Annotated in this window: 51 protein-coding genes and 1 pseudogene (1 of these 52 only partly in view); 20 read left to right on the top strand and 32 right to left on the bottom strand. The window is 72.1% G+C overall.

Features of this window, described 5'->3' with window-relative positions; translation table 11 throughout:
* On the top strand, positions 1 to 208 hold the 3' end of the coding sequence (locus ACH499_RS14190) for a PQQ-binding-like beta-propeller repeat protein (protein ID WP_399015742.1). The gene continues 1,022 nt to the left of window position 1, outside the view; the window shows 208 of its 1,230 coding nt (coding positions 1,023-1,230); its start codon lies beyond the left edge, outside the window; its stop codon occupies positions 206 to 208.
* A gap of 536 nt (positions 209 to 744) precedes the next feature.
* Here ACH499_RS14190 and ACH499_RS14195 read toward each other — a convergent pair.
* Positions 745 to 1,821, bottom strand: coding sequence for a DMT family transporter (locus ACH499_RS14195; protein ID WP_399015744.1), 1,077 nt, complete (start codon positions 1,819 to 1,821; stop codon positions 745 to 747).
* A gap of 119 nt (positions 1,822 to 1,940) precedes the next feature.
* On the opposite strand from ACH499_RS14195, the gene ACH499_RS14200 reads away from it, so the two are divergent.
* Positions 1,941 to 2,435, top strand: a complete 495-nt coding sequence (locus tag ACH499_RS14200) for an Lrp/AsnC family transcriptional regulator (protein WP_399015746.1) — start codon at positions 1,941 to 1,943, stop codon at positions 2,433 to 2,435.
* A gap of 356 nt (positions 2,436 to 2,791) precedes the next feature.
* On the opposite strand, the gene ACH499_RS14205 is transcribed toward ACH499_RS14200, so the two are convergent.
* The 8 genes and pseudogenes from ACH499_RS14205 to ACH499_RS14240 form a co-directional block, all read right to left on the bottom strand.
* Positions 2,792 to 3,334, bottom strand: coding sequence for a hypothetical protein (locus ACH499_RS14205; RefSeq protein WP_399015748.1), 543 nt, complete (start codon positions 3,332 to 3,334; stop codon positions 2,792 to 2,794).
* A 174-nt stretch (positions 3,335 to 3,508) separates the two neighbouring features.
* Positions 3,509 to 4,240 carry a hypothetical protein gene (locus ACH499_RS14210; protein WP_399015750.1) on the bottom strand — a complete coding sequence of 244 codons (732 nt, stop codon included), beginning with the start codon at positions 4,238 to 4,240 and terminating at the stop codon, positions 3,509 to 3,511.
* A 248-nt stretch (positions 4,241 to 4,488) separates the two neighbouring features.
* A pseudogene (locus ACH499_RS14215) lies at positions 4,489 to 5,063 on the bottom strand (short-chain dehydrogenase); the annotation flags it as partial.
* Between the two features lie 56 nt (positions 5,064 to 5,119).
* Positions 5,120 to 5,647: a hypothetical protein gene (locus ACH499_RS14220; protein ID WP_399015752.1), complete on the bottom strand. Its 528-nt coding sequence runs from the start codon at positions 5,645 to 5,647 to the stop codon at positions 5,120 to 5,122.
* Between the two features lie 376 nt (positions 5,648 to 6,023).
* Positions 6,024 to 7,085 carry a LacI family DNA-binding transcriptional regulator gene (locus ACH499_RS14225; protein WP_356205865.1) on the bottom strand — a complete coding sequence of 354 codons (1,062 nt, stop codon included), beginning with the start codon at positions 7,083 to 7,085 and terminating at the stop codon, positions 6,024 to 6,026.
* Positions 7,086 to 7,162: 77 nt separating this feature from the next.
* Positions 7,163 to 7,996 (bottom strand): ATP-binding cassette domain-containing protein, encoded by an 834-nt coding sequence (locus ACH499_RS14230; protein WP_356205864.1) that lies wholly within the window; start codon positions 7,994 to 7,996, stop codon positions 7,163 to 7,165.
* Positions 7,993 to 8,988, bottom strand: a complete 996-nt coding sequence (locus ACH499_RS14235) for an ABC transporter permease (RefSeq protein WP_356205863.1) — start codon at positions 8,986 to 8,988, stop codon at positions 7,993 to 7,995. The genes ACH499_RS14230 and ACH499_RS14235 overlap by 4 nt, the downstream gene beginning before the upstream one ends.
* A 151-nt stretch (positions 8,989 to 9,139) precedes the next feature.
* A complete protein-coding gene (locus ACH499_RS14240) occupies positions 9,140 to 10,150 on the bottom strand; it encodes a sugar ABC transporter substrate-binding protein (RefSeq protein WP_399015755.1) in 1,011 nt (336 codons plus the stop codon).
* Between the two features lie 302 nt (positions 10,151 to 10,452).
* On the opposite strand from ACH499_RS14240, the gene ACH499_RS14245 reads away from it, so the two are divergent.
* Positions 10,453 to 11,424, top strand: coding sequence for a carbohydrate kinase (locus tag ACH499_RS14245; protein WP_399015757.1), 972 nt, complete (start codon positions 10,453 to 10,455; stop codon positions 11,422 to 11,424).
* Between the two features lie 212 nt (positions 11,425 to 11,636).
* Positions 11,637 to 14,192 carry a GH32 C-terminal domain-containing protein gene (locus ACH499_RS14250; protein ID WP_399015760.1) on the top strand — a complete coding sequence of 852 codons (2,556 nt, stop codon included), beginning with the start codon at positions 11,637 to 11,639 and terminating at the stop codon, positions 14,190 to 14,192.
* 390 nt (positions 14,193 to 14,582) lie between these two features.
* Here ACH499_RS14250 and ACH499_RS14255 read toward each other — a convergent pair whose 3' ends face one another.
* Entirely contained in the window at positions 14,583 to 15,131 is a 549-nt protein-coding gene (locus tag ACH499_RS14255) for a GNAT family N-acetyltransferase (protein ID WP_399015762.1), read from the bottom strand.
* Between the two features lie 281 nt (positions 15,132 to 15,412).
* Here ACH499_RS14255 and ACH499_RS14260 point away from each other — a divergent pair, with 281 nt between their 5' ends.
* On the top strand, positions 15,413 to 15,790 hold the full coding sequence (locus ACH499_RS14260) for a hypothetical protein (protein ID WP_399015764.1): 378 nt from the start codon (positions 15,413 to 15,415) through the stop codon (positions 15,788 to 15,790).
* Entirely contained in the window at positions 15,787 to 17,124 is a 1,338-nt protein-coding gene (locus ACH499_RS14265) for a caspase domain-containing protein (protein ID WP_399015766.1), read from the top strand. The genes ACH499_RS14260 and ACH499_RS14265 overlap by 4 nt, the downstream gene beginning before the upstream one ends.
* Positions 17,125 to 17,287: 163 nt before the next feature.
* Here the strand turns inward: ACH499_RS14265 and ACH499_RS14270 are convergent, their stop codons facing one another.
* Entirely contained in the window at positions 17,288 to 17,698 is a 411-nt protein-coding gene (locus ACH499_RS14270; RefSeq protein WP_356205856.1) for a Rid family hydrolase, read from the bottom strand.
* A 77-nt stretch (positions 17,699 to 17,775) separates the two neighbouring features.
* Between ACH499_RS14270 and ACH499_RS14275 the strand changes: the two genes are divergently transcribed.
* The 8 genes from ACH499_RS14275 to ACH499_RS14310 all read left to right on the top strand — a co-directional run bounded on the left by ACH499_RS14275 (position 17,776) and on the right by ACH499_RS14310 (position 28,154).
* The gene (locus ACH499_RS14275) at positions 17,776 to 18,153 is read left to right on the top strand and encodes a helix-turn-helix domain-containing protein (RefSeq protein ID WP_356205855.1); all 378 of its coding nucleotides are present in this window, start codon (positions 17,776 to 17,778) and stop codon (positions 18,151 to 18,153) included.
* Positions 18,154 to 18,314: 161 nt separating this feature from the next.
* Entirely contained in the window at positions 18,315 to 19,118 is an 804-nt protein-coding gene (ppk2, locus tag ACH499_RS14280; protein ID WP_399015768.1) for a polyphosphate kinase 2, read from the top strand.
* 243 nt (positions 19,119 to 19,361) lie between these two features.
* Positions 19,362 to 20,492 carry a CapA family protein gene (locus tag ACH499_RS14285; RefSeq protein ID WP_399015770.1) on the top strand — a complete coding sequence of 377 codons (1,131 nt, stop codon included), beginning with the start codon at positions 19,362 to 19,364 and terminating at the stop codon, positions 20,490 to 20,492.
* 250 nt (positions 20,493 to 20,742) lie between these two features.
* The gene (locus tag ACH499_RS14290) at positions 20,743 to 22,074 is read left to right on the top strand and encodes a phosphoribosyltransferase family protein (protein WP_399015772.1); all 1,332 of its coding nucleotides are present in this window, start codon (positions 20,743 to 20,745) and stop codon (positions 22,072 to 22,074) included.
* Between the two features lie 59 nt (positions 22,075 to 22,133).
* Complete coding sequence (locus ACH499_RS14295) at positions 22,134 to 22,751, top strand: Chromate resistance protein ChrB (protein ID WP_399015774.1); 618 nt, start codon at positions 22,134 to 22,136, stop codon at positions 22,749 to 22,751.
* Positions 22,752 to 22,762: 11 nt separating this feature from the next.
* Complete coding sequence (locus ACH499_RS14300; RefSeq protein WP_399015775.1) at positions 22,763 to 23,185, top strand: YkvA family protein; 423 nt, start codon at positions 22,763 to 22,765, stop codon at positions 23,183 to 23,185.
* A 593-nt stretch (positions 23,186 to 23,778) separates the two neighbouring features.
* Positions 23,779 to 25,884: a family 20 glycosylhydrolase gene (locus ACH499_RS14305; protein WP_399015777.1), complete on the top strand. Its 2,106-nt coding sequence runs from the start codon at positions 23,779 to 23,781 to the stop codon at positions 25,882 to 25,884.
* Positions 25,881 to 28,154 (top strand): alpha-L-fucosidase, encoded by a 2,274-nt coding sequence (locus ACH499_RS14310; RefSeq protein ID WP_399015779.1) that lies wholly within the window; start codon positions 25,881 to 25,883, stop codon positions 28,152 to 28,154. Before ACH499_RS14305 ends, ACH499_RS14310 begins: the two co-directional genes overlap by 4 nt.
* 242 nt (positions 28,155 to 28,396) lie before the next feature.
* Here the strand turns inward: ACH499_RS14310 and ACH499_RS14315 are convergent, their stop codons facing one another.
* The 10 genes from ACH499_RS14315 to ACH499_RS14360 all read right to left on the bottom strand — a co-directional run bounded on the left by ACH499_RS14315 (position 28,397) and on the right by ACH499_RS14360 (position 38,013).
* Positions 28,397 to 28,969: a GNAT family protein gene (locus ACH499_RS14315; protein ID WP_356202649.1), complete on the bottom strand. Its 573-nt coding sequence runs from the start codon at positions 28,967 to 28,969 to the stop codon at positions 28,397 to 28,399.
* A gap of 197 nt (positions 28,970 to 29,166) precedes the next feature.
* Positions 29,167 to 29,328 carry a hypothetical protein gene (locus ACH499_RS14320; protein WP_399015781.1) on the bottom strand — a complete coding sequence of 54 codons (162 nt, stop codon included), beginning with the start codon at positions 29,326 to 29,328 and terminating at the stop codon, positions 29,167 to 29,169.
* A 317-nt stretch (positions 29,329 to 29,645) separates the two neighbouring features.
* The gene (locus ACH499_RS14325) at positions 29,646 to 31,067 is read right to left on the bottom strand and encodes an NADH-quinone oxidoreductase subunit N (RefSeq protein WP_399015783.1); all 1,422 of its coding nucleotides are present in this window, start codon (positions 31,065 to 31,067) and stop codon (positions 29,646 to 29,648) included.
* A complete protein-coding gene (locus ACH499_RS14330) occupies positions 31,064 to 32,569 on the bottom strand; it encodes a NuoM family protein (RefSeq protein WP_399015785.1) in 1,506 nt (501 codons plus the stop codon). The genes ACH499_RS14325 and ACH499_RS14330 overlap by 4 nt, the downstream gene beginning before the upstream one ends.
* 6 nt (positions 32,570 to 32,575) lie before the next feature.
* Positions 32,576 to 34,447, bottom strand: a complete 1,872-nt coding sequence (locus ACH499_RS14335; RefSeq protein WP_399015787.1) for an NADH-quinone oxidoreductase subunit L — start codon at positions 34,445 to 34,447, stop codon at positions 32,576 to 32,578.
* Complete coding sequence (locus tag ACH499_RS14340; protein ID WP_356202641.1) at positions 34,444 to 34,749, bottom strand: NADH-quinone oxidoreductase subunit K; 306 nt, start codon at positions 34,747 to 34,749, stop codon at positions 34,444 to 34,446. Before ACH499_RS14340 ends, ACH499_RS14335 begins: the two co-directional genes overlap by 4 nt.
* On the bottom strand, positions 34,746 to 35,297 hold the full coding sequence (locus ACH499_RS14345) for an NADH-quinone oxidoreductase subunit J (RefSeq protein ID WP_399015789.1): 552 nt from the start codon (positions 35,295 to 35,297) through the stop codon (positions 34,746 to 34,748). Before ACH499_RS14345 ends, ACH499_RS14340 begins: the two co-directional genes overlap by 4 nt.
* Positions 35,298 to 35,334: 37 nt before the next feature.
* Positions 35,335 to 36,264 carry an NADH-quinone oxidoreductase subunit H gene (locus ACH499_RS14350; RefSeq protein WP_356202639.1) on the bottom strand — a complete coding sequence of 310 codons (930 nt, stop codon included), beginning with the start codon at positions 36,262 to 36,264 and terminating at the stop codon, positions 35,335 to 35,337.
* On the bottom strand, positions 36,257 to 37,672 hold the full coding sequence (locus ACH499_RS14355; protein WP_399015791.1) for a hypothetical protein: 1,416 nt from the start codon (positions 37,670 to 37,672) through the stop codon (positions 36,257 to 36,259). The genes ACH499_RS14350 and ACH499_RS14355 overlap by 8 nt, the downstream gene beginning before the upstream one ends.
* The gene (locus ACH499_RS14360) at positions 37,663 to 38,013 is read right to left on the bottom strand and encodes an NADH-quinone oxidoreductase subunit A (RefSeq protein ID WP_356202636.1); all 351 of its coding nucleotides are present in this window, start codon (positions 38,011 to 38,013) and stop codon (positions 37,663 to 37,665) included. The genes ACH499_RS14355 and ACH499_RS14360 overlap by 10 nt, the downstream gene beginning before the upstream one ends.
* Positions 38,014 to 38,472: 459 nt before the next feature.
* Between ACH499_RS14360 and ACH499_RS14365 the strand changes: the two genes are divergently transcribed.
* Positions 38,473 to 39,168, top strand: a complete 696-nt coding sequence (locus ACH499_RS14365) for a DUF4389 domain-containing protein (RefSeq protein WP_399015793.1) — start codon at positions 38,473 to 38,475, stop codon at positions 39,166 to 39,168.
* A 251-nt stretch (positions 39,169 to 39,419) separates the two neighbouring features.
* On the opposite strand, the gene ACH499_RS14370 is transcribed toward ACH499_RS14365, so the two are convergent.
* The 11 genes from ACH499_RS14370 to ACH499_RS14420 form a co-directional block, all read right to left on the bottom strand.
* A complete protein-coding gene (locus ACH499_RS14370) occupies positions 39,420 to 41,150 on the bottom strand; it encodes an ABC transporter ATP-binding protein (protein ID WP_399015795.1) in 1,731 nt (576 codons plus the stop codon).
* Positions 41,147 to 42,874 carry an ABC transporter ATP-binding protein/permease gene (locus ACH499_RS14375; RefSeq protein WP_399015797.1) on the bottom strand — a complete coding sequence of 576 codons (1,728 nt, stop codon included), beginning with the start codon at positions 42,872 to 42,874 and terminating at the stop codon, positions 41,147 to 41,149. The genes ACH499_RS14370 and ACH499_RS14375 overlap by 4 nt, the downstream gene beginning before the upstream one ends.
* Entirely contained in the window at positions 42,871 to 44,034 is a 1,164-nt protein-coding gene (locus ACH499_RS14380; RefSeq protein WP_399015799.1) for a hypothetical protein, read from the bottom strand. The genes ACH499_RS14375 and ACH499_RS14380 overlap by 4 nt, the downstream gene beginning before the upstream one ends.
* A complete protein-coding gene (locus tag ACH499_RS14385) occupies positions 44,034 to 45,383 on the bottom strand; it encodes a YcaO-like family protein (RefSeq protein ID WP_399015801.1) in 1,350 nt (449 codons plus the stop codon). Before ACH499_RS14385 ends, ACH499_RS14380 begins: the two co-directional genes overlap by 1 nt.
* Complete coding sequence (locus tag ACH499_RS14390; protein ID WP_399015803.1) at positions 45,380 to 46,765, bottom strand: CocE/NonD family hydrolase; 1,386 nt, start codon at positions 46,763 to 46,765, stop codon at positions 45,380 to 45,382. The genes ACH499_RS14385 and ACH499_RS14390 overlap by 4 nt, the downstream gene beginning before the upstream one ends.
* The gene (locus tag ACH499_RS14395) at positions 46,762 to 47,550 is read right to left on the bottom strand and encodes a hypothetical protein (RefSeq protein ID WP_399015805.1); all 789 of its coding nucleotides are present in this window, start codon (positions 47,548 to 47,550) and stop codon (positions 46,762 to 46,764) included. The genes ACH499_RS14390 and ACH499_RS14395 overlap by 4 nt, the downstream gene beginning before the upstream one ends.
* A gap of 81 nt (positions 47,551 to 47,631) precedes the next feature.
* Positions 47,632 to 47,760, bottom strand: coding sequence for a streptamidine family RiPP (gene amiA / locus ACH499_RS14400; RefSeq protein WP_356202623.1), 129 nt, complete (start codon positions 47,758 to 47,760; stop codon positions 47,632 to 47,634).
* Positions 47,761 to 47,820: 60 nt separating this feature from the next.
* Positions 47,821 to 48,669: an ABC transporter ATP-binding protein gene (locus ACH499_RS14405; RefSeq protein WP_399015807.1), complete on the bottom strand. Its 849-nt coding sequence runs from the start codon at positions 48,667 to 48,669 to the stop codon at positions 47,821 to 47,823.
* The gene (locus tag ACH499_RS14410) at positions 48,666 to 49,691 is read right to left on the bottom strand and encodes a FecCD family ABC transporter permease (protein WP_399015809.1); all 1,026 of its coding nucleotides are present in this window, start codon (positions 49,689 to 49,691) and stop codon (positions 48,666 to 48,668) included. Before ACH499_RS14410 ends, ACH499_RS14405 begins: the two co-directional genes overlap by 4 nt.
* Positions 49,688 to 50,650, bottom strand: coding sequence for an iron ABC transporter permease (locus tag ACH499_RS14415; protein ID WP_356202619.1), 963 nt, complete (start codon positions 50,648 to 50,650; stop codon positions 49,688 to 49,690). The genes ACH499_RS14410 and ACH499_RS14415 overlap by 4 nt, the downstream gene beginning before the upstream one ends.
* A gap of 14 nt (positions 50,651 to 50,664) precedes the next feature.
* Positions 50,665 to 51,648, bottom strand: coding sequence for an ABC transporter substrate-binding protein (locus ACH499_RS14420; protein ID WP_399015811.1), 984 nt, complete (start codon positions 51,646 to 51,648; stop codon positions 50,665 to 50,667).
* A 140-nt stretch (positions 51,649 to 51,788) separates the two neighbouring features.
* On the opposite strand from ACH499_RS14420, the gene ACH499_RS14425 reads away from it, so the two are divergent.
* From ACH499_RS14425 to ACH499_RS14445, 5 genes are all read left to right on the top strand, one after another.
* The gene (locus ACH499_RS14425; RefSeq protein ID WP_399015814.1) at positions 51,789 to 53,015 is read left to right on the top strand and encodes a hypothetical protein; all 1,227 of its coding nucleotides are present in this window, start codon (positions 51,789 to 51,791) and stop codon (positions 53,013 to 53,015) included.
* A 268-nt stretch (positions 53,016 to 53,283) separates the two neighbouring features.
* The gene (locus tag ACH499_RS14430) at positions 53,284 to 54,168 is read left to right on the top strand and encodes a GH25 family lysozyme (RefSeq protein WP_356202613.1); all 885 of its coding nucleotides are present in this window, start codon (positions 53,284 to 53,286) and stop codon (positions 54,166 to 54,168) included.
* 119 nt (positions 54,169 to 54,287) lie between these two features.
* Complete coding sequence (locus ACH499_RS14435) at positions 54,288 to 54,947, top strand: peptidoglycan recognition family protein (RefSeq protein WP_399015816.1); 660 nt, start codon at positions 54,288 to 54,290, stop codon at positions 54,945 to 54,947.
* Between the two features lie 379 nt (positions 54,948 to 55,326).
* Positions 55,327 to 55,983: a trimeric intracellular cation channel family protein gene (locus tag ACH499_RS14440; RefSeq protein ID WP_356202610.1), complete on the top strand. Its 657-nt coding sequence runs from the start codon at positions 55,327 to 55,329 to the stop codon at positions 55,981 to 55,983.
* Positions 55,984 to 56,238: 255 nt separating this feature from the next.
* Entirely contained in the window at positions 56,239 to 57,495 is a 1,257-nt protein-coding gene (locus ACH499_RS14445; RefSeq protein ID WP_399015819.1) for a M20 family metallopeptidase, read from the top strand.
* Positions 57,496 to 57,671: the final 176 nt, after the last annotated feature.

Consider the following 57,671-nt stretch of genomic DNA (forward strand, 5'->3'; position numbering starts at 1 on the left):
CCGGCAGTTCGTCAAAGTGGGCAGCACCCTCTACGGCGCCACCGAACTCGACGACCGGGGCGGCATACACGCCTTCGACGCCGGGACCGGTGCCCTGCGTTGGACGTTCAACGACAAGTCCGGCGACTACCACGCCTGGCTGGTGGCCACTGACGGCACTCACGTCTTCGCCCTGCACGGCAAGAAGCTGCACGCCCTGTCTGCGTAGCGGTACGTCCTCGCCGTGCCCCGGGCCGGCGAGGGCGGCCCCGACGACGAGCCGTACCTGGCCCCGTTCACGTCGGGGAACGGAACACGGCCGTTGCCAGCAGCTGCCGTCTCCCCTCGCGCGGCGCGATCTGCGGCCTGGTCGGCTCGCGTCGGCCAGACGTCACCGGTCCGCCCGGCGTCGCCGGACAGGGCCGGCGACGTGAGCTTCATGACCTCGCCGGCTCCGGCGAGGATCCGGGGCCGCTTGCGGTACATGACCAAGGCGGCTTCCACAGGGCTTCGTCGGCGTGGTGCGGATCGCGCAGTCGGACGCCGGCACGGTACGCGGGCACGGCTTCGCGAGCCTGACCGAGCGCCGCGCGCCGACCGTTCTGGACGTGGAAGGTCCGCGATGTGCTCTCGCAGCCGTTCCATGGTGGCGATGAGCCGGCTCGCGCCCAGCGCCCCGGCGATCCGCACGCCGATCGACCCGATGCCGAGGTGGCCCGGGTGATCAGAACCGACCGCCCGGCCGTGAAACCGCAGACCTCGAGGTCACCGGGCTCGGTCGGCGGCCCCGTGGGCGGCGCACACGCCTCCTCCAAGCCGAGCTCGTCGGGCACGGCATGACGTGACGGTGGTCGGCGACCACGTACTGGGCGAAGCTGCCTTCGACGCGGCCGTGCGGTTGGCGAGGAGGACACCCGCTGCGATCAGCACAGTGCCGGTCATCACGGGCGGAGTCAGTGCCTCGCCGAGCAGCGGTACCGCGGCCGCCGCGGTGAGTACCGGGCTGAGACTGCCGACGGTGGTGCAGCGCGGCGACCCGAGCCGCTGGACGGCGACCGTGTAGAGCAGGCCGGAACAGACGCCGGTGCCCAGGCCCTGGAGGACCAGGAAGAGCAGGACGTCGTGCGGGGCGGCGTGGGTGAGCGTGCTGGGCAGCACTCCGGTCAGGACGAGTACGGCGACGCCTGCGAAGGTGGGCACGCACAAAAGACCCGTCGACGCCACCGCGTCCAGACTCGTCTCCCGCAGTCCCACCGTATAGAGCGCCCACAGTCCGCTCGCGAGCAGCAGCAGGCCCACGCCGGTCAGGGTCCGCCCGTTCACATCGGCGACCTCGGGGGCGACCAGGGCCACCGCGCCGAGCCCGATCAGCCCCAGTCCGATGCCCTGTACGCCCTTGGGCGCCCGGCGACCGCGGGCTGCGAGCAGCACGGCGAACAGCGGGGCCAGGCCGGGCACGAGTGCCCCGACGAACGCGGCGGACGTCCATGACCCGCCATAGGTCACCGCGAGGTAGAACGGGACGCCGCCCCCGACGGCGATCTTGATCGCCGGCCCGAGCCGCATGCCTCCGTACTGCCTGCGGCGCTTCCACAGCGCCGGGGCGAGCAGTACCACCGGCAGACCGAACCGGATCAGCGCGGCGTCGGCCGGCTTCAACGTGGAGGAGGCCAGCACACGCTCGCTCAGCGCGAACGCGCTCCACAGACAGACCGTCGCAGCCAGGGCCACCACGCCGAGCACATCGAGCGGGGGCCGCGGGTCACCGGCGCCAGGTCCAGCCAGGCGCATGGCGGCCGCGCTCGCTGCGGGCTCGCGGACGGACGGAAGCGGTGTCGACACGGCGTCTCCCATACTCAGGTGCCTTCACCGCGAAGCTATGCCAATACTCAGGGCATACGATTGCGAACTCTGCCTCTGATCGCCCCTCTGGAGGCAGGATCTGCCAAACTGGAGGGTTTATGGACGCCATCGACCGTACGATCATCCGCGAGCTGCAGCAGGACGGGCGGCTGACCAACCAGGACCTCGCCGACCGGGTGCGGCTGTCACCGTCGCCGTGCCTGCGCCGGGTGCGGCGACTGGAGGAGTCCGGGGTCATCCACGGCTACACAGCCCTGGTGGACCAGGGCGCGTTCGGCCTGCCGGTGACCGCGTTCGTCCGCATCCGGCTGGAACGCCACACCACGGAGAGCGTGGAAGCCTTCGAGGAACACGTCCGCCGGATCGAGCACATCCAGGACTGCTACCTCATGGCCGGCAGCACCGACTACCTGCTGCGCATCGTCGTCGAAGACCTCCAGGCGTACGAGCGCCTCGTCCGCGGTCCCCTGCACGCCATCCCCGGGATCGCATCCATCGACACCGAGTTCGCCTTCGGCATCGTCAAGCAGTCCCGGGTATTCCCCCCGCCCACCAGCTCCCGCTCCCGCTCCGGCTCCGGCTCCCCAGGCTGACATCTGACCGGCCGCCCGAAGCGGGAGCACCGCCGCCACGAGCGGTCACCCCCGCCCGACGAATGAGACCACGAACGCCAACTCGGACGATCACGCGGCACCGGACCCGGGCACTCCGACAAGCCCCCTGGAACGGGGTGGAGAAGACCCCGCTGCGACCGGACGCGGGAGTTCACAGCACGAGTGCCCTCACACTCGGCGGCCATCGGCTGGAGGGAAGGCCACAGTCCAGGTGTACTCTGCGGTGGCGCCGGGCGCACCAAGGCCTCTGTCAGTGCCACGGCAAAGCGCCCGAACGTGCCGCGAGTTCTCGCCGTCACCGCATGGTGTCACGTCTCGCCAGGGTGCTCAGCCGTCTACATGGTGGGGCTGGGCGAGGCCGTGGTGCGACGACAAGTCCAGGTGGTATTGAGGACGAGGGTTCCCCGATTCGGTGCGTAGGCCTCCTTGACCTCGTCAGGTACGGGACCCGCGCCCAGCAGGATGCGCCACTGGCCTGACCTCAGGAAGGTCACGCTCCCGTCGGCGCCGTTGTCGGAGACCATGCGGAGGGGGCCGTCGGGTGTCCAGCCGCGCGTCTTGAGGCGCTCGATGATCCCGTTCATGGCTGTGCGGTCGAGGACCTTCAGTGTCGGCACGACGGCATCCTCGGTGCAGAAGCCTTCCGGGCGGTCCAGGATGTTCATGTCGCCGTGCGGGCGCGTGGCGAAGCGGAGGTCGTCCCGCACTTGCTTCAACGACTTGGCGGTGGCCTCGCCCCGCTTGCCCGCTGATGAAGCGGAAGCCGACGCTTCCCTCTTCGCCGCGGCGGGCCCTGCCTCGCCGTCGCTCCCGCCGCAACCGCTGATGCACAACACCAGAATGACGGCACTCGCCGTCGTCAGGCCGAATCTGCGCACAACCCCCCGCTTCCCCTTCGAACACCGGGCCGATCACGGCCGACGGTCGGCGCAGTCTGCCACGAAGATCGATGGCGCGCACAGTCTTTCCACCGGCAGCAGGCGGATGACGCGCCGCATGACGGCCGTTATGGCGGTCCGGTCAGTCTCGTCCTTGAGCAGGACGTAAGGCGGTCAGCTCGGCCGGTGCATCAGCCAGACGCGGAGTGGGCCCAGCGCGGTGAAGCCGCCGGCGAGCGCGTGTGCGAGATCGTCCCCGTGCTCGTAGCCGACCAGGGGAAGACCGGGGAAGTGGTTGGCGGCTGCGGTGATCGCTGATGACCAGGCAGCGGCAAGGTCGCCGCTGTCGACCGCGAAGAGGTTGGAGAGGCCGACCATGCCGGAGCTGTGGTTCAGGACAGCGCCCCCGCAGAGGTCTTCCCCGTCGTGGAGGGCGAGTACCAGCACGGACGGGTCGTCAAGCAACGCTGGGCGGAAGACGTCCGGGGATCCGTCACCGCCGTGCCAGGCAGCCTGCCAGTCGCGGAGCCGGGCGGCTGTGGTCACCCGCTCGGTGCGCAGGGCCGACGTCGTCGGCGTTGTGGGGATTCCCGCTGGGCGGTGGATCCACTGGGCGGTGAAGAGCTCGACGAAGCCGTCCGAGGTGAGGTCGAGAGCGGCGAAGCTGTCCTTGATCGAACACCCCGGTGACGCCATGTCGATCTCGGGCAGGAAGTCGGTCGGCACCGCGTCCGGGTCCAGGGTGACGGCGTCGGGGTAGTACGGCGGCGTGCGGTGGGCACTGTGCCAGGCTGTCGCGCCGAAGGTGCTCGGTATGCCGTGGGAGCGGCAGACCGAGGCGCACCAGTCGGCGTTGTTTCGAGCCGCGGCGGCGACACGGGTGAAGGTCGTCTCGGTTGAGGTCACCCAGGAAGGGTGGCACTCCCCGAGCGTGGCCGCATGCGTGTTTATGCTCGGGCCCGTTGCCCGGTGCCCCTGTGTCACAAGAAGTACCGGACAGCCGGGCTGCTTCCCTCACCGACGCCGGATGCGACTGCCGGCCGCCCGCCCCGGGGCCAGGGGTGGGCTCTCCCGACGCGTCCGCGCCAGAGCAGTCGGGCATGCGTCCGCCTCGCCCGAACCGCCCTCGGCGCCGTGATTCAGGGAGGTGCCTGTCACCGGTAGCCGGACGCGTCATCGGGCCTGCCTGCCTCCTGCCCCTCGACCAGGTAGCGCCAGCAGTCGGGGCGCGAGCCGTCGACGTCGGTGAAGTCGTACTCCCGTTCGAGCTGCCCACTGGAGGCCGACTGGCCGTTCCAGTGCGAGCCATGCGGGTCACTCGCCAGCGCTGCGACCGCACGTCCCACGTACGAAGGGCTCTCCGAGATGCAGAAATGCGGCACCTCGGTCAGCGCGTCGCGCCAGGTCTCCTCTGTCACGCCCAGCGCTTCGAGCATCGTCTCCGAACGCGTCCAGCCCGGGGTGAGCGTCACCGCCGTCCCGCCGTACGGCTTCAGTTCGTGCGCGAGCAAGAACCCATGCGCAGCACACCGTTCTTGACCACGTCGTAGAAGTACGAGTTGCGGTAGTGGCTGCCGTTGTACGCCGAGGTCCCGTCGGTCATCTCCACGACGAGCCCACCGGGCTGACGTACCCGCAGCGGCAGCAGGAAGTGGCTGGAGATCGCGTGGGTGTCCATGCCGAGCCGCATGAGTCGCAGCCCGTTGTCGAGATCGTGCTCCCACACCGAGGTGGCCAAGGCGTCTGCCCGTGGCCGGTACCGGGGCCGGTCGGGGTCGGCCGGGTTCAGGGCGCCTCGGGGGCCTCCACCCGCGTGCAGGTGACCACCCGGGGTCCGTCGTCCGCGTATTCGGGGAACGTCAGCACCACTTTGTCGTTCGAGCCACTGACCTGCATTTTTGAGTAGCCCGCGTCCTGGCCGTCGATCAGTCCCCCCGACAGGTTGTACCCGCCCCCGAACGCCTTCTCCACCTCCTCGGGAACGTCGTGGACCACGTACGGGGCGCGCCGCTCAAGCACCACGGAGAGGCGGCCCCCCTCGAAGGACCAGTTGCCTTCCTCCGACCATGGAGTGTCCGTGCCTCCGCCGCTCATCAGCCACCGCCCGTCTTCGGACACGACGATGCGGGCCCCCGCGCCGTTCTCGGCCTCGAAGTCCCAGCTGCCCTTCAGGAACGCCCCCATGGTCTGGGATCTGACACTGGGGGAACCGTCGGCCGAGCAAGCGGCCACGGCCGCGGCCGCCACCCCGGCCAGCGCATACCGCAGCGCGGCACGGCGCCCCACCAACCGCACGAAATCCCTGGTGTTCATCGGATACTCCCCCTTCTGTCTCCGCCGTCTCGCAGCCGAGCGCGACGGGCACGCTCACAACATCGCCGTACCCTCGGCCTCAGACCAGAGGGACGGACTTCATTGGCCGAATTCCATGCGGCCCCGGCCGTGTCCCCCGCTGCTCGGCGTCCGAAGCCAGTGGGACTGGAAGCGCTACGCAGCCGGCGACCGCACACGGTGCCCATCAACACGGCGACTGCGCGGATCGCGGGTTGAGGCCGGCTTGCGGAACCTCTGGTCCTGCGCGGAGGCACGATTGACGACGACTGGTCCGGCTACTCCGCAGCCGGCAAGATCCTCGTTATCGGATGCGTCATCGCCGGCACGGCGATTCTGGCCCGCCGCCGCGGCTGATTCACGCTCGCGTGCTTGCTCGGCCTCCGGCCCGGGCGGACCCCGCGGGGCGCGGGAGCGGTTCGCTGGAGCCGCGGATCACCAGGCGGGTGGGGACGGTGATGGTCCGGGCGCGGGTGCGGTCGCCGTCGAGGCGGGCGAGCGCGGTCCTGGCCGCCGCTTCGCCGATGGCCGCCGGGTCCTGGGCCACGACGGTCAGCGCCGGTTCGAGGACGTCGGCGAGCGGGAGGTCGTCGAACGAGACCAGCGCGACGTCCTTGCGGCCGGCTCGGGTGAGCTGGGCGACGACCCCGAGGGCCACGGTGTTGTTCGCCGCGAACAGGGCGGTGGGCGGATGCGGCAGGTTCAGCAGCGCGGTGGTCTCGGCGGCGGCCCCGTCCTGACTGTGGGCGCCGGTCACCAGGGTCCGGTCGTAGGGCAGGCCCGCCTCTTCGAGGGCGGCGCGGTAGCCGGCGAGTCGCTCGCGCCGGGTGTAGAGCTTGCTGGGGAGGTCTCCGACGAACCCGATGCGCCGGTGACCGCGGGCGATGAGGTGGGAGACGCCCTCGTGGACGCCGGACCGGTTGGAGCTGACCACGCAGTCCGCCGACAGCCCGACGCCGGGCCGGTCGAGGAACACCACCGGCAGGCCGGCCGAACGCTGTGCCTTGAGGTAGCCGTGATCGGCGCCGTAAGCGGGGACGACCATCAGCATGCTGACGCGGCGGGCGAGGAACGTCTGGGTCAGAGTCCGTTCCCGGTCCGGGTCCTCGGCCGAGGATCCCATGAGGAGGGTGAGGCCTCGGCCGCGTACGACGTCCTCGATTCCGCCGGCGACGGTGCCGAAGAAGGGGTTGCCGAGGTCCGGCACGACCAGGCCGACGGTGGTGTCGGGGCCACCGACGCGGATGTTGCGGGCCATCAGGTTCGGCTGGAAGCCGAGCTTCGCCACGGCGGCGAGCACACGCTCCCGCGTCTGCGGTGAACTCGGCCCGTCCTCGTTGAGCACCCGGGACACCGTCTTGGCGCTGACGCCCACTTCCCTGGCGACATCGGCCAGCGTGGGGCGGCGGCTCGCGGCCATGTACCACCGTTCCTGTGCGTACGTCGGGCCCGACCCCCGCCCGAGGGGCCGGGCCCGGCAGTTGTCCATACGGCTGTTCAGTGGGCGGATATTCCCGCTGCCTCGGCAGCATCCGCGTCGGCGACCACGGTACCTCCGTCGTCGTTCACCCTGAGAGCCCCCGTCATGATTGCGACGACCTCCGCCATGGAGTGGTCGGACGGTTTGATCAGCGCCTCACGGCGGCCGAGGCGGTGGATGTGGATGCGGTCGGCGATCTCGAAGACGTGCGGCATGTTGTGGCTGATCAGGACCACGGGCATGCCCTTGTCGCGGACCCGGCGTATCAGGTCGAGGACCTGGCCGGACTCCTTGACGCCGAGGGCGGCGGTGGGCTCGTCCATCACGACGACGCTCTTGGCCCAGGCGACGGACCGGGCGACCGCCACGGCCTGGCGCTGGCCGCCGGAGAGGGTCTCCACCGGCTGGGTCAGCGACCGCAGCCCGATCTTGAGGTCGGCCATGTGTGCCGCCGCCTCCTGGCGCATGCGCTTCTTGTCCAGCATGCGCAGCGCGCTGCCGAGGAAGCCCGGCCGGCGCAGTTCGCGCCCCAGGAACATGTTGGAGGCGATGTCCATGGAGGCGGCGACGGCCAGGTCCTGGTAGACGGTCTCGATGCCGTGCTTCCGGGCGCTCTGCGGGCCGTTGAACCTGATGGGTTCGCCGTTCAGCCGGATCTCGCCCTCGTCCGGGGTGAGCGCGCCGGTGAGGGCCTTGATCAGGCTGGTCTTGCCGGCGCCGTTGTCGCCGATGACGGCGAGGACCTCGCCGGGCAGCAGGTCGAAGTCGGCGCCGTCGATGGCGGTGACGTGGCCGTACCGCTTGACCAGGCCTCGGGCCTGGAGCACGGGTGTGACGGACTCGGTGGTCATCGTGCCTTCCTCCGGGAGATCTGGTCGACGGTCACGGCCAGGATCACGAGCGCGCCGGTGATCAGTGTCTGGTAGATCGAGGCGACGCCCATGAGCTGGAGGCCGTTGCGGAACACACCGACGATGAGGACGCCGATGAAGGTGCCGAGGACGGCGCCCCGGCCGCCGAAGAGGCTGGTGCCGCCGAGGACGACGGCGGTGATGCTGTCCAGGTTGTCGGTCTGTCCGGCCTGCGGGTCGCCGACGCCGGTGCGCGAGATCAGGAGCAGGGCGGCGATTCCGTAGACGAGTCCGGCCAGGGTGTAGATACCGATGGTCAGCCGGGAGGTGCGGATGCCGTTGAGACGGGCGGCCTCGGGGCTGTTGCCCAGCGCGTACACGTGCCGGCCCCAGGAGGTGCCGCTGAGCGCGTAGGCGAAGAGCAGGAAGAGGGCGATGGTGACGAGTGAGCCGTACGTGATGTCGGTGTTGCCGAGCGGGAACGTCTGTCCGAGGGCGGTCAGCGGCCCCGGGAGGTCGGTGACGGTCTGCTCCTCGGAGTAGATGTGGGTCAGGGCGAACGCCACGTTCAGCATGCCGAGGGTGACGATGAAGGGCGGGAGCGGGATCATCTGCACGAGCAGGCCGTTGGCCAGGCCGAAGCCCGCGCAGACGGCGAGACCGAGGGTGATCGCCACGAGTGGCGGCAGTCCGCCCTCGGCGGCCGCCTTGGCGATGACGATGCTGCCGAACGCCATGACGGCACCGCAGGAGAGATCGATGCCGGCGGTGAGGATGATCAGGGTCTGGCCGATGGCCAGCGTGCCCACGACCATGACCTGCTGGACGATCAGCGAGAAGTTGCCTCCGGAGAGGAACTGCTCGGTCGTCAGCGAGAAGAAGAGGCAGGCGAGGAGGAGGGCGGCGAGTGGGCCTGTGGTCGGTGCGGTGAGCAGCCGGCGGACCGCCGTCGGTCCTTTCAGCTGGTCGTAGGGCAGGGTTGTCGCAGTCATGAGGGTCCTTGCCGGTTGTCGATGATCGCCGGGGAGGGTGCTCGGAGAGGGGCGCGGAGCGGGTCTGCGCCGGGGTATGGCCGGTCCGCCCCCAGGGCAGGGCGGTTGCGGCCGGACCGGCCGGCCGCGGGAACGGCCGGCCGGGGGCTCGTCAGCCCCAGCAGTTCTCCAGGCCGTATGCCGTGTCCTTCGCGTCGACGCCCGCCTGGGCGGTGTCGGTGATGAGCGTGACGCCGGTGTCGGTGTAGCCGGAGGTCTTCTTGCCGTTCTCGGCGAACGCGACGACGGCCTTGACGCCCTCGGACGCCATCTTCAGCGGGTACTGCTGCGAGGTGGCCGCGATCTGGCCTTCCTTGACGGCCTTCGTGCCGGTGCAGCCGCCGTCGACGGAGACGATCAGCACCTTCTTCTCCAGGCCCTTGGCCTTCAGCGCGGTGTAAGCACCCAGCGCGGCCGGTTCGTTGATCGTGTAGACGACGTTGATGTCAGGGGACTTCTGGAGGCAGTTCTCCATCGCGGTCTGGCCCTTGGCCTGGTCACCGCCGGTGTCCTGCGAGCAGACGACCGCCGGATCGCCCTCCTGGACGCCGAAGCCCTTGAGGAAGCCCTGGTGGCGCTGCATACCGACCGCGACGCCGGGAGCGAGGTCCAAGGTGGCGATCTTGGCCTCCTTGCCGGCCATCGCGGCCTTGGCATACCGGCCGATGAGCTCCCCCGCCTTGACGTTGTCGGTGGCGAACAGGGCGTCGGTGGCGTCCTGCGGCTCGGTCGGGCTGTCGAGCGCGATGACCAGCACGCCCTTGGCGCGCGCCTTCTCGAGGGCGGGGACGATCGCCTTGGAGTCGTTGGGGGTGATGAGGATGCCCTTCACCCCGGAGTTGACCATGTTCTCGATCGCGGTGACCTGGCCCGCGTTGTCGCCGTCGAACTTCCCTGCCGCGCTGATGAGTTCGACGCCGTTGTCCTTTGCGGCCCGCTCGGCCCCCTCCTTCATCTTCACGAAGAAGGGGTTGGTGTCCGTCTTGGTGATCAGACCGACCTTCACCCCGCCGTCACCGGACCCTCCCTGCGCGCCGGAGCCGCAGGCCGTCAGGGCCAGCGCGGAGGCGGCGGCGAGGGCGGTGAGCCCGGTCGAGGCGCGAACGGTGCGTGTGCGAGGCATGGCTGATCTCCTGCGGGACGAGGGCGGAGCGGCCGCGCCGGCCGGTGGGACGCGGCGCGAAGAGACCGCTGCTGTCGAAGGCTGCGGAGGCGGTGTCAGCGTTGACTCATGTCATCGTTGACACCGCTTGCGGAGGATGATGAACTCCATCACCCGGAAACGTCAATGCCTTGCCCCCGTCACAAAACGGCAACGGAGACCGATCGGCCCTCACCCGGAGGACCCCGGCACACGTGAGCCACCTCAAGGTCCCTTGTGGCACACCCGGCCTTCTCGCACTGCCCACCCGGAGGGAAACACCCATGCGCCCGCCTCTCGTCACCGTCCTCGGCGAATGCGTCGCCGACGCCTTCACCGCCCCCGCGCCCGCGCCGGGCGAACTCGCCCTGCGGGTCCTGCCGGGCGGCGGCCCGGCGAACACGGCCGTGGCGCTTGCCCGGCTCGGCACGCCCGCCCGTTTCCTGGCGCGGCTCTCGGACGACGTCTTCGGCCGGCTGTTCCGCGCCCACCTCGACGCCTCGGGCGTCGACCTCACGGGCGCCGTGCGCGCGCCCGAGCCCAGCACGCTGGCCGTCGCCGAGCTCGACGACCGGGGCCAGGCGGTGTACTCCTTCCACGCGCGGGGCACCGCGGACTGGCAGTGGACGGCGGACGAACTCGCGGCGGCGGACCTCTCCTCCACCGCCTGCCTGCACTCGGGCTCCCTGGCCCTCGTCCGTGAACCCGGCGGCACGGCCGTGGAGGACTTCCTCGCGAGCGCCTCGGCCTCGGCCACGATCTCCGTCGACCCGAACGTCCGGCCGCTGCTCGTGGCACCGGAGGTCTACCGTGAACGGCTGCCGCGCTGGTGCGCGTTCACGGACATCCTCCGGCTGAGCGAGGACGACCTGGAGCTGCTGCTGCCCGAGTGCACGATCGAGCGAGCCTGCGACGCCTGGCACGCGGAAGGCGTCCCGCTCGTCGTGATCACCCGAGGCGAACGCGGCGCGGTCGCCTCGCTCAACGGCGAGCGGGTCGCCGTACCGGCACCCCGGACCGAGGTCGTCGACACCGTCGGCGCCGGTGACTCCTTCACGGCGGGTCTCCTGCACCACCTCGGCACGCAGGGGCTCCTCGGCGGGAGGCTGAAGGAGCTACGGGCCGACGATGTCTTCGAGGCCTGCGCCTTCGCCTCCCGGGTGGCGGCGCTGACCTGCGGTGTCGCCGGTCCGAACCCGCCGTGGGCCGCGCGGCTGCGCCTGCCGGCGTCCACCGCCGGACGCGCCGGCTGCTGAGCCGTATGCCCGAAGGACCGCGTCGCGACCATTGACGCGCCACCCGCCGCCCGCTCATCATCACTCCGCAGCGGATGTCATCGCTGTCACATGTCATCGATGACATTTCGTTTTCCGGGCCGCCCCCACCGCCCGGCACGGTGCATCCCCCGGCGTCGTGCGACCGCAGCGGACGCGGACACGTCGCCGCCGCCCCCAGTGCAGGAGGAACCATGAGCCGAGTCCCACGCCGTCGCGGACCGCTGCGCATCGCCGCCGCGGCGGCCGCGGCCTGCGCGCTCGCCGTCACCACCGTCGCCCCGCAGGCGTCGGCGGAGGACAGCCGGCCGTACACGGAGACGTATCGCCCGCAGTTCCACTTCAGCCCCGCGAAGAACTGGATGAACGATCCCAACGGACTGATCTGGTACGCGGGTGAGTACCACCTCTTCTACCAGTACAACCCGAGCGGCAACACCTGGGGCAACATGTCCTGGGGCCACGCCGTCAGCAAGGACCTGGTGCACTGGGAGGAGCTGCCCCTCGCCCTCCCCCACGACGACGAGGAGATGGCCTTCTCCGGCAGCGCCGTCGTCGACCACGACAACACCACGGGCTTCGGCACCAAGGAGAACCCGGCGATGGTGGCCGTCTACACCAGCCACTCCAAGGACGACGGGCGGCAGGCCCAGTCCCTCGCGTACAGCACCGACCGCGGACGCACCTGGACCAAGTACGCCGGGAACCCCGTGCTCGACATCGGGTCGAAGGAGTTCCGCGACCCCAAGGTCCAGTGGTACGCGCCCACCAGGAGCTGGCTCATGACGGTGTCGCTGTCCACCGAGCACAAGGTCCGGTTCTACTCGTCCAAGGACCTCAAGAGCTGGACGCATCTGAGCGACTTCGGCCCGCAGAACGCGGTGGGCGGTGTCTGGGAGTGCCCGGACCTGTTCCCGCTGCCCGTCGACGGCGACTCCAAGCGGATCAAGTGGGTGCTCGTCGTGAACATCAACCCCGGGGGCATCGCCGGTGGTTCGGCCGCCCAGTACTTCGTGGGCGACTTCGACGGCACGCGGTTCACACCCGACGACGACGGCTCCTACACCCCACCGCCCGGCCTGGTGGTGCAGGACTTCGAGGGGGCCGACTACGGCACCTGGCAGACGACCGGCACCGCCTTCGGCAGCGGACCGGTGCCGGCACCGGCGCCCGGCACGTCGGGCACGAGCGGCTTCGAAGGCCAGTGGTTCGTCGACAGCTTCCACACCAGCGACGCCGAGACGGGCACCCTCACCTCACCGCCCTTCACGGTCGACAGCCCGTATCTCAACTTCAAGGTGGCCGGCGGCCGTCACCCCCACGTCCCGGGCTCGGTGATGGGCGCCCCCACCGCGCCCGAGGGAGAGGTCCTCGCCGACTTCGAGCAGGACGGTTACGGCTCCTGGACCACCACGGGCACCGCTTTCGGCGACGGCCCCGCACGCGGCACGCTCCCCGGGCAGAACCCCGTCTCCGGCCACGACGGAGACGGCCTGGTGAACAGCTTCCTCGACGGCGACGCCACCACCGGCACCCTCACCTCGCCCGAGTTCACCATCACGGCCAAGCACATCAACTTCCTCGTCGGCGGCGGCAATCACCCCTCCGGCTCCGCCACACCCACCGCCGTCCGGCTCGTCGTCGACGGCAAGACCGTACGCAGCGCCACCGGCTCCGACTCGGAGGAGCTCAACTGGGCCACCTGGGACGTCGCCGACCTCGCCGGCAGGGCCGCGCACATCGAGGTCGTCGACCAGAACACCGGTGGCTGGGGCCACATCCTGCTCGACCAGGTGATGCAGTCCGACACCCCGGCCCGGCCCCGTTCGACCGAGACCGCGGTCAACCTCCTCATCGACGGCGAGGTCGTCCAGAGCGTGACCGGCGCGGACAGCGGAAGTCTCGACTGGGCCTCCTTCGACCTCCGCGCGCACCGGGGCGAGCAGGCCACCCTTCAGATCGTCGACATGAACAAGGGCGGCTGGGGCCACATCCTGGCCGACCACTTCGTCGCCGCCGACCAGCCGGCGACCCCGAGCGTCCAGAGGGCTTCCTGGGTCGACCACGGCAAGGACTACTACGCGGCCGTCTCCTGGGAAGGCGCCCCGGACGGCAAGCGCCGCATGATCGGCTGGATGAACAACTGGCAGTACGGCAACGACATCCCGACCTCGCCCTGGCGCAGCGCGCAGAGCATCCCGCGCGAGATGGCGCTGCGCACGGTGAACGGCCGGCTCCGGTTGACGCAGCAGCCGGTGTCCACGGTCGAGTCGCTGTACGCCGGTTCAGCGGTCGCCGTACGCGGCGTCGGGATCGCGCGAGGCTCCGCGCCACTGGCAGGGGGCCGTGCGGACGGCAAGGCGCTCGACATCCGGGCCACGTTCTCGCCGGGCGACGCGGAGCGGTTCGGGTTCACGGTCCGCACGGGAGAGGGGCAGGAGACGGTCATCGGCTACGACACCGGGACCGAGGAGTTGTACGTCGACCGGACGCGGTCGGGCGCGGTCGACTTCCACAGCGACTTCCCCGGCGTCCAGCGCGCACCGCTGAAGGCGAAGAACGGCAAGGTCACGCTCCGGATCCTGGTCGACTGGTCCTCCGTCGAGGTGTTCGGCGGGGACGGCGAGGCCGTGATCACCGACCAGATCTTCCCGAGCCCGGGCAGCGACGGAGTCCGGCTCTTCGCCGAGGGCGGCTCCGCCCGCCTGGACAGCGCCAAGGTCTGGAAGCTGGGGTCGTTCCGCGACTGACAGTACGGATGTGACGTGGTGACGCCGCTGGTGGGCCGACCGGCATCCCGGCCGTCCCGTCGGGCATGTGCCGACCCGCCGGGCGTCACCACGCATCCGGCCGAACGGGCGCTGAGCAGCGGCGTGGCCTCGCGGCACCGGGTCGGCCGGCTCCGGCCGGCGCGGCGAGTTTCGTCGGCGCGGGCGGCGCAGTGCTGCCGCTACTGGAGGTGCTGCCGCTCGGCTCCCGCGGCTCGCCGACGGCGGCGAACCGTCCTCGCCGACGGCGCGGTCTCCGGGGTCGCAGACGCCGCCGGTGGTGTGCGCTTCCGCGATGTCGAAGACGCCGGCGCATGCGGGGCACTCTGCATGGCCGAAGAGGACCGTCACTTCACCCCGACCCACCACAAGTCAACCGACGTTCGCCCACTCCTCGCGGAGCATCCCGAAGAGCACGCTGTCGTAGCGCTTCCCGTCCACCAGCACGGCCGACCGGCGGCGGCCCTCCTCACGGAAGCCCAGCCTGGTGAAGGCGCGCACGGCACGCTCGTTGCCGCTCCACGTATCCAGCTCCAGCCGGCTGAGGCAATACGCACCGAACAAGTGGTCCACGAGCAGGCGCAGCGCGTCACTACCGTGGCCGCGACCCCAGAAGTCCCGCTCGCCGATGGTCACTCCCAGCGTGGCCACGCCGGCATACGGGTCCAGGTCCCGATAATCGGCCATGCCGATCACGCTTCCGCTCGCCAGGTCCTCGACCGTGAACACGGCCGACTCCCTCGGGTTCAGGCGCAGCATGGTCTCGAAGCCGAGACCGATCGCCTCCGCCGTGACCGGGCCGAAAGACGGGTCGCCGGCCGTGGCCCAGCGCACCACCTCCAGGTCGTTGCGCCACTGAAGATGATGCTCCGCATCCTCGGAGCGCAGCGCACGCAGCCTTACCAGCTTTCCTTCGAACATCGCGTCACTGTAATCGACTGCAGCACCCCTGAAGCCGACGATGCCCCACGCGAACGCCGGCCACGCGTCTCTGTCAATCGGCCCTCGGACAGCGCTGACCCCCTTGGAATTGATGATCTGGCGTCCGTCGTGTCGGCCTCAGAATCCTGGCTCAGACATCCAGGGAGCATGTAACCCGCAGGCAGTCCCAGAGGTGCCAGGTCGGCACCACCTCCAGCGTCGCTCAGTTTTCCGGGCATCCGGGACTGACGGTACGGAATATGGGCCAGGATGGAACCGTGATGAGCGAAGACGAACGGGAACTGTGGTTGCGCGTATCAGGTTCGGAAGACGAACTGCGTTCCCTGAGGGACTGGTTACGTCATGAGGACGGACTGCGGGGCAGGGTACGGGCGGTCCAGTCCCCGCCTGCTCCCGGGGAGATGGGCGGAGCGCTGGACGCGCTCGCGGTGGCCGTCGGGTCCGGAGGTATGGGCGCGGTGCTCGCCAACTGCCTGTCCACCTGGATCGGTCAGCGACGCGCGGACATGCGGATCACCGTGAGCACGCAAGACGGCCGCACCGTGGAAGTGGACGCCAGGGGTGTCGACCCGCATGCGCTCGCGCGGGATGTCGAGCGCATGCTCAACAGCGACGAAGGAGAGGGAAATCCGCAGTGACGCGGTTGCCGGACCCGGACCGCTCGCGCGCCGTTCTCATCGGCACCAGCACCCACGCCGACGGATCCGGGCTGCCTGGTCTGCCCGCCATCGGCGCCAACCTCGCGGACCTGCGGCAGGTGCTCACCGATCCGGCCACCGGCTCCCTGCCGGCGGACCATTGCGTCACCGCAGCCGATCCCGCCAGCGCGGGCGAGGTGGGTACCCTCCTCGCCCGCGCCGCCGCGGAAGCGACCGACCTGTTGTTCGTGTACTACGGCGGGCACGGCCTGGTGGACGACCGGGGCAGGCTCCACCTCGCGTTACCGCGCACCGATGCAGCAGACATCCGCTGGACCGCGCTGCCGTTCGAAACCTTGCGGGAGGAGCTGCTCGACAGCCCGGCGGCGATCCGCGTGCTGGTGCTGGACTGCTGCTTCTCCGGACGAGCCATCGAGGCGATGACGAGCGGGCACAGCACGGTCGCCGGGCAGATCGACGTCGCCGGCACGTACACGCTCGCCTCCACCTCGGCGAACGCCGTCGCCTACGCGCCCGAAGGCGCGACGCACACGGCATTCACCGGCGCTCTGCTTGCCGCCCTGCGGGGGCCGGTGGCGCTGACCCTGGACGACCTCTTCGACGAGGTACGACGCGATCTCGCAGTGCGCGACATGCCGCGGCCTCAGCGCCGGGTGGTCAACAACGCCGGCGACCTCGTCCTGGTGCGTCCTCCTGATTCGACCGCGCCTCGCCCTGCACCTGCGACCGGGCGGCCGGCCGCCTCGTGGACAGACCCCGGCGCCTCTGCTCCGCCTCGCCCCCTCTGGCACCGGGGCAGCGTCACGGCCCTGCCGAAGCCGCGGCGTCCGAAGGCAGAGATCCGCGTCCCGCCTTGGGCGTGGGTGCTGCTGTTGTTCCTGGCGGCCGGACTGATCGGATGGTATTGGCTGTACGCCCAGACGCACTGGGACAAGGACGACCTCAAAGAGGCGGTTCAGCGGGCAGCCGTGGAGCTGGGTGAACAGTCGAAGTTCGCCGACGCGCCCCTCGAGGCCCACATCGCCCAGCTCATCGACGAGTCGGGCAAGGGGCCACAGCATGGGATCACGCCTTCGGTGACACGCGTTTCGAAGCCCGACAGCGACAGCAACGCCGGTGACTACGAAGTCACCAGCCAAGGCATCGCCGTCTGCATGCACGTCACCACGACTCTCAAGACTCCCGGCAACGAGCTCCTCCCCGCGACCGTCGATCTGTCCGCCACGGTTACGGACGGCGCCTGCCCCACCGCCGGCCGCCCTGGCGCCGACGAGGGAGCGAGTCCGTCATCGACACCCTCGGAGAACGGCTGAGCCCGATGGCCCGACTCCCCTGCGGGCCGACCGGCCAGGCCCCGGCGGGCGCCGTCTCACGACCCGGACCTCTGGCACACGATGCCTCCCGCCGTCAGGGTTCTCTTCGAAGCTCGCGCGGCAGCGCCATCGGGCCGAGCGGGCGGGGCCCCTCCAGAAGGGCTCAGTCCAGGAGTGCGGTCGCCTCGACCTCGACGAGGACGTCCGGCTCGAAGAGGTACTCGACGCCGATGAGGGAGGCCGGCGGCATGGGAAGCCGGAGGCCGATCTCCTCGGCGACGCCCTCGACGCCCGCCATGAGGTCGCCGATCCTCTCCGGGCTCCACCGGGTCACGTAGAAGGTCAGACGCAGCACGTCCGCGAACGACGCGCCCGCACCCTCCAGCCCGACGGCCGTGTTGCGCAGCGCCTGGGCGACCTGTCCGGCCAGATCACCGGGCGCGACCGGGGTCCCGTCGGCCTGGCGGGCAACCTGGCCGCTGACGTGAACGTGCGTCCTCCCGGTGCCCACGGCGACGTGGTGGTACGGGACCGGCTGCAGCATGCCTTCCGGGGTGAAGTGCTGAACAGACATGGGTTTCTCTCCTCCCGACTAGGTATCCGTAAGCTACTTAGTGCAAGAAGGACACTTCAACGAGACCAGGTTTCGCCATGGATACCGCCGACGAACTCCGCATCGAAGCCCCGCACCGCGAGCTGCTCGACCAGGTCCTCGACAAGTGGTCGCTCAGCGTCCTCAACGAGCTCTGCGAACGCTCGTGCCGCTTCAACGAGCTGCGCCGGGCCATCCCCCAGGTCACGCAGAAATCGCTGACCTCGACGCTCCGGCGGCTCGAACGCAATGGCGTGATCGAGCGCGAGGTCGTCTCCACCCGCCCCGTGGCGGTCAGGTACCGGATCACCCCCCTCGGCAAGACCCTGAGACACCCCATCGACGTGCTGCTGGCCTGGGCTTCGGAGAACATGCCCGCCATCGAACGCGCACGCGAAGGATTCGACACGCGGGAAGCGGAGGAGGCAGGCCCTTGACCTCGTCGGGACCACACGTCCCAGGCGGCCACATGCCGCGTCGCCGCTCCGCCGCGCTCACACTGCGCGCCCGTCGGCGACACGCGCGTGCGCGGCACCCGGCCGACCAGTACCGTGCAGGCACGGGGCACACCGGAGTGTGGCGTGGGCCGGGAGGCTGCATGGCGGATGGTAAGGCGACGAAGCTTCCGCGCGAGACGTACGAGAAGGAGCTGCTCCGGCTGCAGACGGAGCTGGTGAAGCTTCAGGAGTGGGTGCGGGCGGAGGGCGTGCGCCTGATCGTGGTGTTCGAGGGACGGGACGCGGCCGGCAAGGGCGGGACGATCAGGAGAGTCACGGAGCACCTCAACCCGCGAGTGGCCAGGATCGCGGCGCTGCCCAAGCCCACCGAACGCGAGCGCACCCAGTGGTACTTCCAGCGATACGTCGAGCATCTGCCGGCGGGCGGGGAAATCGTGCTCTTCGACCGGAGCTGGTACAACCGCGCGGGTGTCGAGCGCGTCATGGGCTTCTGCACCGAGGAGGAGCACCGGCGTTTCCTGCGGCACTGCCCCATCTTCGAACGCATGCTCGTCGAGGACGGATTCCTGCTGCGCAAATACTGGTTCTCGGTGAGCGACGTCGAGCAGCAGAGGCGCTTCCGGCGCCGCCTGACGGATCCCCTGAAGCGCTGGAAGCTGTCCCCCATGGACCTGGAGTCGATCACCCGGTGGGAGGCGTACTCGCGGGCCAAGGACGAGATGATGGAGGCCACCGACATCCCGGAGTCCCCGTGGTACGTGGTGGAGAGCGACGACAAGCGGCGCGCCCGGCTCAACATGATCGCCCACCTGCTGGACTCCGTCTCCTACCGCGATGTGCCACCGCCCGCACTGGAGCTGCCCGAGCGGCCCCCGCCTTCCGGATACACCCGGCCGCCGAGGGAGCACCAGACATGGGTACCGGACCACGCCGCCGGGCTGTGACCTCCCCGCGCCCGATCACGTCCGTCACCAGTGCCGGGGAGCGTCCCCGAGGGCGAGCAGCAGTTCGACGCCCAACAGACGGCCGCTGCCGGCGCTTCAACACGACCGGTGATGCTCTGCCCGCTACAGCGCGACCCGCCGGAGAGGCGACGCCCGTGCACGCCCACGGCGCCCGCACAGCCGCTTCGCGCCCCGTCACGCGGCCCCTTCGCGCAGCGCCCGCGACGGCTTTAGCGTAGGAGGGTGCACGCAGGCACGGTCACCCTGTTCCTCGGCGGGGACGTGATGCTCGGCCGGGGCGTCGATCAGATCCTCCCGCACCCCGGTGACCCGGCGCTGCGGGAGGAGTACGTCCGTGACGCCCGTGCCTACGTCGACCTGGCCGAGAGAGCGAACGGGCCGATCCCCCGGCCGGTCGACTTCCGCTGGCCGTGGGGTGAGGCGCTGCCGGTCCTGGCCCACGCCGCGCCGGACGTGCGGCTGGTCAATCTGGAGACCTCCGTCACCAGCGACGGCGATTTCGCGCCGGGCAAGGGCGTCCACTACCGGATGAGCCCGGCCAACCTGCCGTGCCTGGCCGCGGCCCTGCCGGACGTCTGCGCCCTGGCGAACAACCATGTGCTCGACTTCGGCCCACGCGGCCTCCATGAGACGCTCGACGCCCTGGCGGACGCGGGGCTGCGCACGGCGGGGGCGGGCCGGGACGAGGTGCGGGCGAGACAGCCGGCGATCGTCCCGCTGGGAGGCGGCGGGCGTGTGCTGATCTTCTCCTTCGGGATGCCGTCCAGTGGGATCCCGACGGACTGGGCCGCCACTGGGCACCGGGGCGGCGTCGATGTCGTCGCGGAGCCTTCATTGGCCGCGGCGTCCGCATTCGCCGATCGTCTTCGGCAGGTCAAGCGGCCGCGGGACATCGCGGTCGCCTCGGTCCACTGGGGCCCCAATTGGGGCTACGGCGTCTCCCGCTCCGAGGTCCGCTTCGCCCATGCGCTCGTCGACGCGGGCGTGGACGTCGTGCACGGACATTCCTCGCACCACCCGCGCCCGCTGGAAGTGTTCCGGGACAGGCTCGTCCTGTACGGCTGCGGCGACCTCGTGGACGACTACGAGGGCATCGGCGGCTACGGACGCTACCGGGACGACCTGCGGGTGCTGTACCTGGTCTCGGTGGAGGCGGGCACCGGCAGGCTGGTCGACGCGCGGTTGGTGCCCCTGCGGGCACGCAGGATGCGGCTGGAGCACGCCTCCCCCGAGGACACCGAGTGGCTGCGTGCCGTCCTCGACAGACACAGCCGCACATTCGACACCCGCATCGAGGGCGGGCCCGACGGCACGCTCACACTGCGGCCCCTGCGCGCCTGGCAGCGCACATGACGTAGACCTCGTTGAGGTATCGAGCTGCGGCGCGTTCCACGGCATCGCCGTGATCTCGACGGCGCCGGCGGCGGCGCGCGCCGCCTTGCGGCGTTCGACGAGCGTGGCGCCGGGCTTGGGGCCGGGTGGTCCTACCTCGACGAGGAGCGCCTTCCCCAGGGGTACGCATTCGTTCTCCCCCGGGGTGAGGATGGAAGTACGGGCCACTTGCACACCGAGTTGCCGCGTCCCCCGGCGAGGAGGCCGGATCGTGTTCTTCCTGGATCGTAGGGATGCCGGCCGACAGCTGGCTTCCCGTCTGAAGCGTTTCAAGGGTGCCGACGTCGTGGTGCTGGGGCTGCCCCGAGGAGGCGTCCCGGTCGCCGCGGAGGTCGCCAAGGCGCTGGGCGCGCCGCTGGACGTCTGCCTGGTACGCAAACTGGGTGTGCCGTTCCGGCCGGAGCTGGGCATGGGGGCGATCGGCGAAGGCGGCGTCCGCGTGATCAACGACGAGGTGGTGCGCGCCGCGCGTGTCACCCCGCACGAGTTGGCCGAGGTCGAGGCAGGCGAGCGGGAGGCGCTCGAAAGCCGTGCACGGCACTACCGGGGCAGGCGGGAGCCGACGACCCTGGCGGGCCGCACGGTACTGGTTGTCGACGACGGGGTCGCCACCGGTTCGACGGCACGTGCGGCTTGTCGGATCGCCCGTGCTCGCGGGGCCGCACGGGTCGTGCTGGCGGTTCCCGTGGCCCCGCACGGCTGGACCGCGCGGCTGGGTGCGGACGCAGACGAGCTGGTGTGCCCGCACACGCCGTGGCACTTCTATGCGATCGGGCAGTTCTACGCCGACTTCTCCCAGACCGACGACGACGAGGTCGTGGCCTGCCTGGAGGAGGCGTTCGCCCGCCCGGTGAGCGCCCGCCGCACTCCGACGGGGCAGGCGGCGCCCGAGGATCGGGAGGTGGATGTGCGCGCGGGTCCGCTGGTGCTGCAGGGGCGTCTGACGGTGCCCGAGGGCGCGCTCGGGATCGTGGTGTTCGTGCACGGCAGCGGCAGCAGTCGGCACAGTCCGCGCAACCGGTTCGTCGCGGCCGGCCTGAACCGGGCCGGTCTCGGCACTCTGCTGTTCGACCTGCTCACCGAGGAAGAGGCGCTGGACCGGGCCAATGTCTTCGACACGGGCCTGCTCGCCCGGCGGCTCTCGGACGCCACCGGATGGCTGCGCGGGCGGCCCGAGGCGCAGGGGGCGGCCATCGGGTACTTCGGCGCGAGCACCGGCGCCGCCGCCGCGCTCTGGGCCGCCGCCGAGCCGCAGGCCCGGATCGCCGCGGTCGTCTCCCGTGGCGGCAGGCCCGACCTCGCCGGACCACGACTGTCGGCGGTGACCGCCCCCACCCTGCTCATCGTCGGCGGCCACGACCGAGTCGTACTCGGTCTCAACCACGACGCTCAGTCCCGCCTGCGGTGCGAGAGCGAACTCGCGATCGTCCCCGGCGCCACCCACCTCTTCGAGGAACCCGGCGCCCTGGAGCGGGTCACCCACCTCGCCCGTGACTGGTTCACCGACCACATGGCCCCGGCACACCACGGGGTCCGAATCTGAACCCAGGGGCCGCCTTCGGGACCGTGCTCTACGTTTCAGCTATATGTTACGGTCGTTACATGAGCACTGAGATGCCGGTACCCCAGGACCGGTTCCTGCTGGTGACCGTCAGCACGGCCGACGCTCCGCCGGCCACCCGCGTACGGGTCTGGCGCAAGCTTCGCTCTCTTGGTGCGCTCTACCTCCAGCAGTCCGTGTGCCTGCTGCCCGATCGCGCCCCCGTACGCCGCCAGGTCGGCCGCCTCCTCACCTCCGTACGAGCCGACGGCGGCACCGCGCGCCAGCTCACCGTGGACGTCACCGATCCCGCCGAGTACGCGCGGCTCGTGGCCGATTTCAACGCCGAACGCGACACCGAGTACGGCGAGGTGGTGGAGCGCGCCCCCGAGCTGCTCGCCGAGCTGGAGAAGGAGACCGCCCGCGGCAAGGCCACCTACGCCGAGGTCGAGGAGTCCGAGGCGGACCTGGAGCGGTTCGACAAGTGGCTCGCCAAGATCGCCGCCCGCGACTACTTCGGCGCGCCGGGCGCGGCTGTGGCCCGGGAAGCGGTCGAGCGGTGCCGCACGGCGCTGGCCGCCTTCGAGGACGCCGCCATCGCCGCCCAGGCAGGCGCTCATCCCGGCCAGGCCGCGAGCAGTGCTCTGCCCCCGTCGGCGAAGCTGCACGCAGTCGAGTGACGGAGCATCACATGGGAAACGTCCTCCTTGCGGTCGCATCCGGCCTGCTGGCCACCTGGCTGGCCTTCGTGATCGCCTTGCTCGTGGTCCGGCCCAAAGGTGCCCTGCTTGCCGAAGCCGTACGCCTCCTGCCGGACCTGATCCGCCTGCTGCGCGGCCTCGCCGCGGACAAGACGCTGCCCCGCGGCGTACGGGGCCGCCTCGGCGCGCTGATGGTCTACCTGGCGCTGCCCATCGACCTGATTCCCGACTTCCTGCCGGTCATCGGCTATGCCGACGACGCCATCATCGTCGCCTTGACCTTGCGTTCCGTCGTCCGCCGAGCCGGCATCGACGCCGTCCGCGCGCATTGGCCCGGCACCGACGACGGCTTCGCCGCCCTGGCCCGCCTCAGCGGGCTCGGGCGCTTGGAGCGCGGCACCGGACCGGCCTGACCTGCACGTCCCCCTTCTCGACAACGCGCTCTCGGCCGAGGAGGGGAGCTGGACGCGGCAGTGAGCAGAAACGAGGAGATCCGCGCGCGGCCCGGTCGGCGGCAGCGTCAGTCGCTGACCCTCGGGTCCCACGGCCCGGGAAGGACCGTCGACGGCCCCACGCCACTGGGCGGCTCGCTCGGGCAGGCCCTCGCCTGTCGGCGAGCAGGCCGCCGACACTGAGCGCCACCGGTCCGCCCGCGCCCCAGCGGCCGGCCGCTGGGCGCCACGATCGACGAGCCGGGCGTCGCGGACATCGCCCGGCGCCGGAGTCCATACATCCGACCTCTATGGCCTCCTCGAATTCACGACTCCCCTCGCACCTTCCCGAGGCGGGTCTCTCCATTCCCGTACGCGCACTCTTGCTACCCCCGCACCTCCCCTCTATGGTCCCCACATCCGCGCCATTGATCCTGGAGGCCACAGTGCGAAGAACGGCGTCATCCCTGCTGTTCGTCCTAGCCATCATCAGCGGATTCATCGGATCTGTAGTCCCGGCGTCCGCAGCCCAGCCCGGTGAGCCGGGTCCCGGCCCGCTCGCCGGGCAGCCCTCCGTGGTCCCGCGCCCCACCGACTGGACGTCGCTCGGCGGCACCACCGCGCTCACCGCCCGCACCCGCCTCCTGGTCGACCCGGGCGCCCGTGCCGAGACCGCTCTGCCGTCCGGCCGCGCCGAGTTCCCCGGCCCGGCCCGGCAGACCGTGCAGCAGCTCGCCACGCAGGTGCGTACCGAGATCGGGCAGATCGCGGGCGTGCGTCCGAGGGTCGAGAGCGACATCGCGCACGCGGGCCCCGGCGACATCGTGCTCGCGCTCGCCGACGACCGCGAACTCGGCGCCGAGGGCTACCGGTTCGACAGCGCGGACGGCGCCGTGCGCATCCGGGCCGCCTCCACGCACGGCCTCTTCTACGGCACCCGCACCCTGCTCCAGCTCCTGCGCTCCACCGCCGAAGACCACCGCACGCTCCCCCGGGCGCGCGCGACCGACGTCCCCACGCAGCCGATCCGCATGGTCCACCTGGACGCGGGCCGCAAGTACTGGAGGATCCCGTACCTGGAGAACCTGATCCGCAGGATGGGCGACCAGAAGCTCAACACGCTCATGCTGCACCTCTCCGAGTCGGAGGGCTTCCGCCTCTACAGCCCGAAGTTCCCGGGCCTCGCCGACCCCGACCACAGCTACAGCCGCGCCGACATCGAGCATCTGAAGGCCTTCGCGGCCCGCCACCACGTGCAGTTGATGCCGGGCCTGGAAGTGCCCGGCCACGCGACGGCGATCAGCGGTGCGTTCGGCATCGGCTTCGGCTCGGGGCCGAACCCCTGCACGCAGGCGCACACCCACTCCCACCTCACCGCCGACTGGATCATCGACATGACCAGCGACAAGGCGGTGGCGAAGACGAAGGAGATCGTCGACGAGTTCGCCGGCTGGTTCGACGCGCCGCTGTTCTCGATCGGCGGCGAAGAGGTACCGGGCCGGCTCGCCGACTGCCCCCGTGTGCAGGAATACCTGGCCGCCTCACCCGACGTGTCGACACTGGGCGACCTCCTCAACCGGTACATCAACACCCTTGACGACGTGATCGCCTCACACGGCAGGCGCACCGCCGTCTACAACGGCTCCGAGCACCTCTCCGCCCCCCAGCAGACCGTCCACGGCCCGGTCGTCTTCCTCACCTGGGAGGGCACGGGCGCCGAGCCCGCCGTGGCGGGTCACGACGAGATCGCCATCGGGCCGTTCTACGACACCCCGAACAACTACCACCACCTGTACCCGAACGAGTCCTGGATGTACGACTCCTGGGCCGTCGGCACGACGCCCGACATGCTCGGCTCCGGCCTGACCAACTGGGCCGACTACAACTTCTGGGCGGACGACGCGTACTTCGAGCAGTCGATGGCCGGTCCCCGCGCGATCCTCGCCGACCGCGCATGGAACGGCACCGCGACCCCGGACACCCTCGCCGACTTCCGGGCCCGCGCATCCCGCCTCGGCGACCCTCCCGGCGTCACTCCGGCGCCCGTGCGGCCCCGCGTCACCGACGGCCGGCCCAGCCACCACTGGACGTTCGACACAGCCGCGTATCCGAAGGGCTGGACGTACGCGGGCAGCCCCGGCAACACGATCTTCGCCGAGGACACCGCGGGTGACCTGCCGGGCACGTCCTACATCATCAACAACCCGACGCCGGTGGAAGGCGTGAGCGGTCAGGCCTGGCGCTTCGACTCGGACCGCGACGGGGTGGGCTTCGGCGGGCTCGACGTGGCCGAGCCGTGGACGGTCTCGGTCTCGGTCCGCCCGACCTCCCGCACCCCCGACCAGGTCCTGCTGAGCTCGAAGGCGGGCGCGCTCAAGCTCATGCAGTACGGCACGGGCAAGGTCGGCTTCACGAAGTACGGCACCGCCGACCACTCCTTCGACTACACGTTGCCCCTGAACCAGTGGACCCGGCTGACCTGGGTCGCAACCCCGGGCCACACCACGCTGTACGCGGACGGCGAGCGCGTCGGCACGGTCGGCGCGTCGATACCGCTGCCACTGCGCTCGATCGGCACGGAGAAGGCGAGCCTGCGCGGCGACCTCGACGAACTCACCACCTGGGACGTCGCCCTGACCGGCCGCCAGGTGGCCGAACAGCTCGGGAAGGACACCAAGTGACACGGCACGGACACCGTTCCTCGGCACGCACGTGGCGTCGTACGGCGCTCGTCGTGGCGGCCTGCACGACCCTGCTCGGCCTGCCCGCGACGGGCGGGTCCGTGGCCGCCGAGGATGTCCCTTCGGCCCCCGCGGGTGCCCGGACGTCGCCGGACTACGAGCCCACGCCCGACTCCCTCAACAGCCATCCGACGCCGGACTGGTTCAACGACGACAAGTTCGGCATCTTCATCCACTGGGGCGCCTACTCGGTGCCCGCCTGGGGCCCGCGCGGCAGCTACGCCGAGTGGTACTGGGCGTACATGAACAACGCGGGCAGCCCCACCAACAGGCACCACAGAGACACGTACGGGACAGGCGCGAACTACGACGACTTCATCGGGCAGTGGAAGGCCGAGAAGTACGACCCGGACGCCTGGGTGAAGCTCTTCAAGGACGCCGGCGCCAAGTACTTCGTACTGACCTGCAAGCACCATGAGGGCGTGGCCCTGTGGGACTCGAAGGTGAGCGGGCGCGACACCGTCGACATGGGCCCGCGCCGCGACCTGGCGGGCGACCTCTTCAAGGCGGCACGCAAGGAGAAGGGTCTCAAGGCCGGCTTCTACTACTCGCTCTACGAGTGGAACAACCCGTCGTACACCGGCCGGCCCGTCACCAATCCGTACACCGGCGCCACCGTCCCGTACACGGGGGCACCCGCGGTCGAGGACTACGTCGCCGACTACATGGCGCCGCAGATGCGGGAGCTGATCGACCAGTACGACCCGGACCTGATGTGGTGCGACGGGCAGTGGGAGAAGCCCGCCTCGTACTGGAAGACCGCCCCCGTCCTCGCCCACTACTACAACCGGGCGAAGAACCGGGAGCATCCGAAGGAAATGGCCGTCGCCAACCGCTGCAAGATCGACACGGGCGCCCTCGACTCCACCGAACTCGACTTCCAGACCCCCGAGTACACGGTCAAGTCGGAGATCGACCCGAACAAGTGGGAGGCCAGCCGCGGCATAGCCCACTCCTACGGCTACAACCAGAACGAGCCGGAGGAGGACTACCTCACCTCCGACCAGCTCGTCGACTCGCTCAGCGACATCGTCAGCAAGAACGGAAACCTCCTCCTCGACATCGGCCCGCGCGGCGACGGCACGATCCCCGAACTCCAGCAGCGGCGCCTGCGGGACATCGGCACCTGGCTGAAGACCAACGGCGAGGCCGTGTACGGCACGACGTACTGGCACCACGCCGAGGAGCCCACGTCGGACGACGACATCCGCTACACGGTGAAGGACGGCGCCCTCTACGCGACCGCCCTGAAGTGGCCCGGTGAGCATCTGACGCTCGGCGCGGACACCCCCGTGAGGAAGACGACCCGCATTTCGCTGCTCGGCTCCGACGCGGGGCCGCTCACGTGGCACAGGGACGACCAGGGGCGGGTCGTGGTGGACACCCCCGCCGAGACCGGCGAGTACGCCTACGTCTTCAAGATCGAGACCCCGGGCGTGCGCAGCCTGGCCCGCACCCGCACCGAGCTGCCGAAGGAGTTGAACCCGGGCCGGTCCGCGGACGGCACGCTCACCGTCACCAACACCTCACGGCAGGAGGCACCCCTCACGAAGGTGGCCTTCGGCGCGCCCGAGGGCTGGACGGTCAAGCCGGGCACGGCCGCTGTTCCCCCGCAGGCCCCCGGCGCGGACACCAGGATCCCGTTCACGGTGACCCCGCCGAAGTCGGCGGAGCCCGGCACCTACGAACTGCCCCTCACGCTGCGGCACGCGGGCATGACCAGCACCACGACGGTGCGTGTGAAGGTCGCCCCGGAGAACCTGGCCCTCGGCAAGACCGCCACGCAGAAGTCCACCGCGTGGGACGCCCCGGCCTCGCGCGCCGTCGACGGCAACACGGACGGTGCCTTCGGCTCGGGCTCGGTCACGCACACCGCGGAGCCCTCCGACCAGGCCTGGTGGCAGGTCGACCTCGGCGCGAAGGCCGATTTGAGCGGCGTCGACATCTGGAACCGCACCGACTGCTGCTCGGACCGGCTCTCCGACTTCTGGGTCCTGACGTCCGACTCCCCCATCACCGCGGACAGCCTCGGCGAGGCCCGGGGCGCGGCGGGGGTGACGGCCGTACGGGTCTCGGGGCAGGCGGGCAGGCCGTCACACGTGGCACTGCCGGCCGGAACAACGGGCCGCTATGTGCGCGTGCAGCTCGAGTCCGCCACGAACCCGCTGTCCCTGGCGGAGGTCCAGGTCCGCGGGAGTTCCCGGCCGTAGTCGGTGCCCCTGTCTCCTGCCTGACTGAACGCGGCGCTGCGGTCCCGGTACCCCGTGCCGGGACCGCATCGCCGCAGGGCTCCAGTCGCCGCATGGACTCGGTGCGCCCGCGGCCGCAGTGACGGGCGGTCACGGAAGCCCTGCGCCGGGCCTGCCACGTGTTCCGTTCGAGGCGTCTCGTCGTCAAGGCGGCCTCACCCGACCCGGACGGAGTCGTCACCGCCGGCGCACTCAACGCCCCCTCAGCGGGCCGGAGTCGCCACGGCCGACGGTCGCCAGTCCCGCCTGATCAACCCGAACACCCAGGAGTCGGAGACCTCGCCGTTCACGACACAGTTTTCCCTCAGCGTTCCTTCACGCACGAATCCGATTTTCTCCAGGACCCGGGCGGATGCCAGGTTGCGCGTATCGGTCTCGGCCTGGACTCGGTTCACGTCCAGTGTGTCGAAGGCCCACTGCAGCAAGGCGTGTGCGGCCTCCGTCGCGTAGCCATGGCCCCACATCGCTTCGTCGAGGCAGTAGCCCAACGAGGCGCTGCGGTAGTCCGGGTTCCATTCGGCCAGAACGCACCAGCCGACGAAGGCCCCGTCAGATGCACGCTCGATGGCCACTCGCGCCCCGGTGCCTTCGTCCGCCAGCTTCTGGCACATCGTGATGAAGCGCTCGGCGCGGGCCCGGTCGGTCCACGGTGGGGAGTCCCAGTAGCGCATCACGTGGGTGTTGCTGTGCAGTGCGAAGAGAGGGTTCGCGTCGGCTTCGGTGAAGGGCCGCAGCCCCAGGCGAGCGGTGCGCAGTACGGGCGTGGCCAAAGTCATGCGCACCATCTTGTGCCCTCGTGGGGCGGGCGGAACACCGAATTTCCGACCGCGCGGCCCGAAGTGGGCGGCCGGCCGGTGAGCTCATGCGGCGAGGGCGACGTTGTGCACGCGGGCGACGACGTGGATGCTCGACGCGGGCTCGACGCTTGCCATCGGCCGCCCTGCCGGCGACGGTGACGGCCGTCCTCCCGCGGTCAGTTCGCGGTCGGCCCGAATCCGGGCGGGCAACCGATCCCCAGCGCGATGCAGCCGAGCGGCACGACGTCGGCGGGTTTGGCGGGAGCGGCGTTCGCCGGCCCGGCGAACAGTCCGGCGAGAGCGAGGGCACCAAGTGCCAGGGTCACGATGCGGCGCATGCTGTTCCTCAAGGGTGGTCGAGCCGTTTCGGTGGCTGGGTGTTCGCAGGGTACGAGGGCCCAGATGCGGACGAGGTGAGGCCGGGTTTCACTTCACCCGAATGGGCCGTCGCGCGGTTCCAGCGCCGGTGCCGCGCGCTGCCGTGGCCCGTGGCCCGAGGGCCGTCGGAGCAGGTGAGGAATACATCGACCCAGCGTCGAGCGCCTCGCCGGGTTACGTGACGGGAGCGGTTCCCGACGGCCGGGCGCCGTCGGCCGGTCGTACCGGGCTGAAGCCCGGCGGCGAGTCGGGGACCCAAGAGATCGCCGCCACGCCATCAGCGGAGGAGGGGCCCGGTGGTGAGGGGAAGTACTGCGCCTGCGGCGAGGCCGAGGACCAGGGAGAGCGCGCCCGCGGTGTAGGCGGTGGCGGCGGTCCAGCGGCCCTGGACGGTCTGTGCGCGGAGGGGTGCGGGGGCGGTGGCGGCGAAGAGGGGGACGAGCCAGCGCAGGTAGTAGAAGAGGGAGGCGACGGTGTTGGCAATCGCGAGGGCGGCGAGCCAGGTGCGGTCACCGTCGACGGCCGCGCTGAAGATCTCCAGTTTGCCGAGGAAGACGCCGGTGGGCGGGGTGCCCACCAGGCCGAGGAGGCACACGACGAGGACGGCGGCGAGGCCGGGGCGGCGGCGGGCGAGGCCGCGGTAGTCCTGGAGGGCGCGGGCGTGGGGCAGTTCGGTGACGACGGCGAAGGCGCCGAGGTTGGTGGCGGCGTAGGCGGCCAGGTAGAACAGCAGGCTCTTCTGCGCGAGGTCGCTGCGCGTGCCGACGGCCAGGGCCATCAGGAGGTAGCCGACCTGGCTGATGGTGGAGTACGCGAGCAGACGCTTCACGGAGGTCTGGAAGAACGCGGCGAGGTTTCCCAGGGTCATGGTGATCGCGGCGAGGACGGCCAGCAGCAGGGGCCAGTTGACGTCCGTGCCGGGCAGCGCCTGGTGGAGGAGGCGGTATCCGGCGATCAGGCCGCCGATCTTGGGCAGGGTGGTGACATAGGCGGCGACGGGCGTGGGAGCGCCTTCGGTGACGTCGGGCACCCAGTGGTGGGCCGGGACGGCTCCGATCTTGAACAGCAGTCCGGCCAGGACACCGACGAGTCCCACGGCGACGAGTCCGTAGGGGGCCGTGGACAGGCCGGCGTCCAGCTCCCGGTAGAGCGTGGCGTGGCCGGCGCCGTACAGGAGGGCGGTACCGGCGAGCATGGTGGTGCCGAGCAGGGCGCCCATCAGGTAGTACTTCAGGGCGGCTTCGGTGCCCGAGGCGTCCTTGGCGAAGCCGGCGAGTGCGTAGGCGGGGATGCCGGCCAGCAGGTAGGCGGCGAACAGCATCAGCAGGTCGTTGGCGCCGATCAAGGCGAGAGTGCCGGCGCCGGTCATGAGCAGCAGCACCCAGTACTCGGTCTCCCGTCGGTGACCTCGGACGGATTCGACGGACATGCCGAGGACCAGCAGCAGGGCTGTCAGGACGATGAGGCGGCCCATCCCGGTGGCGGCGTCGACCGCGAACGCGTCGGAGAAGACGAGCTGTTCACGGTCGGTGGCCATGGTGACGGCGGTGGCCACCAGGCCGGCCGCGCAAGCGGCGACTGCCAGGAGCGCGACGATCCACTGGCGGCGGCGCGGCAGCCACGAACCGGCGAGCAAACCGATGACCGCGGCGCCGAGCAGGGTGGTTTCGGGCAGTAGTGCGGTCAGGCTTTCGTTCACCGTGCCACCAACCCGGTCACGGCGCGGCCGGCTGGTTCGATGACGTCCAGCAGCCAGCGCGGCGCGACGCCGATGAGCAGGGCCACGGACATCAGGGTCACGGTCGGGACCGCCTCGCTGGTGCGCAGGTCGGTGATGCCTCCGGCGGGGACGGTCGGCGGCAGGCGCGGGTGGCCGAGGAACATGGTGCGCAGGGCGCGCAGGAACAGAGCGGCGGTGAGGAGGATGCCGGTCACGGCGATGGCGGTGGCGATCGTCTGGGAGGCGAGCGAGCCGGTGAGGATCTGGAATTCGGCGACGAAGCCGGAGAACCCGGGGATGCCGAGGCTGGCGAAGGCGGCGACCGCGGTGACGCCGGCGAAGCGGGGGGTGTGCGCGGCCAGTCCCGAGTAGGCGTCCATGGCATAGGTCTGCCCGCGGTCGTGGAGCACTCCGGTGAGCAGGAACAGCGCCCCGGTGATCAGCCCGTGGCTGACCATCTGGGTGACCGCGCCGGTCACCGCCAGCGAGCGGGCCTGGACATCGCTGCCGGCCAGGGTTCCGGCGGCTCCGACGGCGAGGACGATGTAGCCCATGTGATTGACCGACGTGTAGGCGATCATCCGTTTGAAGTCGGTCTGGCCCAGGGCCACCAGCGCTCCGTAGACGACGGAGAGCGCGCCGATGACGACGACGACCAGGGCGTAGTGGCGCCACGAGCCGGGCAGCAGGGGCATGGCGATGCGGACGAATCCGTAGGTGCCCATCTTCAGCAGGACTCCGGCGAGGATCGCCGAGCCGGCGGCGGGAGCGTCGGTGTGGGCGGGCGGCAGCCAGGTGTGGAACGGCACCGTCGGGGTCTTGACCGCCAGGCCGACACCGATCGCCAGGAGCACCAGGCCGGCGTACAGGCCGCGGCCGGCCAGGGGGTTGCTGCGGGTCAGGTCGGTGATGTCGAAGGTGTGCGGGGCGGCGGCGAGGTACAGGCCGATGAAACCGAGCAGCAGGGCGAGGGAGCCGATGAAGGTGTAGAGGAAGAACTTCAGCGCCGCAGCCCGGGCGCGTTCCCCGTGGCCCCAGCCGGCGATGACGAAGAACATGCCGACGATGGACAGGTCGAAGAAGACGAAGAAGAGGATCAGGTCCAGGGCGACGAACAGACCCAGGCTGACGGTCTGGAGGAAGAGGAACAGGCATACGTAGGAACGCACCCGTCGGGTCTCGCGCAACGAGTACACGGCAACGGCCAGGAACAGCAGGCAGGTCAGCGCCACCAGGGGCAGGGACAGCCCGTCCACACCCACGTGGTAGCCGACCCCGGCGCTGGGGATCCAGCGCATCCGCTGCTCGTACTGCATCCCGCCGCCCGCGTCGAAGCCCGCCCACAGGGCGACGACCAGGGCAAGGTCGGCGGCAGCGGCGGCGATCCACACCCGGACGCACGCCCGGTCGGGCAGGGCGCGCGGCCAGAGCAGCAGCGCCACGCACACCAGCAGCGGCAGGAAGGTCACGAGACTCAGCACGGGGACTTACCTCACCAACAGCACGATCAGGGTCAGCACCGCGAAGCCGACGGCGGCTTGGGCGTAGTACTGGTGCAGCAGCCCGGTCTGCGGGCGGCGCGCCCACCGGCCCAGACTCCGGGCGCCGGACGCGACCGCGCGGACGGCGGCGTCGATGCCGCCGTCGTCGGCACGGCGGGCGAACCTGCCCGCGGCCAGGCCACCGCGGGCCGCCTGCCTCACGGCGCCGTCGACGACCCGGTCGTCGAAGACCGCCAGCGCCCGCGCCAGTGCCAGAACGGGCCGCACCACCACCGTCTCGGCCGCCCGCTCCAGGAACAGCCACTGCTCGACCCACCGCACATCGGCACGAGATGCCGGCTCATGGCGGGAGGACCACCACCAGGCCACGCCCGCGGCGGCGATCGCCGCGCCGGCGGACAGCCCCAGCTCCCACGCCGCGGGACTCGGCTCCCCGGGGGTGCCGATCAGTTGTTCCAGCCAGGACGCGGGAGTGGGCAGCGCAAGCACGCCCAGCACCGCCGCGGCCCCTGTCAGCGCCCACAAGGGGAGCGGCGCCACACGTGAGACGCGGCGCGTGCCGTGCCGTTCGGTGTCGTAGGCGGCTTCCGCCTGCTGGGGCAGGGGGCGGGTGACGTACCACAGGGCCTTGACGCTGTAGACCGCCGCCACAGCCGCGGCGGCCAGTCCGACGGTGTACAGGCCGGTGCTCTCGGCCCGGGCGGCGGCGAGGACTTCGTCCTTGGCCGCCCACAGCGACAGCGGCGGCAGGCCCGCCAGCGTCAGGGTGCCGACGACGAAGGCGGCGCCGACCAGTGGGTCGCGGCGGGCGGCGCCGCGCAGAGCGGGCAGTTGCTTGGTGCCCAGTGCGGTCAGCCACGCTCCGGCGGCCAGGAACAGCCCCGACTTGGTGGCGGCGTGCGCCACCAACTGGGTAACGCCGCCCGCCACTCCACCGCTTCCGGCGGCCAGGACCATCAAGCCGATCTGCGCCGAGGTGGAGGCCGCGAGCAGTTGTTTCACGTCGCGCTGGGCGATGGCCACGACGCCCAGGGCAAGGGCGGTCAGCGCGCCGGTCCAGGCCACCAGCGGGCCCGCCCAGGCGGTGGCGGCCAGCAGTGGATGCAGCCGCAGCAGCAGGTAGGCACCGGCGGCGACCATGGTGGCCGAGTGCAGCAGCGCCGATACCGGGCTGGGGCCCTGCATGGCCCGGGACAGCCAGAAGGAGAACGGCAACTGGGCGGACTTGCCCGACGCCGCGACGACGACTCCCGCCGTGACCAGATGCAGCCACGGGGAGCTCGCCCCGGGCAGCGCGTCCAGGCGAAGGGAACCGATGCCGCCCGCGAGCGCGGCCCCGGCCGCCACGTACAGGCCGAGGTCGGCGGTGCGCGTGGTGAGGAAGGCGACGTCCGCCGCACGCACCCGCTCGGGCCGCTGCCACCAGTAGCCGATCAGCGCCCAACTGGTGGCGCCCATGACCTCCCAGGCCATCAGCAGCAGCGGGAGCGTGGCCGCCGTGACGGTGACGAGCATGGCCCCGGCGAACAGCAGCATCAGCCCGAAGAAGCGGCCCCGGTTCTCCTGCGGGCCGAACTCCCCGGCGGCAAAGAGCAGTACGCCGAGGGTGATCGCGGCGACGGTGACCACCATGACCGCGGACAGACCGTCCACCGCCAGGAAGGCCCCCGTCCCGGCGAACAGCGGCGCACCCGCCTCGGGTCGTGCGAGCGCGACGGCCACCGCGAGGCCCACCGTCACCAGGGCCGCTCCCACGCCGAGGACCGGCGCCAGGCGGTTGGCGCCTCGGCCCGCCACGCCGAGGAACCCCCCGGCGCCCAGGGGTACGGCGATCAGCAGCCACAGCAGCGCGCTCACCCCTTCAGCTCCTCGGCCATGTCGGTCATGTCGACCCGACGCGCCCGGTAGATCGCCGTCGTGACGGCGAATCCCATGGCCATCTCCACCGCCATCGCCACCACCGCCGCCACGACCACCACCTGGCCGCTCGCCGCGGCCGGGGCGAGGAAGTGCCAGAAGTCGGCGGCGGCCACGATCACACCGCCGGTCATCAGCTCGATCCCCATCATGATCATGACGATGGACTGCTGGGACAGCGCACCGAACAGGCCGATGCAGAACAGGCCCGCGGCCAGCACCAGGAGCAGTTCGAAGGTCATCGGCCCATCCCGCCGCCGACCGGGTCGTTCGCGGGCCGCTGATCGAGGTCGTCGCCGAAGCGGTCGTAACGGCCCCGGTGGGTGGCCAGCACGGTCGCTCCCACCATGGTGGCCAGCAGGACGAACCCCAGCGTCACCATCGTCAGCATCTGGGGACCCATCAGCGACATGCCGACCTGGAAGGTGGTGTCCCTCGGGCGGTTACCGGTCCGCTCGGGCCAGGGCACCACGAAGATCCCGACGACCAGGGCGGCGAACACCCCGACGCTGATGACCAGGGAACCGCGCTTGTTGTGCAGCATCGACATCGGCATCAGCCCGGCCGGATTCATCATGTAGGCGATCATGAACACGGCCATGATCAACATCTCCATGACCATCATCAGCACGATCACCACGCCCAGATACGGCAGCCCCAGCACGGTCACCACACCGCCGACGCAGCACAGGGACGCCAGCAGGGAGAAAGTGACGCGGGCCATCGAGTTCAGGGTGAACACCAGCACCCCGCCGGCCGGCGCGAGTACGCCCAGCAGGGTCAGCAGCACGAGGGCGGTCGTACTCAGGACGTGCTCCCTTCGCCCGTCATCGGTTCAGGCCGACCAGGGCCGGGACCAGGGCCTGCGCGATCGTCAGCGGGATCAGCACCACCCAGGCCAGCTCCACATACCGGTCCGCGCGGATCACCGGAAGTCTGCGCACCGCCACCACCAGCACGGCCAGCACCAGCAGGGTCTTGACCAGCGCCCACGCCCACGGCGGCAGGCCCGGTCCGGCGCCGCCGCCGAGGAAGAGCGGCACCGCCATCGCCGCGCCCGCGGCCAGCCACAGCCACCGCCCGGCCTCCAGCAGAAGGCGGTCCACCCCCGAGGCTTCACTCAGCACCCCGCCGGCAAGGTCACGGCCCGCCGGGTAGGCGAACGGGCCCAGGAAACCGAAGGCCGGCACACCGGCCAGGTAGACGAGCAAGGCGACCGGCATCCACACCGCGTGCCACAGGCCGTGCTGGGCGGCGGCGATGTCCCCCACCCGCAGGGACTGCGCCCCGGTGGCAGCCGAGATCAGCGCGAACATCAACGGCAGTTCGTAGGCCAGACCCTGGGCCAGGAACCGGTAGCCCCCGATCAGGGAGAACGCCGCGTTGGGACCCCACCCGGCCAGCCACAGACCGGCCCAGGTCAGCACCTCCATGGCGTTGAACCACACCACCCCGACCGACACATCGGCCACCACCGTGCCGCCGAACGGGATCACCAGCGTGGACAGCACCGCGGCCACCGGCACGACGACCACGCCGGTGCGCCACAGCAGCACGTCCGGGGCGGGCAGGCGCCGCGGCTGCGCCAGCAGCGCCCGCGGCACGCCGAGGAACGGCCGCACCGCGACCGCGGGACCGAGCGGCCGGCCTGCCTCACGAGCCTCGAGCACCGCGTTGCCGGCCACCGCCAGCACGGCCAGAGCGAGGAGCATCGCCGGTGCTGCCAGCAACGTCCACCACGCGCCCGTCTCAACCACGGGCCGCCCCCCGCCCGCATGCCGTGAGTTCGTCCAGGTCCGGGTCGAGACTGGCGACGACGAGACGCGCCGCGGCCAGCTCGGCTCCCCTCAGCAGACGCGGCAGCAGCGCGATCAGCGCGGCCGACGGCGGGGCATCGCTCTTCCAGTCACCGCGAGGACTCTCCTCCCCCGCCGGTCGAAGCAGCGAGGATTCCTCCAGCCGCCCCACGTCGCTGCGGATGTCGGCGAGCCACTGCCGGTAGCGCGCGGTCACGTCACCGCCGGCCCGCGCCGCCGGCCCGCTCACCCCGGCCTCCCGCGCCTCCTGGCCGCTCACGCTGCCGATCCCACGGGTCAGCCAGGCCAGCGTCCGCGACCGGCCGACGCGGCGGGCGAAGCGGTCCAGCCGGGGTGCGACCGACGCACCGGGGACACCGTCGAGCAGGTCGTCGCGCAGCCGCCGCGCCGCGGTCGCCTCGGCGGGCCAGCCGGCCACCGACAGCATCCGGGCCAGACTGTCCAGACGCGCAGACGCCCGGCGCCGGGCCGCCTCCCCCACGCTCACCCGGTCACCGTCAGCCGCACGCAGCCACGGCTCCACCCAGAACGGCGCGGCCCCGGCGGAGGGCGTGGGCCCGCCTTCGACGTCCACCTCCTGAATGACGTCGCCCTGCAGGATCAGCCTGACGGTCAGGCCGGCCGGCCAGTCCGCGAGCAAGGGCCCCAGGGGCACGTGCAGACGGTCGAGCGTCAGACCGTCACGGTCCTCACCCTGCTCGGCCATCGGCAGCCCGCCCGGCATCCCCGTCCCCCCGCCACCGTGACCGCCGTGCCCCCCGTGATGCCCGTGGCCCTCGTCGCCGCCGTGATCACCCCTGTTCCCGGCGCCCTGACCGTCGTGGCCGCCGTGGGCCCGGCCGCCCTCGTGCGGCGCGTGCGCACCGGCGTGACGGCCGCCGGGCCCGTCAGCGTGCTCGCCGTGCGCACGGGCATCGCTGTGCCGGGCCTCTTCGTCGTGGTGACGAGCACCGCCGGACGACTCCCGGTGGCGGGGACGGCCGTCATCGTCGTACCGGGTCGTTGCGGCGGACGCTTCGGCATGCCGGTGCTGAACCGCCGGCGAGCCGAGCCGGGCCCGTCCGGCCTCCAGCGCTGCCTCGACATCGTCGGCCGCGCCCGCGTGCACAAGGGCGCGGGGCGCGGGCATGTCCTGCCAGAGCCGGTTCACCGCCGCCCGCGGGCGCGAGCAGTCCTGGCCGACCACGAGCAGCAGGTCCGCCTGGGCCGGGGTGGCGGCCAGCGGCCAGTCCCGCAACCGTGCCGAGCGCTCGGCCCGAAGCCGCGCGGCCGTTCCTCCCGGCAGAGTGGCCAGCAGCACGCGGGGCCGCGCGGCCGAAGCACGCAGGGCGAGTCCGGTCAGGTCCATCGCAGGGCGCCCTCCCGCCAGGCGTAGACGACCCCGGCGAGCAGAACCCCCAGGAAGACGAACATCTCGATCACCGCGCTGGGCCCCACCGCGGAGATCACCAGCGTCCACGGGTACATGAAGACCATCTCCATGTCGAACGCCAGGAACAGCATCGTGACGGTGTACCAGCGCACGTGGAAGCGGCTCACCGCGTGCTCGACCGGCTCCAGCCCCGACGAGAACGGAGCGGCTGCCGCCGGATCGGAGGACAACCGCGTCGCCCGGCTCGCCCCGTAGAGGCCGGCGACGGCCAGCGCGGCCACTCCCAGCAACGACAGCGCCGCGGTCATGCCGTCCACCCGCCTCACCGGCCCGACGGGCGACCGGCGGGGATCCCCGGTCGTACCGGGCCGGAAGACCGATGGCGGCCTCGCCGTGGGGCGGCGATCCGGATGGCCATCTCCGCACTCCTCTCCTGCTGTCGTCCGGCCGTCGGGTACTCCTGGGGGGTGTGTGATCCAGGATGGTGAACCGGCGTCCTTGTGCAGGATTCCGGCTCTGATCTTCAGGAAGGGGGAGGGCGCGCCGCAGCACGGGGGAACTTGCCCCGCCCGGCTCGGCGCCCGGGCACGCGACACCGCCGCAGCGGTGGGTACGCGGTGGCGACCGCACCGATACTGGGACCAGGGCATCGGTGGAGTCGTTCCCCGGTGACCGGCCGGACGGTGCCGTGCCCCACCCGGTTCGCCGGCGGACAGCACGACGAGCGACCTCGTCACCACTCGCGATCGTCACCGGAATCCGAAGGGACCGGTCACATGAGCACGCATACCGAACCCCCGGCCGTGCCGCCGGGAGGCACGCCGCCGCCGTGTCACCCCGCGCGGCTGACGGCGGTCCTGGACGCCCCCCTGTCCCGCTGGCTGTGGCTGGTCAAGTGGCTGCTCGCTCTCCCCCACTACGTCGTCCTCGTCTTCCTCTGGGTGGCGTTCGCGGGAGTGAGCGTGGTGGCCTTCTTCGCCGTCCTCTTCACCGGACGCTATCCACGTCCCCTGTTCGACTTCAGCACCGGTGTCCTGCGGTGGAACTGGCGCGTGGCGTACTACGCCTACGGTGCGCTCGGCACCGATCGCTATCCGCCGTTCACCCTCGCCGACGTCCCCGGCTACCCGGCGCACTTCGAGCTGGCGTACCCGGAGCGGCTCTCCCGCGGCCTCGTCCTGGTGAAGTGGTGGCTCCTCGCCGTCCCGCAGTACCTGGTCCTGGGCTTCTTCCTCGGCGGCGCGCGCCTGGCCTGGTTCTCGGGCGGCCTCATCGGGCTGCTCGCGCTGTTCGCGGGTGTGGCGCTGGCCGCGACGGGACGTTATCCGCGCGGTGTCTTCGACCTGGTGACGGGGCTCAACCGCTGGGTGCTGCGGGTGGCGGCCTACGCGGCTCTGCTCACCGACGTGTACCCGCCCTTCCGGCTCGACCAGGGCGGCCGGGAACCGCAGGATGCACCGGCGCCGTCATGACAGCCGCCCCCGCCCGCCGCCGGTGCGGCCGGCCGACGGGCGTCCCCTTGGCGAGCCGCCCCGCGACGGCGGACACGCCGCAAGAATGTCCTTCTCCGGCCGACGCCGTGCGGCGGCCGGGGGCCGGTGCCCGCCCGTTCTTCCGTCACCCGACGGTCCTTCGACGGCCCCTGGGGGGCGCACGCAGCGCCCCCCAGGGGCCGCCGGGGCTCCGCTGCCCATTCCGGTGGGCGAGCGGGGACGGCTCGTGATCACCGTGTGAGCACTCGGGAAAACGCCCCGCCCGCGCGGGAGAGTTCGTCCCACGTGCCGCTCTCCGCGATCCGTCCGTTCTCCAGGACCGCTATCCGGTCCGCTCGCCGCACGGTCGTCGGCCGGTGGGCGATCACCACCGTCGTACGCCCCCGCGACGCGGCCGCGAGCGCCGCGGACAGCTCCGCGTCCCCTGCCGTGTCCAGGTGGGCCGTCGTCTCGTCCAGGACGAGGACCCGCGGATTCGTCAGCAGCGCCCGCGCCAGGACGATGCGGGAGCGCTGCCCGCCGGACAACGTCGTGCCGCGCTCACCGACCTGCGTGTCGTACCCGTCCGGCAGGGCCTGCGCGATCCGGTCGACGCCGCAGACGCGGGCGGCCGTGTGCAGCTCGTCCTCGGTCGCGTCCGGGCGGGCCAGGCGGAGGTTGTCGGCGAGCGTGCCGTGGAAGAGCGGCGTGTCCTGACCAACGACCGAGACGGTGCGGCGCAACTCCTCCTCCGCCAGCTCCCGTATGTCGACGGACTCGCCACCGGCCCCGACCAGCTCCACGGAACCCCGCGTCGGATCCCAGAAGCGCGCCAGCAGATGCGCGCAGGTGGACTTGCCGGTGCCGGACGCCCCCACCAGTGCGAGGGTCTCACCGGAGTGGACCGTCAGATCGAGGCCGTCGAGCACGGGCGCCCCTCCGTAGTCGAAGCGGACCCCACGCATCCGGACCCCGAGGGGGCCGGCCGGCGCCGGGCGGGGCGATGCGGGCGCGGGCGCCCCCGCCCGGGCGCGGATCGCCGCGCCGACGCGGGACGCCGCCGCGCGCAGCCCGGCCGCCTGACCGAGCGCGGCGGCGGAGTCGGCGACCGGGGCGAGGACGCCGAGCGCCAGTGCCATGGCCGCCGGTGCCCAGGCCCCGCTGAGCGAGTGCGCGGCCGTCCCGACCACCCCGACGACCGCCGCCACCACGAGCAGGTCGCGCACCGCCGCCGCGCCCGCCTCCCACGCGTGCTCCGAGCTCTGTGCCTTCCCCAGCCGCTCACCCTGCTCGCGCAGACCGGCGCGCCGCTGCTCCAGCGCGCCGAAGGCGAGCAGTTCGCGTAGCCCGTCCACGGTCTCGACCGCCTCCGCGGACAGCTCGGCGGCTGCCCGGCGCGTGCGCGCACCGCGCGTAGCCCGCGCACGGCCGTCCGTCAGCGGCGCGAGGACCAGCAACCCGGCAGCCGGCACGATCAGAGCCGGCAGCCAGGTGTCGACCACGGCCAGTACTGCCGTGCCGGACACGAAGACGGTGGCGGAGGCGAGGATCTGGGCGACGGCGTGCGCGTAGAAGAACTCCAGCGCCTCCACGTCGGTCTGTGCCGCCGCCGCGAGGTCGCCGCTGCGTCGGCCGGCTACGCGAGCGGGCGCGCTGCGGGCCAGTCCGTCGAAGACCCGTACCCGCAACTCGGCCAGCACCCGGTACGCCAGGTCGTGCGACAGGTCCATCTCCCGCCAGGTGGCGAGCGACCGCAGCAGGACCAGTGCGACGAGAGCGGTGACGGTGGCCGGTGCCGGGACGGAGTGTTCCATGACCGCGGTACCGACGGTGTGCGCGGCAAGCGTCACCAGCGCGACGAGCGCCGCCTGGTCGAGGAGCGCCGCGGCGAAGGTCCGTGCCGTCATGGCCTTGTGCGCCGCCAGCACCGGCAGCAGGGCCCGCAGGGCACCGCGTTCGGTTCCGGTCGTCGTGGTGGTCATGCCGCCTCCTGAACGCGTCCCGCGGCCACCAGCCGCGCGTACAGCCCGTCCTGCGCCAGAAGGCTCATGTGCGTCCCGACCCCGTCGATGCGACCGCCGTCCAGGACGACGATCCGGTCGGCGTCCTGGACGGACGTGAGGCGGTGGGCGACGACCAGGCAGGTGCGGCCGCGCGCCGCGCGGAGCAGCTCGCGGGCGATGCGCGACTCGCGGTGCTCGTCCACCGCGCTCGTGGCCTCGTCGAGCACCAGGACCGGCGCGTTCGCGAGCAGGGCCCGGGCGAGCGCCAGGCGCTGGCGCTGGCCGCCCGAGAGCGTCGCGCCGCGCTCGCCGACGTGCGTGTCGTAGCCGTCGGGCAGCCGCGCGATCTCGTCGTGTATGCCGGCGGCCCCGGCGGCGGCGTACAGCTCCTCGTCGGTCGCGTCGGGGCGGGCCAGGCGGAGGTTGTCGGCGACGGAGGCGTGGAAGAGGTAGGTCTCCTGGGAGACGACCGCGATGCCGCGTCGCAAGGAGGCGAGGGTGAGGGCGGTGTGGTCCGTGCCGTCGAGGGTGATGCTCCCGCCGTCCGGGTCCCACTGGCGCAGGAGGAGCGCGAGGAGCGTCGACTTGCCGGCGCCGGACGGACCGACGACGGCTGTGGTGCGGCCCGGGTCCGCGGTGAACGTGATCCCGCGCAGTGCGGGGCGTGCGGCGCCCGGGTAGGTGAAGTGCACGGCGTCGAAGCGGATCGCGGGCGGTCGGTGCGGGGCCGGCTCGGTGCCTTCGTCGCGTACGGCTGGTCGCGCCGTGCGGAGCTTGGTGATGCCGTCGGCCGCCGAGAGGCCGAGGTAGCCCGCGTGCCATTCGCGCGACAGGTCCCGGATCGGGCGGAAGCACTCGGAGGCCAGCATGAGGACCAGGTAGGTGCCGGTGGCGGCGGTCCGGCCGGACGCGGCGGAGGCGCACGCGACGAGCGCGGCGGCGACCGTGCCGCCCTGGACGGCCAGGTCCGTGATGCCGGTGTCGACGAGTGAGACGCGCAGCTTGGCGACGGTGGCGCGGTGCAAGGCCGCCGAACGCTCCTCCAGGCGCGCTCGGGTGCGGGCGACCGCACCGGCGGCCCGGAGCGCCGGCATGCCCTGGAGTGCCTCCAGGTAGTCCGCGGACAGCGCCTCGTACGAGCCCCAGTGCTCCTGGCCGCGGCGGGCGAGCAGCTTGTCCCACCAGCGCGGGACGAAGAGCGCCAGGAGAAGCGCGGGAGTCAGGGCGAGCAGTGCGTACGGTTCGACCGCCGCGACGGTGGCGAGGAGCGGGAGCGGCAGTACGCAGGTGACCAGAAGCTGTGGGAGGTAGCGGGAGACGTACGCGTCGACGCCCTCCACACCGTCGACCAGTGTGGCTCGCACGGCTCCCGCGCGGTTGTCCGTCCCGTGCGTGGGGCCGAGAGCGGCGAGGCGTTCGAGGAGCTCGTCGCGCAGGCCGATCCGTACGCGTGCCCCGGCGCGGACGGCGAGGACGCGCTGACGGTGACCCAGTACGGCGCGCACGGCGACGACGGTGAGGACCGCGGCCAGCAGGGCGGGCAGGTCCGAGGTCTCCCCGTGCGCGATGCGGGCCAGGGCCAGAGCGATGAGCACCGCCTGGGCGAGGTGGGTGACGGCCACGGCGCCGAGCAGGGCGGTGGCCCCGAGCAGGGGGCGTCGCGCGATCCGTGCGGCGCGCAGCAGTTCCGGGTGGACCATCATGGCCGGTCGGTCCCTTCTGGGGTGCGGACGCCCAGCGCGAGGGCGTGGACGATGTGGGGCGGGCCGCAGGGGCCGTGCTGCCAGGAGCCGATGGGGCGCGAGGCCAGACCGAGGTGGATGGCGACCGCTTGGGCGAGGCCCGCACCGTGGCCCGCGAGCACGTGGTCCCGGCGCACCCGGGCGGGCGGCGCGTCGTCGGGGCAGCCGTGCGCGACGAGCAGGGCACCGACCTGCCCGAGCAGTGGCTGGCCCGCGGCCCGGGCGGCCAGGTCCGCGGGGGCGGCCTCGTCCGGGGGCCCGGCCGCTGTGCCGGGTCTGCGGGCGGTCAGCAGGCGCCACGGCACCGGTGCCGTGTGGCGGGCCGTCGCCAGGACCTCTTCCAGCAGGGTCGCCTCGGGCACGTCCGGGAAGGGCGGCCGCGCACTGCGGCGGGACGTCAGCGCGGTGTCGGGCAGTACGGGGGCCACCGTGCGGCGCCAGGTCGTCGTGCCGGGCAGGGAGCTGAGGACGCGCCACGCCTCCTGGAGAACGGGCGGCGGAGCGTGGGGCGTGGGGAGGGGCGGGGCGCCGGGGGCGTAGGCCGCCCAGTGGTCGAGGGCGTCGGCCGGCCCGGGGGTGAGTCGTACGGCCGCGAGCGGGTGCTCCGGCTCGGCTCCGTCCCAGTCGGGTGGGAGGCCCGCGGCTGCGGCGAGGAGCGTGGTGTCCGCGTCCGGGCACCATTGCGGCGCGCCCGCGAGCGCGAGCGCGGCGGTCGCGTGTCCTGTGTCCAGGAGCAGCAGCGGCCACGCTCGATGGCCGTAGTGGGAGACCGTGCGCCGCGCGGTGACGGTGAGGACGGCGACCGCGCCCGGCGGCGCGTCGGCGGACACGGTGCCGCGCGCGAGCAGGCGGTGCCGTACGGGGTCGTACGCGTATCGGCCGGGCGGGAGCCCGTTGCCGGGGCCCAGCAGGAGGTGGGTGTTGACCGGGTGCAGGGCGCCGGCGGAGGCCGCGGGGCGCAGGCGGTCGCCCGCGAGGGACAGGCGCAGGAGCCGGTTCAGGTGCGGGGGGACCGGGTGGTGTTCCCCGGGCCACGGGGTGACCTGGTGGCCTGCCGGGATGTCGGGGCCGGGCGGCTGCGCGCAGCGGGCGCGGGCGAGGGCGGTCTGGAGGGACGTCATCACATGTGGGGCGGTGGCGCGAGGGTGAAGTCGGCGGCGGCGGTGGGCGCGCTGGTGCGCCACCGTCGTGACAGCGCCTGTTCGGCGAAGCGCGGGCAGCCCAGGTAGGCGAAGGCGGCGGGCTGGTTCGGGACGAGGCCGGACACGAGGACGCGGGCGACGCGCAGGGGCGTTTCGAGGATGTCCTCGGTGGTCAGGTCGAAGGTGATCACGCGGTGGCCGGCGAGGCGGGAGTCGAGGGCGGATCGTGTGGTGGGTTCGATGTCGGTGACGGGGACGGTGCCGAGCGCGGGGTGGGTGAAGCGGCGGGCGTGGGGAGCCATGCGTGGGTCGAGCCACACCTGGACATGGGCTCCCAGGTCGCGTACGGCGGCGAAATGCTCGCCGCAGGCGTCGAGGTAGCTCCGGTCGGGGCGGTGGTCGAGGTAGAGTCCGCGGGCCAGCATGCCCGCGTCGACGGCCTGGAAGACCCAGCCGTCGGCGTCGGTGGTGCCTTGGGTGAAGACCCAGGTGTGGACCGCTTCGAGGACCGCCTTGCGGGCGGCTTCGGCGGGGTCGTAGCGGCAGGCGAAGCCGGCGGCGTGGATGCCGAGGGCGGGATCGTGGACGAGTGCGGCCATGCACGGGGCGAACTCGGAGGGCATTTCGACGATCCACACGTCGAGGGTGGTGCCGGCGAGGTCGTCGAGCAGGCCGGGCACGCTGGCGGGGTCGATGCCGCGGGCCGGGCCGTCGAGGTGCCACCACAGTTCGAGGGCGTCGCGTTCGACGATTTCGAGGAGCGCTCGTTCGACGGCGTCGTCCAGGCCCTGTCCGGTGGCGATGCCCGCGTAGTTGAGGTGGTGGGTGCGCGGGAGCGAGCGGTGTTCGCCCTGGCGCCAGTTGAGATGGGTGAGGGCGACGGGGGCCCAGCACTCCTCGCCGTCCTCGGTACCGCGGGCCCACAGTGCGGGGGTGTCGGGGGTGAGAGGGCGGTAGGGGAAGTTCTCGCGCGCGTACTGCCAGGGGGCGTAGGCCGGGACGTCGCCGGGGCCGTACAGGCGCTGTCCCTCGGCGGTGAGTTCGGCGGCGGTGGCTCGACGCGGCGCGCCGGGGTGGCCCTGCGGGGGCAGGCGGTTGCCGCAGTACCGTTCGACCGCCTCCGCGATGGCGGCGATTCGCGCGCCGGCCGGGTCGCCGAAGGTGGTGCCGAGCGAGACCCGGTCGGCGGGCCACGCACCGAACCGGCGGGCGTCGGAGACGTCGGCGGTCATCGCGGTGTAGCGGGGCGGGGCTCCGGTGGGGTGCGGTACGGGCTCGACGCTTCGTATCAGCCCGCAGACGGGGTCCACGAGGGAGTCGATGGTCACGTCTGGATCTCCTGGGCGGGAGCGAGGGGGTGGACACCCCGGGCGACGGGGAGGAAGAGGGCGCTGCCGCGCGTGCGTACGGTGCGGTGGGAGGGCACCAGGCGGGTGGCCGCCACCGGGTCCTCGCCGGTGTGCGGGTTGCGGGCGTGCGCCGGGAAGTGGTGGCCCGCGACTTCGAGGCGGAGCCGTGTCCCCGCGCGCAGACGGCGGGCCAGGTGTCCGAGCGGGACGGTGAAGGGCCCGGGCTCGGTGCGGCGCACGATGCCGGTGGCGAGCGGTTCGGCCCGGCCGGCGGGGTCGAGCGTGACGAGGCGTACGGCCCAGTCGGCGGAGGGTGCGTCGGCGACGGCGTCCAGTCGGACTTCGGCGGGACCGAGGAGGTCGAGGGGGCGCGGCAGGGGTGGTGAGAGCAGCAGGGAGCGGTCCGGGACACCCTGGTCGGGGACGTTCAGGTCGTCGGAGCGGACCGGTCGGTGGGGATCGGCGACGAAGTCGGCGCCGTTCAGGAGCCGCAGACGGGTGCCGAAGGCGAAGGAGGCGGGGTGGCCCGGTCGGGGGTGGCACCAGTGATCGCTGCCGCCGAGCGCGACCGCGCCGGTCCGGCCGGCGAGGGTGCCGGCGAGTGCGGCGCGGGCCCACCCGGCGTACAGCTCACCGAGGTTGAGCCGGTGGCCGGGGCGTGCCTCGGGTGCCGGATCCGCGGTGAGCCGGTGGCCCCAGGGGCCGAGCAGCAGACGGGCGGGACCGGGCCAGTCCCGCCAGAGCCGGACGGTGTCCTCGGCGAACGGGTCGCGGCTGCCCCCGACGGAGAGCAGGGGCACGCGGGCCCCGGGTACGGCGCGGCGGGGCGCGTGCCACAGGGCGGGCCAGGCGGGGAGGTCCAGGATCTCGCTGACCGGGAGGTGTTCCAGCGCCCTCGGGGTGAGGGTTCGGCCGGCGCCGTGCCGGGACCACCAGCCGACGCGGGCCTGGAGGCGCTCGGGGCCGGTGGTCTCGCGGGCCGTCTCGGCGAGTCCGAGGGCGGGAACGGCGGCGATCACCGCGTCGGCACCGGGCGTGACGAGGGCGCAGTACGCGGCGTACGAGGCGCCCGCGGCGACCACGTGGCCGTTGCTCCAGCGCTGGGCGCGGATCCAGTGGAGGGTCGTTTCGGCGTCCTCGGGTTCGTGGGCGCCGTACGGGTGCCAGTCTCCGTTCGACGCGTACCGGCCGCGTACGTCCTGGGCGAGAGCGGCGAATCCCCGGGCGGCCCAGCCGCGGAGTTCGGCGCGGTGACGGCGGCGGTCGTAGGGGGTGCGGATGATCACGGTGGGGTGGGTGCCTGGTGCCGGAGGAAGGCAGACGTCGGTCGCCAGTCCGTCGATGCGGACGGTGGTGGTCATCGGCGGGGGCCCAGCGGGGCGACGCGCGGTACCGGCAGGACGGGGTGTTCGGTGACGGTGAGGTCGCGCAGGTCGATGCGGCGCAGCCGGCGCCGTACGGGTAGGGGCGCGCCGTTCGCCCAGGCGATGAGGTCCCCGGTGAGCAGTGCCGCTGTGAGCGCGGCCGACGCCTGCGAGTGGCCGGGGGAATCGTCGGGGGTGGCGTGGCCGGCCCAGTAGGCGGAGAGCTCGCGGTGGGCGGGGGTCGCGGCGAGCCGACGGAGCCGTACGTGCGCGGAGGTGACGTCACCGGGCGCGCAGGCGAGCGGCTCGAGCCAGGCGTGCGCGCCCTCGCGGTGACAGCGGAGCCATGCGGTACCGCGTCGGGGCAGCTCGTCGGCCTCGTCCCAGACGCCTTCCGCGGCGGGCTTGTCGAGGCACCAGACGACGGCGGTGCGGTGGGGGTCCTCGGTGGGGAGGTCACCGCGCACGGTGGCTCCCGCGTCACGGACGCACAGGGTGAGCGGACCCGTGAGCTGGGGATCGCCGAGCACGACCACGGTGCGTCCGTCGAGCGGGGCGGGCGCCGGTGTGCGGGCGGTGTAGCCGGCCTCCTCGAAGGCCCGTACGAGGGCCCGGAGTCGGGGGTTGCCGGGACCACCCTCGATGAGGTGGGACAGGAGCTCCTGCTCGTCCACCGGGCCCGTGTTCACGCCCAGGAAGTTCCCGTCGGGTGTGCGGACGGCCAGGCCCCGTTGGGGGACGGTGACGAGGACGACGCCGGGTGCGAGCCGCACGGTGGCCACGAGTGTTCCTCCAGGAGAAGCGGGGGCTGGACGGGCCCGCCCGGAAGGCGTTCCGAGCGGGCCCGGTTTCGGCGGGCGGGCTTACTTGTCCGCGTCCGCCTCTACGGCGTCGTCGAAGGGGTTCTCGACGAGGGCGTTGGAGTGGGTCGCCGACAGGTGGGCGAGCTGACCCTGCTCCGCGATCGGCGTGAACACCTTGTCCTGCTCCATGAATGAGCCTCCGTTCCCTACGGGTGACCGCGCCGCCGGGCCGGCGGCGCACCACGAACACTAATGAAGATGATTATCATTTCGCAAGGCTTCGGGGAGCGGGTGATCCGGGTAACACACCGGCCAGCCGCCCTCCGGATCGCGGCCCACCCGGCCTGCCACGCCCAGGACTTCGGCCAGCAGGGCCGGGGTGACGACGTCGGCCGGCGGGCCGTCCGCCGCCACGCGGCCGTGCCGCAGCGCCACGATCCGGTCCGCGAAACGCGCCGCGTGCCCCAGGTCATGGAGCACCATCACGACCGTGAGCCCGCGTTCCTCGCGCAACCGCGCCACCGTCTGCATGACCTCGAGCTGGTGACGCAGGTCCAGGTACGTGGTCGGCTCGTCGAGCAGCAGTACGCGGGTGTCCTGGGCGAGCGCCATGGCCAGCCGGACGCGCTGGCGTTCACCGCCCGAGAGCGCGTCCACCGGCCGGTCCGCCCACTCGGCCACTCCGACGTCGGCCATGGCCCGGACGCACACCGCGTCGTCGCCGTCGCGCAGCATGCCGAGCGGTCCCCGTGCCGCGTACCGCCCTTGGCGCACCAGGTGACGCACCGTCAAACCCGGTACCGAGGGCGCCTGCTGGTGCAGCAGGGCCACCCTGCGGGCCGCGCTGCGCCGCGAGAGGCGGGTCAGGTCGTCACCGTCCAGCAGGACCCGTCCGGCGGCCGGTCTCAGCAGGCCGGCACAGAGCCGCAGCAAGGTGCTCTTGCCGCAGCCGTTGAGGCCCACGAGGGCGACCAGCTCGCCGGGGGCGATGCCCAGGTCGATCCCGTCGAGGACCTCCCGGCCCGGGTAGCCGAAGCGGAGCCCTTCGACCTGTATCGCACCCTTGATGCCGGCTTCCACGACCACGTCCACCTTCACTCCTCACTCGCCGCGCGGCGGCGTGCCACAAGCAGCAGCAGCGCCGCGCCACCGCAGGTCGTGAGCGCCCCGACGGGGATGCTCAGCCGGTCCATGTCCAGTGCGGCGGCGGCCGTCCGGGACAGCCACTGGGCGCTCGCGTCCGCGGCGCCCACCACGACCGCGCCGAGCAGCGCCGCCCCGGGGAGCGCGGCCCGCAGGTCCGCCCCGAAGAGGGCGAACGCGAGGTGGGGCACGAACAGCCCGACGAAGCCGAGCGCGCCGACGGCCGAGACCGCTCCGGCGGTGAGCGCCACGGCGCACACCAGCGCCGCGATCCGCGCCCGTCCGGTGTTCAGCCCGGTGGCCGCGGCCTGTTCCTCCCCGCAGCGCAGCAGGGTCAGGGGCGCCGCCAGCGCGCACGCGGCGACGGCCCAGACGGTCGCCCAGGGCCACAGCAGGTGCCAGTGGGCCCATACGCGGCCCTCGGTGGAGCCGACCAACCACTGGACGACACTGCCGAGTTCGCCGGGGGCGACCAGCAGCACCACGGCGGTCAGTCCGGCGAGCACCGCCGAGACGAGCACGCCGTGCACGGCCATCTGCGTGGAGTCGCCCCTCTCCCGCCCGGCCAGCAACCACAGCAGCGCCGCCCCCGAGAACCCGCCCAGGCACGCGGCCGCCACCACCGCGGCCGGGGATTCCCAGCCCGCCAGACCCAGACCCGTCGCGGTCACCGCGCCCAGGACGGCGCCCGGTGTGACACCGGTGACCTCCGGCCCGGCCAGCGGATTGCGCAGCGCCGACTGCAGAACCGTGCCGGCCAGGCCCAGCGAGGCGCCGGCCGCCAGCGCCACCAGGGTGCGCGGCAGCCGCAGGTGAAGGACGATGTGCCGAGCTGTGGGGTCGCCGCCTCCGCTCAGCACCTCCCAGACACCGAGGGCCGGCAGCGCGCGTCCGGCGCACAGCCCGGCAGCCGCCACGGCCGCGACGAGCAGCACCAGGGCGGCTGTTCGGCGGGCGTACGTCCGCGTGTACGTCATCGGCGGCCCCCTTTCAGCAGGGCGACGCCCACCGGGACGCCGACCAGGGCCGTCCAGGCGCCGACAGGTGTCTCGGTCGGCGCCAGGGCGAGCCGCGCCGGCTGGTCCGCACAGGCCACCACCAGCGCGCCCCACACCGCCGACCACGGCAGCCAGCCCACCGCGTCCGAGCCCGGACGCAACCGGCGCGCCAGGTGCGGTGCGAGGAAACCGACCCAGGCCACCGGCCCGCACACGGCGACGACCGGCGCGATGAGCAGCACGGAGATGGCGAGCGCGGCCAGCCGTGCCCGTCGTACCCGTACGCCCAGTGCCCGGGCGTCGTCGTCGCCGAGCCGCAGCACGCTCAGCACCGGGGCGCACAGGACCAGCGCCGGGAGGGCTGAAAGAAGCCAGGGCCCGAGACCGGTCACGTCGTCCCAGGTCCGGGCGGAGAGGCTGCCGAGCAGGTACCGGTAGATGAGCTGGAGGTCGAGCTGGTCGGCCAGGACCATCAGCACGAGCAGCGCGGCCTGAAGCGCGGCGGCGACGGCCGCCCCGGTGAGCAGCACGGCCGAGGGGCTGCGCCCGAACCCGGCGGCGAGCAGGGTCAGGACACCGCCGAGCGCCGCGCCGCCGATGGCGAGCAGCGGCTGCACCGCGAGGGGCACGGACAGGGCGAGGACCAGCGGGGCCGCGACGCCGAGCGCGGCCCCACTGGAGACGCCGAGCATCTCGGGCACGGCGAGCGGATTGCGCAGGGCCTCTTGGAGGACCAGCCCGGCGGCCCCCAGGCAGGCACCGGCGACGAGCGCCAGCACAAGCCTGGGAAGCCGCAGTTCGGCGACGACGACGCCGGCCAGGCCGTCCCCGCCGAGCGCGTCGGCGAGTGCGTGGGGCGGCACGTACGGCGTTCCCAGGCACAACGCGCTGGAGACGACCGCCACCAGCACCGCGGCGGCCACGGCGACAGGGCGCACGGTTCCTTGCCCGGTCACCTCAGTGCTGCCGTCGCCTCGTCGAGGACGATGCCGAGCGACCGGGTGCCGCGGCCCTTGGCCCACACCTCGGGGTCGACCTCGTGGACGTCGCCGTTCCTGACCGCCGGGATGCGCGACCAGAGCGGGTTCTCGGCGAGTTTGCCGGAGAGCTCGTCCCCGGAAGGGCCGCCGAAGGAGAGCGTCTCGACGAACAGCACGTCGACGTCGGCGGCGAGGATCTCCTCCATGCCGTACGTCCCGTCCACGCCTCGGCTCTTCCACGGGTAGTGCGCGATCCCGGGAAAGAGCCCGGCGGCGACGTCGTTGCCGGGCGTTGCGACGCCGAAGTTCTCGTCGCTGCCGAAGATGACGAGCGCGGTCTTGTCGCTCCTCGCGCTCTCGGCCCCGGCGAGCTTGGCGCGGAACGCCTTCTCGGCCGCCTCGCCCTGCGCGGTGCGTCCGGTGAGCGCGGCGAGGTTGCGCAGGTAGCCGACGCTGTCCTCCCAACTGCCCGGCTGAACCGGCCAGAACACCGTCGCACCCTTCAGCGCCGGCGCGAGCCTGCCGTGCGTGTCCTCCAGGCCGATCACCAGGTCCGGCTCGTAGGAGAGGATCGCCTCGGCCTCGGGCGCGAGGAAACCGCCTGGTACGACCGGTATCTTCGCGGCCTTCTCCTTGCCCAGGAACTTGGGATGGGCGAGCAGTTCGGAGTTCGTGGCGGCGGGCGTCATGCCGAGTTCGGCGAGCATGTCGTCGCAGAGCGCGACGAGGCAGACGACGCGCCGCGGCGCGGCCTTCGTAGCGACGGTGACGCCCTTGGCGTCGGTGACGGAGCGGGCGGCGGTGATGGGCTCGACCGTCACATCGGTCCTGGCTCCCACGTCACCCGCCCGCTCGCCTCCGGTCTCGGCGGCGGTGGATCCGCAGCCGGCGAGCAGCGCCCCCATGACGGCGGCGGCCGTCCAGCGGCGAACGGTCCGCAGCATTCTGCGCGACATATGACTCTCGGCTCTCCGTGTCGTTCCCGGGGCGGATCCGGATGTGAGGCAGAGGCGCCCCGGGCCTTCCCCCACCAAACGAATGAGTACATGATAATCATTACCAATAACTTGTTTCCGCCGCCCTCCAGGAGTCCCCCGTGCCGCTCGCCCCGCGCCTGCTGACAGCCGATCAAGTCGCCGGATCCATCAGGGTGCTGAACCTGCCGGACGGCCGGGTGACGGGTGTCGTGGAGGGCCGGCACCTCGCCGAGCACGCCGGTTTCCTCGCCCTTCCGGACGGCCACTGGGCATTCGTCGACGACCTCGCGGGCGAACTCGTCGTCCTCGACCCGTACGGCCCGGACGCGGGGCGCCCGCTGATCGCGGCGACGGCGCCGGTGGCCACGCCGGCCGAACACCTGGCCGCCGACTCGTCGGGCCGCCGGCTCGCCGTCACCACGGGTCTGGGCCGCAACGAGGAGCCCTGGTCGGATCTGCTGACCACGGTCGACCTCGACCGCGGCAGGTCGGTCCGGGTGCGCACGCGGGCCGGCGAACCGGGCGTGACGGTGATGTGCGGCTCCGGCGGCCCGCTCGTCGTCCTGCGGCACCGTGAGCCCGGCACGCTGACCGCGTACCGCTACGACGACCTCCAGGACGCCGCCCCCGCCAGTCCCCCCGCGTCACCCGCGTACGAGACGGAGCTGCCCGACCACGACGGCCACGGCGACGCCTACGACCGGCCGACCGGACGGCTGTTCGCCGCCGCGGCCTCCGGAGTGCACCGTGCCCGGCGCGACGGCGACCGCCTGCTCATGGAGGAGCCGGTCTCCTGGGCCGGACCCGGACGCGGCTACTACCTGCGGCTCGATCCCGTCCGGCGGACCCTGTGGTCCTGCGTACGCGGCGGCCCCACCGACCCGGGGCGATGGCCGGAATGGACCAACGACGCCTGGTTCCACGCCCTCGACGGAGGCCGCACCGGCCGCCTGCCGCTCGGCCCCGGGCTGGTCTTCCGGCTCGCGGTCGCCGCGCACCACGTGGCGTACGCGCGTGTGCACCCCGACGGCGACGAACTGATCCTGGTGTCGGCCGAACACGCGGGCGGCGAGCCCCGCGTCATCGCCCGTCACCCGCTGCCGCCCATGGACGGTGCGCCGAGGCCCGGGGGAACGCCGTGGGACGGGGTGCAACGCCGGTCCGTCGCCGCCTCGGCGGGCGCCCCGCTCACCGCCGTCACCCGCGGTGGCCACGGCGAGGTCCATCTCTTCGACGGAACCGAGCACGTGTCCACGCTCACCGTACCGACCCCCCTGGACGAGGGCGGCCACCTGGCGCTGACAACTCCGGGGGACCGCGCCTGGGAGGACCCGGTGGGCCGCTGACGCGGACCCGAGGACGACCGGCGGCGCGTGCCGCCCCGGCCGTCCGCACCACCGGCACTCCGGCTTTGCGGCCGACACCGAGCAGCCCGAAATCACCACGTTCCACGGGTAGTTCGCGTCAGGCGTTCATTCGGCGACCTCCTCCTCACGCCACTTCGAGGGCCCTCTTTACACGCGTAGATTCCCCGTGGCTAACTTATGACGCGGTCACGTCAAGACAGGTCGGGTGGCCGCGGACGACGTCGTCCCCCACCTCGAGGAGGCAGCCGTGTTCACCCTCTCCCCTCGTTCGTCCGGCATCGCGAGACGGACGGCCACCGCGCTCGGCGTCCTGGGCGCCGCGCTCGCCCTCACCGCGACCACCGCCGGCGGCGCGAACGCCGTTCCCGAGCCGGCGAAGGACCGCCTCAAGATCCAGCCCGGCCAGGCCTACATGGGTGTGGGTGCCAAGATCCACGGAAAGGCCGCGGCCGAGGCTCCGTCGATGGGCGCCATGGCCGCGACCGACGGCGTCCAGGGCATCGACGTCTCGCACTGGCAGGGATCCATCAACTGGACCTCGGTGCGCAACTCGGGCATCCAGTTCGCCTGGATGAAGGCCACCGAGGGCACCAGCTACAAGGACTCGAGCTTCAACACCAACTACCCCGCCGCCTACTACGCGGGCGTGATCCGGGGCGCGTACCACTTCGCGCGTCCCGACCTGTCGAGCGGCGCCACCCAGGCGAACTACTTCGTCAACAACGGCGGCGGCTGGTCCCGCGACAACATGACCCTGCCGGGCGTCCTGGACATCGAGCACAACCCGTACGGGGCGATGTGCTACGGCATGTCCACCACGCAGATGCGCACCTGGATCAACGACTTCTACACCACCTACAAGTCACGCACCGGCCGTGACGCGGTCATCTACACGACGGCCAGTTGGTGGAACACCTGCACCGGCTACTGGAACGGGATGTACGACAAGAGCCCGTTGTGGGTGGCGCACTGGACCACCGCCTCCTCCCCCACCATCCCGAGCGGCTTCCCCTACTGGACGGTGTGGCAGTACACCAGCACGGGCTCCGTCAGCGGCGTCTCCGGCTCCGTGGACCGCAACAAGTTCAACGGCACCCGCGACCGGCTCGTGGCGCTCGCCAACAACACGTGACGCGGTAGAAACGCCTCTCGCCCGCCGCTCACCCCCGCGTGTTCATGGTGTGGAGCTGACGGCCGCCGCCGTCGGCTCCACCGCTCCCCTCCCCCTCCTCCCCCTCACCAGGAGTGACCGTGAACCCCGAGAACGCCCTGCGGCGCCGCCTTCTGCTCTCCGGGGCAGCCGGACTGATCGCGGCGACCGCCCTCCCGGGCACCGCCCACGCACGGACCACCGACGTCGTCGAGCCGGACATCGACAGCACCGCCCTCTGGGGAGCGCGCCCGCCCCAGGGGACCATCCGCACGCTGCGGTACCGGCCGAGCAAGATCATCGTGCATCACACGGTGAGCGCCAACACCACCGACTTCTCCCGGGCCCAGGCGCACAGACACGCACACTGGGTCCAGGACCTGCACATGGACAAGAACGGATGGGCCGACACCGGCTACCACTTCCTGGTCAGCCGGGGCGGCTGGATCACCGAGGGCCGGCACGGCAGCCTCCCCGCCCTGGCCGGCGGGACCACCTTCCCGCTCGGCACCCACACCTCCGGACAGAACGACTACTCCATCGGCATCGCCAACGAGGGCGCCTACCACGACGGCGCGGTACCGACCACCGCCCAGTGGGACGTCCTGGTGACCCTGTGCGCGTACACCTGCTCCCGGTACGGCATACCCTCGACGCAGATCTACGGCCACAAGGACTACGGCGACACCCTCTGCCCGGGCGTGTACCACGACATGCTGCCCCGGCTTCGGCAGGAAGTGGAGGCGGCCCGGACAGCCTGACCAGCGACCGCGGCCCAGGGCCGGTCACCGTTTTCTCGCCCACTCCCTGCCCCGGCACGTGCTCAGCAGCCGGGAGCCGCCCTCCGGCGCCGATCACCTGAGCGGACGTCTGAGGCGTTTCCTCGTCGTCCCGTTCGGTGGGACCGTGCTCAACGCCGGACGTGTGGTGGCCGGCGCCCCGACTCGCCGGCCACCGGCCTGTTGGCAGCCATCACCACAGCTTGTCGATCTCCCCTGGATACAGCTCGATACGGGAGTGGTGGAACGATGCCCGTGCCTCGCGGCCCGCGGCCGAGAAGAAGTCCGACGTCGTGACCTTGTCGAAGCCGGGCTGTCCACCCCGCGCGGTCGGCGCGCCGCGCGGGGTATGCAGTCCGGTATGAGCTCCGAACCCACGCCCTTGCTCGTCATGGATCTGACCGGCACGTTCGCCTTCGGGCTCAACGGGGCGCTGACAGCGGTGCGTGCCGCGCGATTGGACGTGGTCGGCGTTGTCGTCCTAGGCATGATCACCGCGCTGGGTGGCGGGTTCATCCGCGACGTCCTCATCGACTCGCTGCCACCGGCCACTCTCCTGGACTGGCGCTACTACACGCTCGCCGCCATCGGCGGGGTGATCGCCTTCGCCCTCAGCAGGCATCTGCGTCGCATGGAGAGGGCGATCAACGTTCTCGACGCGGTCGGGCTGAGCGCTTTCGCGGTGATCGGCGCGAGCAAGGCGCTCGCATCCGGACTCGGCGTCGCGCCCGCCATTCTGCTGGGGGTGGTCACCGCGGTGGGCGGGGGCACGATCCGCGACGTGCTCGTCCGTCGGGTCCCGACGGTGCTGCGCACGGGCCTGTACGCCATCCCCGCCCTGGTGGGTGCCGCGGTGACCGTCATCACCGTCCGAACGGGCGTGTACGGCCTGCCGGCCGCGCTGGGAGCCGCGACGGCCTGCTTCCTCATCCGCATCATCGGCCTCTATTTCAGCCTCAACGCACCCGAACCGCCCGAGACCAGCAGACGCAGGCAGTCACGCGGGGCCGGAGCGTAGGCGGACCCGGCCGGCTCCCATGGGGGTCGCACGGACCTGCACGCTCCGGCCCCCGGGCACATACTGGGGCGAGCGCACCAGGACGGGGCAGGCACGCCGCTGCCGCCGCACGCCAGGTGTTCCGCCGGGTGGCCGGACACAGACGGTGGGGAGCCCGGTCGTCAGGCACCGGCGCGACGCGACGGGAGGCGGGCTCGGAGCACACGTACCGCCGCCGTCCGCGCGGCAGCCACCCCACTCACGCAAGGAGCCTCCATGCATGGTCCCGCCCACACCGTGCTCTCCGGCCTCGACGGCATCCGCTCCGGCCTGGAGGATCTCTACAAGGACCTGCACCAGCACCCCGAACTCGGCCTGCGGGAGGACCGTACGGCGAAGAAGGCGGCCGACGCCCTGCGGGAATCCGGGTTCGAGGTGACCGAGGGCGTCGGCGGCACCGGTGTGATCGGGGTACTGGCCAACGGAGACGGCCCTGTCGTCATGGCCCGCGCGGACATGGACGCCCTGCCCGTGCGGGAACAGACCGGCCTGCCCTACGCCTCCTCCGTCTCGGTGACCGGTCCCGACGGCGCCGAGCAGCCGGTCATGCATGCCTGCGGACACGACGTGCACGTGACCTCCCTGATCGGCTGCGCGCGGCTGATGGCCCGGGCCAAGGACGCCTGGCGAGGCACGTTCGTCGCGCTCTTCCAGCCCTCGGAGGAGAACGGTGACGGCGCCGAGGCCATGATCGGCGACGGTCTCACCGAGAAGGCGCCCCGTCCCGACGTGGTGCTCGCCCAGCACGTCCTGCCCTACCCGGCCGGCTACGTCGGCACCCGGCCGGGCCCCTTCCTGTCGGCCGCGGACAGCTTGCGCGTCACCGTCCACGGACGAGGGGCGCACGGCTCCATGCCCCAGTCCGCGGTCGACCCCGTGGTGATGGCCGCCATGATCGTCGTCCGCCTGCAGACCGTCGTCTCCCGGGAACTTGCGGCCACCACACCCGCCGTCGTCACCATCGGCAGCATCCACGCCGGCAGCGGACCCAACGTCATCCCCGACAGCGCCGTCATCCAGCTCAACGTCCGCACCTACGACGACGCCACACGCGCCCGGGTCCTGCGGGCGATCGAACGCATCGTACGCGCCGAGTGCGACGCGTCCGGGGCACCGAAGGCGCCCGAGATCGAGAAGATCTCCTCCTTCCCGCCCACCGTCAACGACGAGGACACGACCCGGCGCGTGGCCGAGGCGTTCGCCGCCCACTTCGGAGACGACGCGCACACCATCGATCTGCAGACCGCCAGCGAGGACATGAGCGAACTGCCGCAGGCGTTCGGCGCGCCGTTCACCTACTGGGGCATCGGGGGCATCGACCCCGAGGTGTACGCCCGGGCCGTCGAGCACGGCACCGTCGCCCAGGACATTCCGGTCAACCACAGCCCCGCCTTCGCCCCCGTTGTCCAGCCCACCCTGGACACCGGTGTCAGCGCCATGACCGTGGCCGCGCTCGCCTGGCTCGGCACCTGAGCCGATGAGTTTCTCTTCGAGCGGAAGTACGGTGCCCATCCGACCAGCCCCGAGGGTTCCTGGTACGGGTTGGGCGAGGCCGTCGTCGCCGACGGCCGGACCGGACGCGGGGTGACCCCGCAGACCCCGTTCTTCAGCTCCTCCGCCGGCAAGGTCATGACACTTCGCCGGGGCGG

The organism is Streptomyces sp. NPDC018947, from assembly GCF_044390505.1.
Taxonomy (GTDB): domain Bacteria; phylum Actinomycetota; class Actinomycetes; order Streptomycetales; family Streptomycetaceae; genus Streptomyces.

Bases quoted from the DNA above. Each gene is read 5' to 3' on its own strand.
- ACH499_RS14250 (WP_399015760.1), top strand. From the start codon at position 11,637: ATGAGCCGAGTCCCACGCCGTCGCGGACCGCTGCGCATCGCCGCCGCG.
- amiA (WP_356202623.1), bottom strand. From the start codon at position 47,760: ATGGAGCAGGACAAGGTGTTCACGCCGATCGCGGAGCAGGGTCAGCTC.
- ACH499_RS14340 (WP_356202641.1), bottom strand. From the start codon at position 34,749: ATGACCTTCGAACTGCTCCTGGTGCTGGCCGCGGGCCTGTTCTGCATC.
- ACH499_RS14260 (WP_399015764.1), top strand. From the start codon at position 15,413: ATGAGCGAAGACGAACGGGAACTGTGGTTGCGCGTATCAGGTTCGGAA.
- ACH499_RS14230 (WP_356205864.1), bottom strand. From the start codon at position 7,996: ATGACCACCGAGTCCGTCACACCCGTGCTCCAGGCCCGAGGCCTGGTC.
- ACH499_RS14240 (WP_399015755.1), bottom strand. From the start codon at position 10,150: ATGCCTCGCACACGCACCGTTCGCGCCTCGACCGGGCTCACCGCCCTC.
- ACH499_RS14445 (WP_399015819.1), top strand. From the start codon at position 56,239: ATGCATGGTCCCGCCCACACCGTGCTCTCCGGCCTCGACGGCATCCGC.
- ACH499_RS14320 (WP_399015781.1), bottom strand. From the start codon at position 29,328: ATGCGCCGCATCGTGACCCTGGCACTTGGTGCCCTCGCTCTCGCCGGA.
- ACH499_RS14200 (WP_399015746.1), top strand. From the start codon at position 1,941: ATGGACGCCATCGACCGTACGATCATCCGCGAGCTGCAGCAGGACGGG.
- ACH499_RS14235 (WP_356205863.1), bottom strand. From the start codon at position 8,988: ATGACTGCGACAACCCTGCCCTACGACCAGCTGAAAGGACCGACGGCG.
- ACH499_RS14255 (WP_399015762.1), bottom strand. From the start codon at position 15,131: ATGTTCGAAGGAAAGCTGGTAAGGCTGCGTGCGCTGCGCTCCGAGGAT.
- ACH499_RS14365 (WP_399015793.1), top strand. From the start codon at position 38,473: ATGAGCACGCATACCGAACCCCCGGCCGTGCCGCCGGGAGGCACGCCG.
- ACH499_RS14375 (WP_399015797.1), bottom strand. From the start codon at position 42,874: ATGATGGTCCACCCGGAACTGCTGCGCGCCGCACGGATCGCGCGACGC.
- ACH499_RS14295 (WP_399015774.1), top strand. From the start codon at position 22,134: ATGAGCACTGAGATGCCGGTACCCCAGGACCGGTTCCTGCTGGTGACC.
- ACH499_RS14370 (WP_399015795.1), bottom strand. From the start codon at position 41,150: ATGACCACCACGACGACCGGAACCGAACGCGGTGCCCTGCGGGCCCTG.
- ACH499_RS14270 (WP_356205856.1), bottom strand. From the start codon at position 17,698: ATGTCTGTTCAGCACTTCACCCCGGAAGGCATGCTGCAGCCGGTCCCG.
- ACH499_RS14245 (WP_399015757.1), top strand. From the start codon at position 10,453: ATGCGCCCGCCTCTCGTCACCGTCCTCGGCGAATGCGTCGCCGACGCC.
- ACH499_RS14410 (WP_399015809.1), bottom strand. From the start codon at position 49,691: ATGACGTACACGCGGACGTACGCCCGCCGAACAGCCGCCCTGGTGCTG.
- ACH499_RS14420 (WP_399015811.1), bottom strand. From the start codon at position 51,648: ATGTCGCGCAGAATGCTGCGGACCGTTCGCCGCTGGACGGCCGCCGCC.
- ACH499_RS14220 (WP_399015752.1), bottom strand. From the start codon at position 5,647: ATGAACACCAGGGATTTCGTGCGGTTGGTGGGGCGCCGTGCCGCGCTG.
- ACH499_RS14355 (WP_399015791.1), bottom strand. From the start codon at position 37,672: ATGGACCTGACCGGACTCGCCCTGCGTGCTTCGGCCGCGCGGCCCCGC.
- ACH499_RS14225 (WP_356205865.1), bottom strand. From the start codon at position 7,085: ATGGCCGCGAGCCGCCGCCCCACGCTGGCCGATGTCGCCAGGGAAGTG.
- ACH499_RS14315 (WP_356202649.1), bottom strand. From the start codon at position 28,969: ATGACTTTGGCCACGCCCGTACTGCGCACCGCTCGCCTGGGGCTGCGG.
- ACH499_RS14390 (WP_399015803.1), bottom strand. From the start codon at position 46,765: ATGACCACCACCGTCCGCATCGACGGACTGGCGACCGACGTCTGCCTT.
- ACH499_RS14300 (WP_399015775.1), top strand. From the start codon at position 22,763: ATGGGAAACGTCCTCCTTGCGGTCGCATCCGGCCTGCTGGCCACCTGG.
- ACH499_RS14275 (WP_356205855.1), top strand. From the start codon at position 17,776: ATGGATACCGCCGACGAACTCCGCATCGAAGCCCCGCACCGCGAGCTG.
- ppk2 (WP_399015768.1), top strand. From the start codon at position 18,315: ATGGCGGATGGTAAGGCGACGAAGCTTCCGCGCGAGACGTACGAGAAG.
- ACH499_RS14380 (WP_399015799.1), bottom strand. From the start codon at position 44,034: ATGACGTCCCTCCAGACCGCCCTCGCCCGCGCCCGCTGCGCGCAGCCG.
- ACH499_RS14440 (WP_356202610.1), top strand. From the start codon at position 55,327: ATGAGCTCCGAACCCACGCCCTTGCTCGTCATGGATCTGACCGGCACG.